The organism is Bacillus sp. MYb78 (assembly GCF_002975115.1).
Classification (GTDB): Bacteria; Bacillota; Bacilli; order Bacillales; family Bacillaceae_G; genus Bacillus_A; species Bacillus_A cereus.
The window spans coordinates 1-57671 of the sequence record NZ_PCOB01000016.1; the positions used below are offsets into that span (position 1 = coordinate 1).

Genomic DNA, 57671 nt, shown 5'->3' on the forward strand with positions numbered 1-57671 from the left:
ATAGGCTTGTGATGTACTCTCGTCAGTTATACGAGATAGTCGTTGAACGTTCATCCTATCCATTTTGACTTAGATGATTCGAGGCGGAAGACCCATTGTTCTAATGTTTAGGATTTAACCTTGCATCATCTGATTGATTTTTTCTGCTTTCGCAACATTCACGCTCGCTATTTCTAGCCACGTTGTAGTTCAATCAGCTTTAGGGATTGCCCGCAGTTAACCCTCACTACTAGCCAATCACTTGACTAGCAGGGCTTACTGATATATTTAATTAACTTTCGTTATAATTGGTTAAATAAATCGTAACAGTTAGTTACCCTTTGTTTCATAATTTGTGTAATAAAGATTTTAATTTCACCTAGTTAATTAAGCTGGTGAAGTATCATTTATCATTATATTACAAATGCATTATTTTTCCAACAATATGAATTCGACATTATTTTGACAAGATTTAAAGAATGCGCTTACAACCTTTTGTTTATCTTAAAATAACATTTTTATATCTCTTCTAAAAATGCACAAAAATACTTCCACCTATTCACATTATTAATAAATTTATAGTACCTTGCAAAGAATAATAGTAAGTGATATATTTGTAAATAATGGAATACCCATTATTTGGAATGTTATTCACGATTAGTATATCTCCTTTCAAAAAGTAGATATAGATTGTGTGTGCTGCTTAGAAAAAAGATAGGATTTTCAGCCATAATTCATCATTTTATAAAGGAAAGTGATCGTTATGAACAAGAGTGAATTTTTAGAACAACTTAGTTCTTCCCTACGGAATATGCCTAATTCAGAAAAGGAGGATATTATCTCGGAGTACGAAACTCATTTTATTAGTGGTAAACAAGATGGAATATCTGAAGAGGAAATTTCTAAAAAGCTAGGAAACCCTAAAACTATCGCTAAAGAACTTACTGTTTCATATGTAATAAGTAACGCTGACAATAGACGCAGCCTAAAAAATATTATGGCAGCACTGTTTTCTGTTATGAGCTTAAGTGTTTTAAACTTTGCCTTTATCTTTATCGCCTTTTTCGTACTACTCTTTTTATTACCGATTCTTCTAGCACTTATCATTGCCACGCCAGTATTAATTATTTCGCCTATTTTATTAATAGGATTAGGATTCTTTAAAGGGTTTCATCAAATTAGTTATTCCGATGTTTATAATGTGTTCATCGCTTTTTGCGTCGGTTTACTCATATCCGTCATATCTTATCAAATGGTAAAACATCTATATGCACTTTTAGTAAAGTATTTGAAATGGAATATTGCTATTTTACAAAGACACTAATGAATGTAAAAGGAGATTAAAATGAAGAAATATACTTTATATTCACTCATGCTACTTACTCTTTTATTTCTATCAGCTTGTTCAAACAGTGTACAACCTAGGGAAGAAAACGATGTACAATCTATTAAAGATGTTGCTATTAAAGTTCCAGAAAATATATTTAGTTCCTCAAAGAAAAACGAAACTATTAGTGAAGACGAAATGAAACAAAATATAAAAAATTATATAGATTATAGTTGGGAGTTATCTGAAAATATTATCCCTCTCGCTTCAACAAATTCTGATAAGAATTTCACGGAATCTGACCGAGAAAAATTACAAAAACTAATTGATTTAGCGAAACAAAACGATATGAATTTCCATGAGTTTATTAGTAATAATAATTTACCTACTGATTATAAAAAACCTTCAAAAGAAATCTATGCATTTATGTCATCATCTACGGATATTTTCGTAGAGCTAGATCAAGAATTAGACAAACTCACCCAAGATGGTAACTTATTCAAAGCCAATTTTTCTTTTACAAAACGCCTTGAGAAAATAAATGGGAGGAAACAAAAAGAGATTGAAACGTTTTTGAACGAAAAAAATATTAAAACTTCAATTAACAGCAATAAAAAAATTAACAGATGTGTTACATATCCCTTTCAAAATAACCAATAAGAAATGGCTATTTTGAAAGGGAGTTTTTGTGGTATAACTATTAAATTCCCTAAACAAAAAAGACACTCCTAAACTAGGAGCGTCTTCCACTATTACGCTTGTTGTTGCGCGCTATATAATTCTTCAAGTGGCTTCATGATAATTTTGTTAACGTCACCGATTACAACGTTTAGGCGTTGCTCAGTTTCCATTAATTTTGTAATTTTAGCATCTTGTTGAATGCGAGCTACAACTTCTTGTGCTTGTTGGTTGTCTTCTTCAGTGATTTCTTGGCCTTGCATCATTTTTTGTTGTAGGCTAAGTTGCATTGTACGGAACTCATCGAATAAGTTCTTTGAAGCTGTGTCAGCTTGAACTGCTGCGTAGCTCTCTTTTAAAGTTTTGAAGTCTTCGTTTTCAGCGATTGCTTTTTGTAATTCATATGCAACATCATGAATGTTCTTTGTCATTTTATTTTTCCTCCTTTAGAAGGCTAGCGCTTTTCATACGCACTGCCTTTTCAGTGCATTTACATACGCACCTCTTCTTACCATATCAAACTATGCAAGAGATGTGAAGAAATTTCACTTTTATTTCTATGTACTCACCTTATTATCTAAGAAACAATAGTAACAATCCTTGTACGAGTCCGATCATTCCACCTAATAATGCTCCTAAATACGTAATCATTTTCAATTCGTTTTTCGTAATAGACAGAACTAAGTCTTCTAATCTTTCTGTTGAGAATGTAGACACTTCTTGCTGGACAATTTCCGCAAGGTGTAGATTATTTAGTATACTCTCTACGTTTTCTGTTCCCCACTTCAAGCCTTTCTTTACTGCACTTGGAACCACTTTTTCAATAATTGTTTCTCGAACCGGCTCACATACTTGCTGAACAGATTGATTTAAAAACTTACTCACTGTTTCCTCTACTTTAACTGCTGACAGCACGGAGCTTACAATCATTTCTTTCTCTACAAATGCTTCTAATTCTTTTACATCTCTTCCTTTTAACTTTTCCCACTCTTTTTGCAGTACGTCAGTTAAAAGCTGCTTTGTACCATCTTGACCTAAAAACTTAATAACTTCTGGCTGCACACGATCCACTACACTTACATTTCCTAAAAACATTCCGACTAAGTTAAGTAGCGTTCCGCGAGAAGCAAAGAAATCATCAATCATTTTTGAAAGACGTGCTTTCCCTTCTTCACTTTCAAAAAAGCTAATTCCTCGCTCTAAAATAAACGCCGAGACATTCGGAATCGCATTCTCTACTTTTTCATTTACAGAATGAGGTAAAGCCTGTTCCCATGTATATGTATAATACTCTGCTAAAAATGCATGAATTTTTTCTGTAATCACATGTTCGATTTTTCGAGTCGCTTCTTCTTCTACATGCGCTACATTCCATTTTTCTAACATATGTCGCAGTGATTGTTCATTCGTAATTACTTTATCCACTTCCACTTGCGCCCAGTGAATTAAACCTTTTTGAAACTCTTCATTTGTTAGCTTTTTTCCAATTCCTTCTGGTGTTAACAAATGTTCTACAACCATATTTCCTAATTGAACAGCAAGTTCATCACGACGCTTCGGAATTAACCCTGGTGTAAATGGAACTTGAAACTTTCCGATATAAATAGGACGATGAGGACGAAATAACATTTTTATCGCTAAATGATTCGTATATCCCCCAATAATTGCTCCGAGTCCTGTCGTCGTTAACATATTTAACCATATATTCATTACAATCAACCTTTCACTTCTCCAAAACTATAGCATATCATCATACGGACAAAAGTATAATGGTATAAAAACGTATTTGCAATATATAGCTTCGCCTATTATGCAAATAGTAGTAAAGGAGTGATTTCGTTGGTTCTCGGTCTTTTAGCTTCTAAATTTCATTACGAACAAACGTATTACACCGAAATCGCTAAACGCGCTCGGCTTTATCATAATGTCGTTGCCCAGTTTACGCCATTTTGTATTGATCCTAAAACAGACCTTATTTCTGGTCTTATTTACGATACAGATACAGGAAAATGGAAAGAGCAAACATTCCCTATTCCTTCTTATATATATGATCGTTATTCTTTTCACGAGGAAACAGACTTTGAAAAAGCAAAATCAATTATTCACTCTTTGCACAATCGTCCTTCCACTACCTTTTTAAATAACACACTTATTAATTTAAGTGAACTACATGATTTATTTCTCACTAATAAAAAACTGTCTCCTTATATACCAAAATTTGAAATTGCAACGATACAAAACATTTTCAAACTGTTGTTAAAAACTAAAGATATTATTATACGCCCCACTAATATACATTCTAAGGATAACTTATATCGAATTGCTTACAAAAATAAAACGTTTTATATCGATACAGTAAATGAAAAATACCATACTTCTATTACAATCAAACGGACAGACGAATTTATATCTTGGTGTAAATCTAACATACGTTCATCCCGTTACATAGCGCACACTATGCTACAACCACCAAATCAATTAACATATCCACTCCACATTCGAACCATTTTGCAAAAAAACAAAGAACAAACTTGGACTGTTATCGGTCAATTTATACAAAAAAGCTCATTTCCTAATCAACTTTTACCCTCAGCAACGGACGATGATTCATTGCATTCATTTTCAAAAATTAAATACGTACTATCTAGTACGGGTGTGCAACTATTGCACGACGCTTTACATGACATTATAAATGAAGTATTCCAAACACTAGATCAGTCTTATTCTTCGTTATTTGAACTAGAACTTTCCACAATTATGGATCAAAAAGGTGCAATCTGGCTTATGTATGTCAACACGATCCCTTCTTACGAACAATACATTCGTCATAGTGATTCATTAGCTGAAAAGATATTTCATGGACCACTTAAATTCAGTCGCTTTACACCATAATGAAAGGAGGTAAACCTATTTTGAAAGAACATATATATACATTAAACATTTCAGATGAACATCCAAATAGCATTACTTTACCTTACGTTTTTTCTATTACACCACCTATTACATCCCTCTCCTTCGGTATACGTCACCTTGCAAGTGAAGAGGTGAAAATTCATTATTCCTTTACTCGCGAAATTATTATCGGAAAACATATTGCCGAAAAACTTTTACTACCTCAATCCACTACTATTCATGCATTCACACAAAACCAAACAATTATTTTCGGACCATTAATCGGCATTTTTACAACTGGCTTTAACGATGATTCTTCTAACCCTTTAGGAAATCGTTCAATTGCTCTCAGTGAGTTGTTAACACCACCATTCTCATTACGACCGTTCGTATTCGTCTTTGGCGTTCAACATATAAACTGGGAAGAAGAAACGATTGAAGGATATTTCTTTCAAGAGAAACAATGGATAAAGAAAAAGGTCCCTTTACCAAATGTCATTTACGATCGATTACCGAATCGACAAGCGGAAAATTATAAACCAATCGTCAGAGCAAAAAGAAAGTTAGAACAAGACTACTCCATTCCATGGTTTAACCCAGGTTTTTTCAACAAATGGGAAGTTCATCAACTTCTTATGAAAGACGAATCAATTAGACCCTTATTACCAAACACAGAAGCATTTCAGCATTTTGAACAAGTAGAACGGTTTCTTGGCACGTATAAATCTGTGTACATGAAACCAATACACGGGAGCTTTGGTAGAAATATTCATCAAATATTTTATTCTCAAACAGAGAATTGCTACTACTGTCGTTATCGCGAAAATGAAGAAAATAAACTAAGAAAGTATCAATCATTAGAAACTCTTCTAAACCACGTATTAAAAGGACATGATTTAAAAAAGTTTATCGTACAGCAAGGTATTTCGTTACTTCGCTTCGATGGGCAACCTGTTGATTTCCGCATTCATACAAATAAAAATCATTTCGGTAATTGGATAGTTAGTGCAATCGTCGCCAAAATTGCCGGCAAAGGCAGTTTAACAACGCACGTAAATAGCGGCGGTGATACAAAATTGCTACAAGAGCTTTTTCCAGATTCAACGAAACAAGTTCAAATTGAAAATAAATTAAAACATACTGCCTTACAAATAAGTTACGCGCTCGATGAACAAGTAACCGGAAATATTGGAGAAATCGGTTTTGATATCGGTTTAGACACAAAGGAAAATCCGTGGCTCTTTGAAGCCAACTCTAAACCTGGGCGAACTGTATTCCAAGATAAAAAATTAAAAGAGCAAAGTGAACTGACGCGCCAGTTATTTTACGAATATGCCGTCTACTTAACTGAACATTCTTTACGTGATACAAAAGAAAAAATGTCTCAAATAAAATCAGGGGCTTCATCAAACACCGAACATATCCCTTCTCCTATGATTCACTCACAAATACAAAAACAAAAACTTCCACCTAGATAATAAGGTGGAAGTTTTCTATTTACACAAGTTTCACTACAACCTCAGTTTCCACGTTACATACTCCGCAATAAAAAACATGATTGCAATATTCATTTGAATTATTATGCGTTAAACCATCTACTGCACTTAATAATTCTTGATCCATATAGGCACTATAATCGTCTATGTAATCTACAGACTTCCCATAATCTTGGAGTATACTTTGGCAATTTTGACAAGAATATGTTTGTGATTCTAATGCGTTGCAAAGCGGGCAAATCCCCATCATGATTCCTCCATACGTTATCGTTTAAAGCCTCTCTTTTTTAGATTGAAGAGAGCACCTACCCATGCATAGGAGCGGTCACTCACTCCATCCCTACTTAAAAATAGAACTATGAAGTTGCTACCGATTTCATTTCAATAAATCATAAATAAGAAGCTAATGATTAGCCTACAAGTAGCAGGCTACAATGAGAAAATTATATTTAATATCCTCCTTAGTTTGGCCTGTTTTCTTAAAAATACAACGATTACTCTTATTTCATAATTTACGAAATCAATACGTTTTTTTGACAAAATTTACAAATTATTATTTTGTATATCTTTCTAGGTAACATCCATACTATGAGTACAAACTTAATTACCGATGGATTAGCGCCAACCGGGGCGATAATCTGGTTCAACTCCAGCTAGTCCAACCAAAAAAAATTTTTATAACTCTAAGGAGGATATATTCCTATGGCAAACCAAAATTCTTCAAATCAATTAGTAGTACCAGGTGCAACAGCTGCAATCGATCAAATGAAGTACGAAATCGCTCAAGAATTTGGTGTACAATTAGGAGCAGATTCTACGGCTCGTGCTAACGGTTCTGTTGGTGGAGAAATCACAAAACGTCTAGTTGCAATGGCTGAGCAAAGCCTTGGCGGATTCCAAAAATAAATATATATGGCAAAAAGGTCTCAAGGCATATGCCTTGAGACCTTTCTTAATTATTGAAGCATTTGTAAAAACTTCTTCGTACGTTCTTCTTTTGGATTTGTAAATACATCTTCTGGTGTACCTTGTTCGACAACGACACCGCCATCCATAAAAATAACGCGATTCGCAATTTGATGAGCAAAACGCATCTCATGCGTTACAATAACCATCGTCATGCCTTCTTTAGCAAGTTCTTTCATTACCTTTAGAACTTCTTGAACGAGTTCAGGATCAAGTGCTGACGTCGGTTCATCAAATAGTAACACTTCCGGCTCCATCGCAAGCGCGCGAGCAATTCCAACGCGCTGTTGTTGTCCCCCTGATAATTGGAACGGATATAAATCCACTTTATCTGCTAAACCAACTTTTTCAAGGAAATAGTTTGCTTTTTTCTTTGCTTCTTCTTTCCCTACTTTTTTCACTGTAACGAGCCCTTCCATTACATTCTGAAGTGCTGTTAAATGAGGGAATAAGTTATGGTGCTGGAAGACCATACCTGTTTGTGTACGAAGATTTACAATATCTTTCTTCGATACTTTTTGAGCGAAATTAAGCTCTTTATTACCGATGCTAATATTACCAGCATCCGGTGTTTCTAGTACGTTGAGACAACGCAAGAATGTCGTTTTACCAGATCCAGACGGCCCAATAATAACAACAACCTCGCCCTTCTCAACTGTTAAATCTATATGCTTTAGTACGGTATTATCTCCGAAACTTTTTTGTAAATGTTGAATTGAAATCATAAAAACAAAAACTCCTTTTGTAAAAGGATTATTTTAACGTATAGCGTTCTGAACGCTTTTCTAACATCTGTTGTACGATTGATAATAAGAAACAAATAACCCAATAAATAAGACCTGCTTCAAAATAAACAATTAAAAATTCGTAGTTCATCGCCGCAATTTCCTGCGCTTTTCGGAACATTTCTGTTACTAAAATTAACGATGCTAATGAAGTATCCTTCACTAAGCTAATAAATGTATTCGAAAGCGGCGGGATTGATACGCGCGTTGCTTGTGGTAAAATAACACGTTTTAATGCTTGTGGATATGTCATCCCAATTGTATAAGCTGCTTCCCACTGCCCTTTCGGAATGGAAAGGATAGAAGCACGAATAATTTCAGATGCATATGCACCGACATTTAATGAAAATCCAACAACTGCTGCTGTATATGGCTCAACTTCAATATTAAGAGTTGGAAGACCATAGAAAATAATAAATAACTGTACAAGAAGTGGCGTTCCGCGAATGATAGATACATAGATACGAGCAATCCATTGTAAAATACGACTACCTGAAATACGTGCGAGCGCTGTTAACGTCGCAAGTATAAGACCGATAATAAATGTAATAAGCGTTAATGGAATTGTTGTAAAAACAGCTTCCTTCAGCATAGGCATGAAGGAAGTCTGCATAATATCTATCCAAGTAGACAATCGATCTGAAACTAATGCACTACTTAGATACATTTTCACCGAACCATTTTTTCGTTATTTTGTCATACGTACCGTCTTTTTTCATATCTTCTAACGCTTTATCTACTTCTTGTACAAGCTTATCGCTACCTTTACGGAATAAGAATCCACTTTGTGAAGCTTCTTTTTCTGTATCTACAATTTTAATTTTTGCATCTTTTTTCGTTTCTAAATAATTTAATACTGATAACTTATCATTAATTGTAAAATCAACGCGTCCTGAAGCTAATAATTCTGCCGCTTGGCTAAATCCTTCTACACCAATAATTTCCGCACCATTTTTCTTAGCGATATCTGCATAGTTACTCGTTAAAGATTGTGCTCCTTTTAACCCTTTTACATCAGCAAATGTAGCAGGCTTATCTTTATCTTTTGCAATAACTAATGCCGCTGAAGAGGAAACGTATGGCTTAGAGAAATCATATTTCTTTTGACGATCTTCACGAATACCAACTTCGTTCGCAACCATATCGAAACGTTTTGCATCTAGGCCAGCAAGTAAGCTATCCCATTGTGTTTCTTTAAATACAGGCTTTACACCTAAACGTTTTGCAACTTCTTCCGATAGTTCAACGTCAAATCCAGTTAATTTATTGCTTGAATCGTGGAACGTAAATGGTGGATATGTACCTTCTGTACCAATTACAAGTTCACCGCTTTGTTTAATCTTTTGTAACGCATCTTGACTAGCTGTATCTTTTTTCTCTTCTTTACCGCAGCCGGCTACAATCCCGATCGCTAATGTAGTTACTGCAAGCACTGAAAATAATTTCTTCATGATTGTAATCCTCCAAGTATTCTGATAGGAATTTAAAAACTATATTGATTGTATGCAATCTTGAACAATTTTTCAATGAAAATGTTCTTATTTAGTTTATCCTTTTTCTTCATAATCAAACAAAAGGGAAAAATAACGCTACATACAAAAAATAAGTAACATTTTTTAATATAGCATTTATAAAGAAAAAGGTAAAACAATACTTCTTATTTAACTGTCGTAATTCGCTAAAGAGTCGACATGTTCATCAATAAAAAAGAACTTGTGAAAATCACAAGTTCTCCTCCATACCTATTAAGCACTCTGATTGCCTTCCATTTGCGTTTTATACATATCATAATAACGCCCACGCTTTTTCATTAGTTCATCATGAGACCCTTTTTCCAAAATCGTTCCTCTATCGAGCACAATAATTTGATCTGCGCTTTTAATCGTTGAAAGACGGTGAGCAATAATAAATGTCGTTCTTCCTTTTTTCACAACTTCTAGTGCTTGTTGAATCATCGCCTCTGTTTCTGTATCAATACTAGACGTTGCTTCATCTAAAATTAAGATAGCTGGATCAAAAGCAAGCGCCCTAGCAAATGAAATAAGCTGACGTTCTCCAGTGGAAAGCGTACTTCCCTTTTCTGTAATTTCTTCATTTATATTGTTTGCAAATCTTTCAGCACCAACATCATGCAATGCTTTTATGATACGCTCTTTTGAAATTTTTTCGTTCTCTAAGCTTACATTGGAAGCGACCGTCCCGCTAAATAAAAACGGGTCTTGCAATACGATTCCCATATGCTCACGAGTTGCTTGTTTCGGCATTTCTCTTACATCGTGACCATCAATCGTAAGCCTTCCTTTTTCAAACTCATAAAATTGAAAGAGTACATTCATGATAGAACTTTTTCCTGATCCAGTATGACCGACAAGTGCCACTGTCTCGCCTTGTTTCGCTTCAAAAGAAATATTTTTTAACACCTCATCTTTTCCATTATAAGAAAATGATACATTATCAAATTTTACATTTCCTTTTAAACGAGGCATACGTTCTTCTTCTACCGCTTCCCCTTTTTCCTCTAACAATTCAAAGACACGTTCTGATGCAACGCGCGCTTGCTCTAAGTTGGCAAGCTGGTTCACCATATTCGTAATTGGCGAGAATAATCGTGTTAAATAATCGACGAACGCATACAGTACCCCAAGTGAAATAATACCTGTAGCACTTAATGACGCACCTCCGAAATACCAAATCACTCCTGTGAAAGCGATATTTCTTAATACGGCTACTAAGTTATGCGAAGTTGCTGCATTTAAATTTAAAATTTTATTTTGATACTTAAAATAATCGCCATTTAATTCTTCAAATTCTTTTTTCGTTTCACGCTCTTGACGGAACGCTTGAATAATTGGCATCCCTTGAATGGATTCATTCACTGTTCCGTTAATATCAGATAAACGAGAGCGCATTTTATGATTGTATACAGACGCGTATTTTCTATAAAGAATCGCCCAAACAATTAAAATTGGGATAATTAATAAACATAGTGAAGCGAGCTTCACATCTAGTAAAAATAGTGCAGCAAATATCCCAATAATATAGATGATACTAGAAACGAATGTTGCAAGTACCGTTACATATAAATCACGAATGGCCTCTGTATCATTCGTCACGCGCGAAACAATTTTCCCCGCCGGTAAATGATCAAAGTACCGAATCGGCAACGTTTGAATATGAGAAAAAACATCTTCCCTCATAATTTGAATAATTTTGTTCGCTGCCTTCTGCAAAAAGAACTGCTTTCCGTATGCAAATAATGATACAACTACTAATAAAGCGAAATAGCCACCACCAAGTAATAATAGACGGTTTATTTCTGGTTTATAAAACGCAAACACTTCTTCTTTCGTTAATGCCTTCGCTTTATACACTTGCACCGCCTTACCATTTTGAACGGTAATCATATCCCCTTTTACAGTACGTGATCCTTCAATATTCACTTTATTCGGTACAAAGTAATATTGAAAACCGACTTGCATTACGCGTACTTCTTTACCTTTTGTCTCGCCTTGTTCAAAGCGATCACTTCGCTTATAAAACGCGCCATTATATGAAACAGCTTCTTCACTCTTTTCTGTTTCATACCAAGATTTCTCTATCCCGACGATATGATCATCAATCATCGTTTTAGCGACGAAAGGACCAGCAAGCTCTGCAATGACGAAAATAAATAACATCGCCATCGCTGCAAAAATCGTCCCTTTCACTTTCATCGCGTATTGAAACAATCGTTTTGAAACGTTCATATTTTCACCCCACTATCCGCACTTTCACTTTCACCTTGTTGTCTTTCAAACTGTTCAGCATACCAGCCTCCGCTCTGGATAAGCTGAGCATGCGTACCTTCTTCCATAACTGCGCCTTCATCCATAACGAGAATCCAATCCGCATGTTGCACTGCAGATAAACGATGCGTCGTAATAATCGTCGTCTTTCCGCTTCTTTCCGTTCTTATATTTTCAATGATCGCTGCTTCCGTACGAGCATCTACAGCTGATAAAGAATCATCCAAAATTAAAATTTCTGGATTTTGAATAACAGCTCGCGCAATTGAAATCCTTTGCTTTTGTCCACCTGATAAAGAAACACCTTTCTCTCCAACGAGCGTTTCTAACCCTTCTGGTAAAAACTCTAAATCCTTTGTAAACGCCGCGATTTCAATCGCTTTCTCGAGTTCTTCTTCAGTCGCTTCTCGGTTTCCGAATAAAATATTTTCCCTCGCTGTTTTTGAGAACAAAATATGTTCCTGAGGTACATACCCAATCCATCCGAGTACATTTTCATTCGCTATGTTATCTAACGTCACATCAGAGACTGCAATATCTCCATCTCCAAGCGGATATTGACGAAGAAGTTGACGTACAAGCGTCGTTTTCCCACTTCCTGTTTTTCCGACAACCCCAAGCGTTTCTCCTTGCTTTAATGTGAAAGAAACCTTTTTTAAATTTTCTTCAGTTGATGAAGGATATGAGAAAGACACATCATCAAACTGAATATAATCCGGCTCTTGCACAAGCTTTGGATGTTTCGGATTCTTTACATCTGGCTCATACGCTAACGTTTCATTCACACGGTCAAGCGAAGCATTTCCTCTTTGCATAACATTAATTAATTCACCAATTGCAAACATCGGCCAAATCATCATCCCTAAATACACGTTAAAAGAAACGAGTTCACCAAGCGTCACCTTTGACTGGAACACAAGGTATGCACCGTACACTAAACCGATTAAATAACTAAGACCGACAAGCATTTTCACAGTTGGTTGGAATAATGCATCAATTCTCGCTACCTTCATATTTTTTTCGTAGACGTCATCTCCTAAATGATGAAATCTTTCCTCGTCTGCATTCTCTTGTACGTATGCACGAATAACGCGCACACCAGCGATTGATTCAAGCACTTTATCATTCATATCACCGAACGCATCTTGCGCAACTGTAAATCTTTCATGCAATTTCTTTCCATATATATTCATCGCATACGCCATAATTGGAAGTGGTATAAGCGCTGCAAATGTAAGCTCCCAACTAATTGTAAAACCCATCATACAAACGATCGTAAGCATATATAAACTAGAATCCACGAGCGTTAATATACCAAAACCAGCTGTCATAGCGATTGCTTTTAAATCATTCGTTGCTCTCGCCATTAAATCGCCAGTACGATTTTTTTGATAAAAAGTCGGCGTCATCTTAAGTAAATGCCCCATAAATTTAGAGCGCATCGTTTTCTCCAGTACAAATGCACCGCCAAACAATTGATGTTGCCATACGAAAGTGAGGCCATATCCAACGATCGTAACCCCTATTAAAATGAGAATAGATTGCATAATTGCTTCGTTCGATAACGTTCCTGTTTTTATGTTATCTATCGTAACCCCTAACACTTTCGGGGGAATAACTTCAACTATATTCACAATTAAAAGAGCTCCAATGGCAATACTATATCTCTTCCAGTGCTCTTTAAAAAACCATTTTAACTTTAGTAATACTGATAACAATGTAACCTCTCCCTTCTCGTTCTCGTTTACTTCTCATTTCTTTATCCGCTATCCAAACCCATCACATTTACATTTCGTAACCCATACAATCTCATCACATTTTTCCACCTTCCAAAATTTTATATAGTAACATGGAAAATAAACAAAAAAAAGCATACCGCCGCTTGACGATATGCACAGGAATGCATAAAAAGCGTACGTTACGATATACGCAACGTACGCTTTTTATAAGACAAAGATGCCCTATATATCCGCACGGGTTGCGTAATGATATAAATGTTTTCTGCCATTTAACAGAGCTAAGCTCATTACATTTACGATTACAATCATTACGCACACCCCCTTCATTTATTTTCCATTTATAATCTTACAACTTTATTGAGTATTCTGTCAATTGTTTTTTTACACATAAAGTAAAATGCACGAAAATGCAAATGGTTCATGACATAATAAACCAGTTTGAAATAAAAGAATGTTCTGTAAGAAAGGGCATACAAAATAAAAAAAGAATAAGAAATCGTTTTCACAAACATTTCATTTGAAAAATGTTATCAAACCCCCTACAATCACCTTATACTCACTCTTACAAGTTGCTATTTTAGGAGGACTAATCATGACAACTAGCAATACGTACAAATTTTATTTAGACGGAGAATGGAGAGAAAGCTCTTCAGGAGAAACAATCGAAATTCCATCTCCATACTTACACGAAGTAATTGGACAAGTACAAGCAATTACTCGCGGAGAAGTAGATGAAGCAATTGCATCTGCAAAAGAAGCTCAAAAATCATGGGCTGAAGCTTCCCTACAAGATCGCGCAAAATACTTATATAAATGGGCTGATGAGCTCGTAAATATGCAGGATGAAATTGCCGATATCATTATGAAAGAAGTCGGTAAAGGCTATAAAGATGCGAAGAAAGAAGTTGTTCGTACAGCTGACTTCATTCGTTACACGATCGAAGAAGCTTTACATATGCACGGAGAAAGCATGATGGGCGATAGCTTCCCTGGCGGAACGAAATCGAAACTTGCGATCATCCAACGCGCACCACTTGGTGTTGTATTAGCAATCGCACCATTTAACTACCCAGTAAACTTATCTGCTGCAAAACTTGCACCAGCATTAATTATGGGTAACGCTGTTATTTTCAAACCAGCAACTCAAGGTGCAATTAGTGGTATTAAAATGGTTGAAGCACTTCACAAAGCCGGCCTTCCAAAAGGTCTTGTAAACGTAGCTACAGGACGCGGTTCTGTAATTGGTGACTACTTAGTAGAACACGAAGGCGTCAATATGGTATCGTTCACAGGTGGTACAAACACAGGTAAACATTTAGCGAAAAAAGCTTCAATGATTCCACTTGTATTAGAACTTGGTGGTAAAGATCCTGGTATCGTTCGTGAAGATGCTGACTTACAAGATGCTGCAAACCATATCGTAAGCGGTGCATTCTCTTACTCTGGTCAACGTTGTACAGCTATTAAACGTGTACTTGTACACGAAAACGTAGCGGACGAGCTTGTTAGCTTATTAAAAGCGCAAGTAGCTGAACTATCAGTTGGATCTCCAGAACAAGACAGCACAATCGTTCCATTAATCGACGACAAGTCTGCTGACTTCGTTCAAGGCTTAGTTGACGATGCTGTTGAAAAAGGTGCTACAATCGTTATCGGTAACAAACGTGAGCGTAACTTAATTTACCCAACATTAATCGACCACGTAACAGAAGAAATGAAAGTTGCTTGGGAAGAGCCATTTGGCCCAATCCTTCCAATCATCCGTGTTTCTTCAGACGAGCAAGCAATTGAAATTGCTAACAAATCAGAGTTCGGCTTACAAGCAAGTGTCTTTACAAAAGACATTAACAAAGCATTTGCAATTGCTAACAAAATCGAAACTGGTTCTGTTCAAATTAACGGACGTACAGAGCGCGGCCCTGATCACTTCCCATTCATCGGTGTAAAAGGTTCAGGTATGGGCGCACAAGGTATTCGTAAGAGCCTTGAGTCTATGACACGTGAAAAAGTAACTGTATTAAACTTAGTTTAATCTTATAAAAAGAAGCTGATTTATTTTTAAATCAGCTTCTTTTCTATATAAATACTTCCGAAAAACGGAGTATTTCATTCTACTTCCGATTTGGTTTTCCAAATCGAACTAAAACATGCCATAATAATTTTAATTCCTGAAGCACTTCTTCATAAGTGCCACGATCACTCCAAGATAATGGATTGCGTTTCAAATCCACTACAGCAGAGCCAATTATATTTGCATCGATACAATGATTCCTTGCAATGCGTCTTGCTAAAGATGGCATTTTTGAACCTCTAAAATCCATCGGAACTTCGTCTACCATAAGTACAAAACCGATGTGCCAATACAAATCAATAGCATACTTCAGGCAAATTTCTTCTAAAACTCTTCCTACATCCGTACCCTTAAATGAAGGATCTGCAACAAGCACCTCTACGTCTTCTTTAAGAGAAATCTCTCCATGAATCTGCGCTTCAATATAATGATTAAGATTACGGGCTGGCTCTTTGCTTACTAAATCTATAAACGGCCTTTTCAGATTAGCCAGTAAATGATTAATTAATATTGTTGGAGTCAAATTTCCTTCACCAATTGCAAAATCTCTTACAAATGTCTCTTCCAAAAGAGCAGCTAAAATCATATCAAACTCCTCATAAGTCCCCTTTTCTTTCGGATCTTGATGCGAATCTAAATACGTATATGTAGAGCGCGAAGAAACTTTTGGAGATAAAAGAAAATAACATGAACCAAAACGCGGAGCCGGCCCATCTGGATGTAACATTAAATTTAGCGCTCCGTATTTTGGCCGTTGCTCATTCGTTACGCCTTCTAATTGATATGCCCCTCCAAATATTCTCTTTTCCCAAAGGTCACGTTCACCACCAGGGTAAGCAGATACGCTTCCATTAGATAGTAATGTTTCAAATTGACTTTTATATACTCCTTGCTCAAACAATGCTTCAGCAACACTTTTCATACTCGAATCAAGTCTGTCTGGATGAAAGTGTAAAGCAATCCTTGCATGAGATTTTAAATTAGCGACAGCCTCTTCAAATATTTCATCTGTAATATTAGACATTTTAAGTATATGATTAATCGTTGCTTTAGCCTCACGTTTTTCGTTCTCTGCATATTTTGAAATATACTCTAAAGCAAATAATTGAGATCTTGATAATTCCATAATCCAATCTCCCCTTTAATTGAAATGACCTTAATCTTTTCAATTAAAAGTGCATTTTTTCCTTCTTATGCAACTAACCTAATTTATTGAACAAAAAGTACTTTAATACAGTCTAATTACAGATACGAGCATTCTTTACGGGTAAATCCACACATTCTACAGAAATTTGATACCCTAGCCATCGCTCAGCAATATGTTCAAATGATAAAACAGATCCCGTTGTAAAAAAGCGATGCTTCGGATTCAGATTGTCAGACAAAATTCCTTTGTGCTGTAAAATGGTACTTAACTCTATCGCTGTTTCTTCTGCAGAACTAATAATCGTTACATCTTCTCCTAGTTCCTTTTTTATATAGGACTCTAGAAGTGGATAATGCGTACACCCAAGAATTAACGTATCTATATCTTCTTTCGTTAATGGAAGTAACGCTTGTTTCACTTGCTGCGTGACATATGCTATATCTTCTAATCGATTTTCTACAACTGTAGCTAAAGTCGGACACGCATGACTATGCACTTCCAAATATGTATCAAGCTCGTGTAATGCTTTTTCGTACATATTAGATTTTATCGTACCTACAGTTCCAATTACTCCGATTTTCTCTTTCTTTGTTACTTTAATTGCCGCTCTTGCTCCTGGATGTATAACGCCAATAACTGGAATGGAAAGTGCTTCTTGCAGCGCAGTCAATGCAGCAGCTGCAGCAGTATTACATGCTACGACTAGCGCTTTTAATGGAAACTGTTTGAGGAACTCAACCATTTCAAATACGAAAGATTGCACCTCCTCTACACTTCTTGGCCCATACGGGCAACGCTTATTATCACCAATATAATAAATGCTCTCTTTAGGCAATTGTCTTATAATTTCGCTCGCAACTGTTAATCCCCCAACTCCCGAATCTAACACACCTATTACTGAATGTTTATGACAAACAGACATTTATTTCATCCCCTTTTCAATCATCTAGCGCCAATAACATGTATTATATTACGGAAATTCAAATATCACATAACAATCCCTCTTACTTTTAATCACAAACTCTTCTCTATAATCTGATTATTACTATATCCATTGACGTATAAAAATACATTTGTTACTCTTAAAGACGTTAATTTAATATTTAAATCCTCATTCGTATCTCGGTGAGGTAGAGGTTGCAATCATTAAGAGTATCATTTCAGGAGATGTAGTGGCATTGATGAAGGAATGAGAAAGGAATGGTTGCCGAAGTAAGTCGTGTCCACCATGCACGCTTGCTGGGTCTGCATTTAATAAGTGCAGAACTGTCACAAACGTTTCGTTTGTGGAGAGCTATCGAGAGGTATGTCGTGGGTTTCTTATAAGATAGAAAGCATGTAGCGGCAGATTACGTGCTTTTTTTGTTTTGTTTGGGACTTCTCTTCTCTACTAAGAAGACATACATATCTCCTCGCTTGACTTGGTTATACTAACTTTGGAGGTATTTTCTATGCAACAAAAAAAATGGGGCTTTTGGGTACTAACAGCTTTCGTTGTCGGTAACATGGTTGGCGCTGGTATTTTCATGGTGCCAAGTACGTTGGCACAAACAGCAAGCCCACTCGGTGTCACTTTAGCTTGGTTAACAACAGGGTTTGGTGTTTTAATGCTAGCTCTTGTTTTCGGTAATTTAGCAATTCGTCGTCCTGATTTAACGACAGGACCACAAAGTCATGCATATGCTTTATTCTCAACACCAAAAAAGAAAAAAATGGCTGGATTCAGTATGGTATGGGGATATTGGGTTGCAAACTGGGCAAGTAACGTTGCCATCATTACATCATTTGCGGGATATTTATCACTCTTCTTCCCAATTATGAAAGATACGCGACTACTATTTTCAATCGGTTCTTTTAACATAGAAGTCGGAAAACTAATTACATTTACGATTTGTTCCATCTTACTTTGGGGAACTCATATTATATTAACAAATGGTGTAAGCGGAGCTGGAAAACTAAACTTCTTAGCAACAACAACGAAAGTAACTGGATTCCTTTTATTCATCGTCGTTACGTTATTTGCATTCGAAGCTTCTAAGTTTGGACAATGGTACACGCCGATGATTGATAAATCAGGTGTATCACATGGTCTTCTTTCACAAGTAAATTCAGCTGCTCTTACAACGCTTTGGGCGTTTATCGGAATTGAATCAGCCGTTCTTTTATCAAACCGTGCTGTTTCTCCAAAAACGGTAAAACGTGCAACAGTTGCGGGATTACTTATTACAGTTGCGATTTACTTAGGAATTACAATTTTAACAATGGGTGTACTTCACGTTGATAAATTACAAACTTCTGAACGTCCATTAGCAGATGCACTAAACGCTGCAATGGGTCATGGCGGCGGGAAACTGATGGCATTACTTGCTCTTACTTCCCTGTTCGGTTCTATCTTAGGCTGGATTTTATTAAGCTCAGAAGTACCTTATCAAGCAGCAAAAGAAGGTTTCTTCCCTTCCTTCTTCACGAAAACAAATAAAAAAGGAAGTCCAATTTACTCATTACGATTAACAAACATTATGTCGCAAGTATTCCTATTCTCAACATTATCAGGAACCATTGCGGAAGCTTATACATTCGTTATTACCGTATCGACACTGGCCTACCTCATTCCATATCTCGTTTCACCAATCTTCCAGTTAAAACTAGTCGCAACTGGTGAAACATATAAAAATGAAATGCGGGCAAGAATTACAGATGGCATAGTCGCAGTTATCGCACTTTGCTACGCACTATGGGTTATTAAAACCGGCGCATCCGATATAAAAACGTTCCTTCTCGGAATTGGTTTATTCGTAATCGGATTTGCTTTCTATCCATTAATGAATCGTGATCAGAAAAAAAATAACGAAAAGAAAAACGGGCAAGTTGCATAACGCAATTTGCTCGTTTTTTCTTTTGTAAAACATATATAATAGAACAAAGAGGTGAAAAACATGTCAATCGAATCGCTATGGAGCAGTCGCTTCCAACAACATATTCAAAATATCATTACATACTTTGCACGTATGATTAACGGTTTACTATATAGCTTTATCTTTATTTCATGCGTTGGTGCATATTATTATGCTCAGTTTCTAAAAGCATCTCCTTCTAAAGGAATATCTTTAATAATTATAACGATTGTACTTACATTCATTATAACGAGATGCCCTATCCGTACATTTATTCAAAAACCTGATGCTGTCTATTTACTAGCACTAGAAGAGAAATTAACATCTTATTTCAAAAAATCTCTTCTATACAATTACATCATTCAGCTTTTCCCATTGTTATTTACGTTCCTTATTCTCGTTCCACTTGCTATGCAATCATTGCAATTAACGGTTCCTTTTTTATGTACAATCTTTATCATGTTAATGATTACGAAAGCCTGGAACATGTACATACATTGGATGTGGCGTGATAGTCACGAAAAAAACATATGGCTAATCATTCGTATTACTTGTAACGCCCTAATCATTTTCATGCTGTTTTATTCCGCAAATGTTCTCATATTGGGCGGACTACTCTTACTACTTGCTTTCCTACTTCTATATACGAAAAAACAGCCTACAAAACGAATACCTTGGGATTACATAATCGAGCAAGAAGAAAAAATGAACGTTCGTTTTTATCAATTTGCTAGCATTTTCACAAATGTTCCGCAACTGAATAAACAAGTAAATAAAAGAAAATGGCTTACAAATTGGATTGAACCTTTATTACATAAAAAACGAGCAACTTTCTTCTACTTACATACACTAGCATTTTTACGTGGAAATGATTATTTCGGCATATATATTCGCTTAGGATTGATCGGTGCTTTCGCCTTATATTTCATACCAAATATATACGTAAAAGGCGCTATCGCTTACATCGTTCTATATATGATTTCTATGCAGCTCCGTTCACTGTGGAAATATTTTTCGGGAAATATTATTGTAGCATTATATCCGATTGGTACTGAAGAAAGAATGAAGCAATTTCTTCGCTTAATCTTTATATTGCTAAGCATTCAACTCATTGTATTTTCGAGTGTTATACTCATTGCTACAGGTCAATTTTTACATAGCCTTATCATTATGATTGTCGGGTTACTCTGGATCAAATTTATTATTGTACCAAAAACGAAGCAAAGAATTTCCGCATTTTAACGAAAAGAATTATCTTAAAAGCCAAGGAGAAAATAAATTATCTCCTTGGCTTTTTTATTTTTTAATGTTAAACCTATCGTTCATACTTAATTACAAACTTTAGGTATGTTACTCCTGTTTTTCTTAAACATAGAGTGCTATACAAACTCCCTTTCTTCCCCTTGATGTTTTAGGGTTTAATTATGATTTTTACATACAAAAATCATAATACATGTTTACGTCCTAATAAAAAGGGTATCTATTAAATTAACAGCGTAAAGGAGGGGCCTATATTGTGAATAAAAAAATGGAGCAATTGAAGCACCATGTTACCGACAATCAATGCAAACATGCTTTAACAACAAACCAAGGAGTAAAAATAGCTGAAGATGAATTTTCTTTAAAGATGGGCTTAAGAGGCCCAACCTTAATAGAAGATTTCCACTTTCGCGAGAAAATGACCCACTTTGATCATGAACGAATTCCTGAAAGGATTGTTCATGCACGCGGAGTTGGCGCTCATGGTTATTTTCAGCTTTATGAATCGTTAGAAGCATATACGAAAGCAGATTTTCTTACTAATCCTTCAAAGAAAACACCTGTATTTGTACGGTTCTCAACCGTTCAAGGTTCTAAAGGATCCAATGACACAGTAAGAGATGTACGCGGATTCGCCACAAAATTTTATACAGATGAAGGAAACTATGATTTAGTGGGTAATAATATGCCAGTATTCTTTATCCAAGATGCCATTAAATTTCCTGATTTTGTCCATGCAGTTAAACCAGAACCACATAATGATATTCCTCAAGGAGCTAGCGCTCATGATACCTTTTGGGACTTTGTTGCGCATAATCCTGAGTCCACTCATATGGTCATGTGGCAAATGAGCGACCGAGCTATTCCACGTAGTTTACGAATGATGGAAGGTTTTGGAGTTCACACATTTCGACTCATTAATGCAGAAGGAAAAGCCCATTTCGTAAAATTTCACTGGAAACCTACCCTCGGGGTTCATTCATTAGTATGGGATGAAGCTCAAAAGATTGCTGGGAAAAATCCTGATTTTCATCGTCAAGATTTATACGAAGCAATTGAAAAAGGGGATTATCCTGAATGGGAGCTTGGATTACAGTTAATTCCAGAAGAAGATGAACATAAATTTGATTTTGATATTTTAGATCCAACGAAATTATGGCCAGAAGAAGAAGTTCCCGTAAAATTAGTTGGTAAAATGACATTGAACAAAAATGTTGATAACTTCTTTGCTGAAACAGAGCAGGTAGCTTTTCACCCTGGTCATGTCGTACCAGGTATTGATTTTTCAAATGACCCTCTTCTGCAAGGAAGATTATTCTCCTATACAGATACACAATTATCTCGTTTAGGGGGCCCTAATTTCCATCAAATCCCTATCAATCAGCCCGTATGTCCTTTTCATAATAATCAACGTGATGGTATGCATCAAATGCAGATTCATCGCGGTCAAACAAGCTATCATCCTAATGGATTAAATAACAATCAACCTGCAACCGTCCAAGCCGAACAAGGAGGATATGAACATTATCAAGAAAAGATTGATGGGCATAAAATTAGAGGTCGCAGTAAAAGCTTTCTTAACTTTTATTCTCAGGCTAAACTTTTCTACAATAGTATGAGCCCTATTGAAAAGCAGCACATAAAAGAAGCTTTTTGCTTTGAAGTTGGGAAGTGTAAATCAGACATGGTGAAGGCAAATGTAATTGCTCTCCTAAACCACGTCGATCGTCAATTAGCACAAGAAGTCGCTAACATTATTGGATCTCCTTTACCTAAGGAAAATCACGAAGTAAATTCAGATGCAAAATCACCTGCACTAAGTATGTCTAACACTATTTTTAAAGCTGACTCCAAAAATGTTGCAATTCTATTAAATGGTGACCCAAGTGTCTCCCTTCTGTCCGAATGGATTCAAGCTTTTGCACAGCATCGTATTAACTATAGCATCATAGATAATAAAATTTATCAGTTCAATGATTCCATTAAAGTAACTGATACTTATACAACAACAGACTCCTCCCTTTTTGATGCAGTATTAGTGTTTAGTAGTGAGTCTGTCATTCAACCCCCTGTTTTAGAATTTGCAGAAACTACTTTTAAACATTTTAAACCGATAGCTCATGTCCTTAGTAATCCTCATGCTTTGGACCATAGTAAGATTAAACTGGATGGAGCAGGAGTTTACAACTTAACAAACACTTCAATTGAATCATTTATAGAAAGTATTGCCCAAGGAAGATTTTGGAACCGATGATATAATGTAAGGAGCGGATTAGAATGAGTAAAAAAATTGCTATTTTAATAACGGATTATTTCGAGGATACAGAATACACAGAGCCAGTAGGAGCTTTTAAACAAAAGGGATATAAATTAACAACTATTGAAACTGAAAAAGGGAAAACGGTACACGGTAAACAAGGAAAAAGTGAAGTCGTAATCGATAAAAGTATTAATGATGTTTCTCCAGAGAACTTTGATGCCCTCTTCATACCAGGCGGGTTCTCCCCAGATATACTTCGTGCAGATGAACGTTTTGTTCGCTTTAGTAAAGCATTTATGGATGCGGAAAAACCTGTTTTCGCTATTTGTCACGGACCTCAGCTACTCATCACTGCACAAACACTTGAAGGACGCGATGTAACTGGATATAAATCTATTGAAGTCGATTTGAAAAATGCCGGCGGGAACTTTCATGACAAAGAGGTTGTCGTATGTCAAAATCAGCTAGTAACAAGTAGACAGCCAGAGGACATCCCAGCGTTTATTGAAGAATCGTTGCGTATATTAGGATAACTACTTTGGTTAACTAACCTTGTATTTACATGAAAATAATGAATCAACTGGTCGTTTACAGGAAATCCGACCACCACAAATAGCAGGATAAATAAAAAAGGGGGGAATCCAAAAGTTCAGTTTTAATAATCTTTTGGATTCCCCCCTTTTCTCGCCCAAAAATTCCTTATCACTTTTCATAGGCATTTCTCATATAGTGAAAATGACTATATAATTCCTATCCATAAGTTAAATAATGATTTCGCACATATATAAATACAAAAGATGGGAGCCTTATTTATGAATAACAATCCACCTTCAACGCCCCCAAATCCAACGGAAACGAATAATAATGAAGTGAGCTTACAAACGTTACGCGTTATTGGGCTAATTGTACTGATTAGTGGCTACATATTAGTAGCGCTTTCTGAAGTAGGCACATTAAAAAATCTTTTGCTACAGCCGAATACCACTCCAAATTTAGCTGAAGTTGATCCGTTCTAAAAATTATATAAAAAGCGAATCCCAGTATAGCTGGTTCGCTTTTATATAGTTTCATCCAATTTGAGAAACATTTCTCTCATCCTCATACTTCTCTTTCCCTATCGCTTTCATAAATAGTAAAATACTGCTCATACCAACGATAAAGTACAGAGCACTCATGCCCCAAGATGCAATAAATGAACCTAGCATAACACCTAATGCCCCGTTCATTTTTGCCACTTGAAAGACCATTCCGTTAATCGCCATATAAGAACCTCTTGCCTCATTTGGCACCATATCTGCCATAATAGATTGACGCACTGGCACATACATCATCTCACCTACCGTTTGGAAAAGCCCTGCAATTAATAAAATCCATAAGCTATTGCTCGTTCCGAGTATTGTAAATCCAATTGTATAAATGAATAAACCTACATATAAGATTTTCAAATCGTTGAAGCTTTTCAGCATTTTAATAAGAAGTGCTGAACATAACACAACTAAAATTGTATTCTCTGCAGAAATCCAGCTCAGCATGCGAATCCCTGTTAAATCAAACGTAATACCATTCCCGAATAAAAAGTGCACCGTTTCAAATTCCTTCTGCAAGCGAACACCTAAATAATTATTAATTTGAAACTCTAAAGACAATGTACATATACTCGCTGCACAAAAAATTAAAAATGCTTTATCTTTCATCACGACTTTATAACTATCTGCCATACCTTTTAATACATTTTTCTTCTCCACCGTTTTTCGTGCTACATACACTTCTTCCATATACACAGCCATCACATATAAAGTAATAATTGCAACAAGCGTTAATATGATAAACAATTGTAATCTATAGTTTTCAAATAGTAATCCACCAAATATTGCTCCAATCGCAATGGATAAATTAATAGCCCAATAATTAATGCTATACATTACTTTTCGATTTTCAGGTGTACTCACATCAATTAACATCGCCTCTGTCGCAGGATTCATAAGTCCAGAGCCTAAACTATTCACTAACATAAACACAAATGTTAGCCATGGTGAGTCAACGTAATCCGAATTCGCAACTCCCATACAAGCAATGGAAATGACTTGTATACTTTGACCGATAATCATAACCTTTTTACGCCCAAGCCGATCCCCAACATATCCACCGTATAAACCAATTACTAACGAAGCTATGACATTAATAAGTAGTAACGCACCAGCAATCGCACTACCTAACTTTATTGAAAAATAAATCGCCATAAATGGAAAAATCATTGTGGACACAGTACGTGTTAAAAACGAAGTTATAATTCTAATTTTTATATTTCGATGCATACTCCAAAATCCCATTGTTTCCCCCTCCTTATGCTTACTTATTTTACTTTGAAAAAAAGGAAGAAAAAGGTTAGAATATTCTAAAGAGTTTCCCCTTTTATGATAGAAGGAAGTGTATATATGAAAATTATGGACTATTACATTAGACTAAGACTACATGCACAAGATCAACAACATATGCGAAATAGCTTACAAGAATTAGCGGATGTTTTATATTGTAGTACGAAAAATGTAAAGATTTTATTAAAGAAAATGAGCGAGGAGCAATTAATTAGCTGGACTCCAGGGCGAGGCCGCGGAAATAAAACGGAAATTCTATTTATACATAATTTCGTAGAAGCGATTGAGTCCTATACAGATGAACTGTTAGCGCAAGAAAAATTAAAAGATATCTTTCTTCTTTTAAAAGAACCCCTCCCCCTTGCACTTCAAAAAAAGATAGAAAATAAACTACATCATCATTTTGGATACGAACCTTCAAACGATATGTACGACGTATTAAAGATTCCTATATCGAGAAAGATATTCCCATTAGATCCGGCTTTTGTGGCTGTAACTACAGAGAGCCATCTTACGAGTCAAATTTTTGATACGTTAGTCGTCTATAACGATGTTACTGAAAAAATGGAGCCTCACATTGCGCATACGTGGGAATTAAGTGAAGATGGACTTACGTGGACCTTTTATTTACGAAAAGATATATATTTTCATAACGAAACAATTTTAACTTCTAAAGATGTACAATTTTCATTTGAAAGACTAAAGCAAGTTCAATCTCCTTTTGAATGGTTAACAGAAGAAATTATTCAAATTGAAACACCATCACCACTGCAAATTCAATTCCATTTAGCAAAACCAAATTTATTTTTCTTACACTATGTAAGTTCTATGCAGCTCGCAATTTTACCGCGTGATACGAGTATTCAAAATCATCATTATATAGGTACCGGACCTTTCAAACTTGCTCATTACTCTGAAGATAATATCGTACTCGAAGCGTTCAACCATTATTTTAAAGAGCGCGCGTTATTAGACCGTATTGAATTTTGGGGTATTCCTGACCATGTGCAAATAGATGCTGATTATGAACTACCAAACGAAGAAGAAAATGAAAGGTACGACATACAAGTAGAAGAAATAGGCTGCATTTATGCTGGCTTTAACTTTACAAAACCTGGTCCCCACCATGACATTTACTTTCGAAAAGCTTGGAGAGAACTATATGATGTTGAAACGATACTTCGTAGCATAGAGGGTAGACGAACAATTGCTGCATCAAGCTTTTTCCCTGAAAGAAGTAGCCAAGCTTCTAAAAGATCTTACTCTTTAGAAAAAGCGAAAGAGTATTTAAAAAAGAGCACCTATAATGGAGAAACACTACATATTTACTTCTTCGCATTTAAAGATAGTGCAAATGATGCATATTTCTTAAAAGAACGATGTGAAAGTTTAGGTATACAAGTAGCGCTTCACCCATTTCCCGTTTCAGATTATATGGATCGCTCTATTGATAAACATGCCGATATTATTTTCATGGGAGAAGTGTTTGCTGCCAATCATGAAATTGCATTCTTAAATGTATTTAAAAATAAAAGTTGCTTCGTAAATCGGTTCATGGACCCACACTACGAAAAACAAATTAACTGTTTGCTAGATACATTTTTACTAGAAGAAAATAAAGAAAAGCGTTATGAACTCATGTATGAGATTGAAGAGTTTTTACAAGCAGAACACATCATTTTATTTAACTATCACGTTTTAAAAAGAAAAACATACCCTTCTTCTTTAAAAAACGTAACAATTGATTCATTCGGTTGGGCAAATTTTGCGAAGTTATGGATACAACCATCCACGTATTAAAGTATGATTTTTTATAAAAGGAGAAGGTACTACATCCTTAGTAGTACCTTCTTCACATACAAATATAAACTATTATTTAATTACTCCATCTAAGTGATCTTTCAAGTTTACTAAAAACTTCTCAATATCCGGATTCTTCACCACATCATAACAAGCAAAACTCTTTAACGGGCTCATACCAAGAAACTTCTGCACGCGGTGTAAATGACTAAGCGTTGATTCTAGACTTTCCCCTTCAAAGAACTTCGTCTTATCTCCAAATGAATTTTCAGGTGCATTCCAAGTTGTAGAGAACATATACGATTTCTCTTTTAATAAACCACCTGTTCCATATTCATCTGCACCTTTAAAGAACAAACCGTATTCATACACTTCATCCATATACGTTTTAAATAAACCCGGAACGCTAAACCAATAAATTGGTGTTTGATAAATTACAACATCGGCCCATAAAAATTTATCCTGTTCTTCTTTAATATTGTAACCATCTTGAATCGTTGTTGTTTTCACATAATGATTCTCGCCTAATAGAGTAACCATATAATCTACTAACGTTTTATTTAATCGTCCTTCCTTTGTACCGTATTTTTCATGTCCATTTATAATAAATATATTTTTCATTACTTTTCTCTCCCCTATATGATCTACTCTTTAGCTATTAAGCCGAGTTGCTGCTGTAGTGTAAGATTATCTTCTAAATGCCAATCCTCCGTTATCTTTCCGTCTTTCACATGTAAAATATCAATTGCAAAAAAATTAATTTTCTTACCATTATGCGTTCCTGTAAAAGAAAGACGGGCTGTTACTTTATCACCAACAACCAATAAGTCTTCAATCTCGCAATGTATATCAGGCACAACTTTACGAAAATTTTGCGCTGCAAACTTTAATCCTTCAATGCCTTGTGGTCGCCCTTTCGGCAATGTATTATCGAAAAAATTTTCAGTAACAGTCTGCGGAATAATTTCCTCCTTACCTGTATCCCAAAATGCATAAAAACGCTGCGCCGCATGAACCATTTCTGTCGCTTCTTTTTTACTTATTGAGGGATCAATTGTCATTGCTTTTGGCTTTGGCATTTCTTTTAATAACTGGACTTCAGTTTTTTGTTCCACACCACATGCTACAAGCACAATACAAATAACAAACAAACTAAGAAATCCAAATAACTTTTTTATCCCCATGGAAATCACCACCTCCTTATATAAATCCTCTTTGTTTCGTATTGCTATTGTATATGCAATAACTTCCTTTATGGAAGTAGTGATATTTTTTTCATATAGTTACCAAAAGTATAGTTTTGTGATACTATAAAGCAAATTCATCCAAAAAAATTTTATGGAGGCTAGTTCCATGAACAATATAGATCCAATTGAATTAACGAAAGGTTTACCTGGCATACCTTGTCCTATCGCTAAAACGCTTGATGTAATTAGTACAAAATGGACGTTTTTAATCATTCGTGATCTTCTTATCGAAGGAACATTACGCTTTAGTGATTTACAAAAATCAATGGATGGCATTAGTCCAAAAACATTATCGCTTCGACTAAAAGAGTTAGAAACACAAGGTATTATAACGAGAAAAGTATATCCAGAAGTTCCGCCTCGTGTAGAATACACATTAACGGATAAAGGAAAGCAATTAGAGGGGATATTTATTGAGTTAAAGCGGTTTGGATTAAGTCTATAAAATGAAACTTTAATTGGGATTTTACAGGATAAAACAAAAAACCCCTTACCGTCGTAAGGGGTTTTATTACTTCGCAAAACTTTCAGCCAACTGCTTCTCTCTCCACATAAATGTAATGCCGAGACCAACTATTAAAACAACGCCTGAAAATGCATATGGATAATGAATATTCATATCAAATAATATCCCGCCCATCGCTGGTCCTGCAATATTACCTAAACTCGTATAAGTCGAGTTCATACCAGCAACGAATCCTTGTTCTTTTCCAGCTGCTTTTGATAAAAACGTCGTTAATGCCGGACGCAGTAAATCAAATGCTAGGAAAATAAAGCAAGTAACGAGAAGTACGATCCAATAATTAGAGACTACAGTTGAGACGAATGCTAATATTGCACCTATAATTAAACATATTTGGATTAATACTTTTTCACCGAACATGTCTACCAATTTGCCAAACATAAATACCTGTACAACTACCCCAAAGATCGAGCTAATTATAATAATTGCTGCAATATCTTTCGGTGAGAAACCAAATTTATGATCAGAGAACAAGCTAAACACTGTTTCATATGCTGATAATCCGAATGCGAGTACAAATACGATAATAAATGCAATTGCATACATTGGATGTAATGATTTCTTTAAATCACCAATAAAACTTGATTCCTTCGTATTAGCAGAAATCTCCGCAAGTTCTTCTTTCGTTAACGGTTCTTTTAAAATAAAAATTGAAATTACACATGCAAAAAAGGCAATTACTGCGGCCACAAAGAACGGCACACGTATACCGTATTCTGCAATAAATCCGCCGATTCCAGGCCCTATAATAAAGCCGGTACTAATAGCCGCTGATAAATATCCCATCGCCTTTGGACGTTCTTCCATAGATGTAATATCCGCAACATATGCCGTAACACCAGGCATAATAAACGCCGCACTAATTCCGCCTAATACCCTCGCTACATAAAGCATCCATACATCTTTTCCTAATCCAAAAAGAAGCTCTGAAACACCAAAAATAAATAATCCAATGATTATCATTTTCTTCCTACCGTAAAGGTCAACCCACCGGCCTGTAATAGGTGAAGTAATGAGCTGAGCCATTGCAAATACTGCAACGAGATATCCCATCGTCTTCCCTGTTAAATGCATATCATTCATAAAGGACGGCATAACCGGAATGATTAATCCAATCCCTAGAAAAGCGATAAATATATTACTCAAAAGAATGACCAATACCATCTTTTGTTCTTTTATCGGTTTCTTCACTTTTTAACACCTCTTCCCGTAAGTTCCTCTCAAAAAATAATGCCCAAGAAGCTTTTTCTTTATCCTGCTCTTTGCAGGCTAGTAATGAGTGAAGATGCCTCCACTCATTAGAATTTCACTCTATCCTTCCACACATACATAAGCATTAGGTGAATGACTATCATTCAGTTTTCCTCAAAAATGAACCTACCTTTTCAGACAGGTTCATCTTACTACTTCTTTATATGTAGTGCATGTGTTAAAAAATCTAGTACTTCTGCCTTTTGTAGCTCGACTTGCTCATCATCTTTATGATCATATAAATAAACTTGTTCCGCTGCTGATTCAACAAGAGCGATAAATAACTTCGCTGTTCGTTCTGCGTGAACCGAATCACGAATTTCACCAGCTTCTTTCGCCTCACTTAAAAATTCGCTTAACCACATATAAAGAGGCTCATACACAGCTTCCCACTCTTTTATATGTTCTGTAGATGCAAGACCCGCATACATTAAAGCTTGTATTTCACGGTATTCCTCTATAAAGTGAAACACCGCATCGATTACTTGTGCCACTTTATTTGAAAAAGGTACATCTTTTTGTACTTTCTCTTTCACTGCAAGTATCATCTTTTCAACCATCACTTCTGCTATTGCAGGCATAACAGATAGCTTAGAAGGAAAATATAAATAGAAAGTTCCTTGCGCAATGCCAGCTAATTTCACGATATCAGAAATCTTCGTTTTTTCGACGCCCTTTTCCTGAAACACTTCAATAGCTGCATAGACAATTTTCTCTTTTTTATTCATCATCTAAACCCTTTCACACGCATATTGAATGACTGTCACTCATTTTATAAGATAATTGATTGTACTGTCAATGATAGTGAACTCTAAGAGGACGTCATTTTTTTATAATAAAATCTCCTAATAAACAATTAGGAGATAAAAATACAATATATCTTTAAGAAAGTGCCTTTAATCCTGTCACTCCACATACAATAAGAAACACACTAATAATACGCGCTTTACTTTTCGACTCACCAAACAAGAACATGTTTAATAAAACTGCACCTGCTGTTCCAATACCGATCCAAACCGCATACGCGACACTGACTTGTAAAAATAAGAAAGATGTATACAAGAATGCGAAGGATGTAGCAAACCCACCTATATAAATCGCACCATTGGCTAATGTTTTATCTTTACTATACATTTTAAGTCCTATCACACCGACTATTTCACTAATTGCAGCACAAAATACGAAAAACCAACCCATCTTTAAGCAGCTCCTTCCACAGTTTCTTCTTTATTATCAGCTAACTTTAAACCGATAACGCCGGCTACTACCATAAGAATGAAGAATAGTTTGCCTGCGCTGAAACTTCCACCGAAAAGAAATACATCCATTAAGAAAGTACCTACCGTACCAGCTCCGGCGAAAACAGCATATACAGTCCCTGTTGCAAGATGTTCACACGCTTTAGAAAGGAAGTGAAAATCAACAGCGATAACTCCTAAAATGATAATCCAATGCCACCAAGTATCGGCTGTATTAAAACCAAACACCCAAAAAATTTCAAAGATACATGTTAATATGACATATAACCAAGCTCTATTTTTCATACCTCTCACCTCTTATGACTGACTATCAGTCATTTTTATTTTAAAAAAATATACTCTTTCATTATTACTATATAAAAACAACTATCATCCTCATTTACCTTTGTATTTGTTCCATTTCTAAGCTAACTACATCATTCCATACAAAAATGACTGAATGTCATTCATATATATTGTACATGAACATTTTAAAAACTGTCAATGCCGAAAGTTTATTTAAAATTTCTTTCATCCGATTTGTATATTTCTCAATAATCTGTCAATACTGCTAGTAACATAATATTTTCTCCACTCCCCCTTGGAGAGATCCCTTGAATGGAGCAGTTAGCTTTTGCTAGCTGCTCTTTGTAATTTGTCCGCACACTATGATGAAATACTCATAGATCAACCATCTATTTATTTTCCAATGAGTTTTTGTATGCACTAATTTTATTCTCAAGCATCTTCTCTGTAACTTCTAAGTTTTCTCTTTGAATCTGAATAGATTTCCTATGATCTTCTAGGAGTTGTAAACGAGCTTCTGTTGTATGCTCCCCTTCTGTATATAATCTAGCGTATTCTCTTATTTTCGCTATTGGCATTTGCGTTTGTTTTAATTTCATTACAAACTGCAACCACTTTATATGTGACTCTTCGTAAAGTCGATTTCCATTTGTATCACGATTTGCAATTAATATATTTTCCTTTTCATAATAACGTAGTGTATGTGTGCTCATGCCTAATAACTTTGCTACCTCGCTAATTGTGTACATACTAAAACTCCCTTCACATGCTTACCCTTATATATTTTATGACCGTATCAAATTTATAAAAAACATTTGACTTAGAGTATACTCTAACAAATACAATCTAACCATAAATGAATTTGAATTTAGGGGGATTTTATATGAAATACACGGTTATTACTGGCGCAAGTTCCGGAATTGGTTATGAAGCAGCTTTAGCATTTGCATCTCGCGGAAAAAATTTAGTACTTGTAGCTCGAAGACAAGAAGAATTAAACGGATTAAAATTGAAAATTAACGAAATGCATCCTGAGTTGGATGTTGTCATTCGAAGAACTGATTTATCTGTTACTGAAGATGTTTATAAACTTTATGAAAGCCTACAAGCTTTTCAAATTGAAACGTGGATTAACAACGCAGGTTTTGGTAATTTCGCCTCAATTGCTGAACAAAATTTAAATAAAATCGAGACGATGTTGCATGTCAATATAGAAGCACTAACAATACTCTCTTCTCTTTTCGTTCGAGATTATTCAATGGTTGATGGAACACAGCTTATTAACGTTTCATCGGGCGGCGGATACACGATTGTTGCTGATGCTATTACGTATTGCGCTACGAAATTTTATGTAAGTGCCTTTACAGAAGGGCTGTCTCACGAACTGAAAGAACAAGGCGCAAAACTGCAAGCAAAAGTTTTAGCTCCTGCTGCAACTGAAACAGAATTTGCGAAACGTTCATTTGATATTGATGAATTCCAATACGATAATGTTGTACCAAAATTCCACACTGCAAAACAAATGGCACAATTTATGCTCGATCTTTATGATAATGATAAAGTTGTAGGAATTGTCGACGGTTTAACGTATAACTATGAACTTAAAGATCCACTTTATAATTTTGCCGTGAGACAAAAGAATTCAAATTCTTAATAACCTGTCCATTTCTTATGGAAATATATATTCCCACTATATATGTAAATAATAGTGGGAACTTTTTCTCTATAAATTTTTTATCCAACATACCGCACCATCGCCACTTCATCACAATAATCCACCTTTGGGCAATGTCTACAATCAATCCATACTTTCTCTGGCAACGTTTCTTTATTTACAAAATCAAATCCACACTTTTGAAAAAATACTGTTTCATATGTTAAGGAAATTACTCTTCTTACATTTATTTTCGTAGCTTCCTCCATTACATGATTTACGAGCATACGCCCTATCCCTTTCCCTGCATATGTATGCGAAACTACTAATGATCGTATTTCTGCAAGATCTTCCCCTAATACATGTAATCCAGCAACTCCAACAATTCTCTCGTCTTCTTTCATAACATATAAACATTGCAAATATTGATAAAGAGACAAAAGAGAACGTGGTAAAACAACTCCCTCTTTTGCATAAACCTCAATAAGATTATAAATTTCTTTCACATCACTCGTCACCGCATTACAGATTTTCATATTACATCCCCTTGCCCTCGATATTAATATTTATAACTTTAAATGAATTTTAATTCATAATTTTATATAATAATACAGCTCTCTTTTCTCCTCGTCAATCACTTTATGCAAACAAAAAACCAAGCAATCTAATTGATGCTTGGTTCCTCATTTCGTATCGGCAATACCGTCGAATATTTAATTTCACGAAGTGCTAAACTTGTCTGTATCCTTGTAATACCAAGCTTATTCAGCTTTCTAATAAACTGCTCCAGTTCTTTACGATCACGATTTGCAACCTTTAATAAATAATCGTACTCTCCTGTTAAACAGTGACATTCTAACACTTCCGGCATCGATTCTAATTCTTTCTCCAACACTTCCAACTTGTCAAATTGATGAATATTCGTACTCATAAAAATAAAACATAATAAATCAAACCCAAGCTTTTCTTGATTTAAAATCGCAACTTGCTTATCAATGAAACCTTCCCCATCTAACCTTTTTATTCTTGCATGCATCGCAGCCGGTGATAAATTAACGCGACGTGCCAGCTCTGCATTACTTACTTGTGACTCCTTCTGCAATATATCTAAAATTTGTACATCCAAATCATCCAACACTTTAATAACAGACGACTCCATTACAACTCCCCCTTTTTTCTTACCGATGATTATTCGAAAAAACACCTTATACCTTACGCAAAACTGAATATCATTCCGTAAATATCATTCACAGATAAATATTTTATCGAGTTTTTACCATTATACAAAAGAATATATTATACAATAAAGAAAAATGCTAAAATTATTTACAATTCGTATTGATTATAAAAAAGGGGATTTTAGCATGCCTTATTTTTACGTCTTTTTACTATTACTAACGAGCTTATTATGGGGAGGAAATTTTGTCGTTGGAAAATCACTCGTCGATCATGCATCGCCGATGACACTGACAAATTTAAGATGGATGATTGCGATTGTTTGTTTATTACCAATGGTGTGGTTTAAAGAAAAGAAAATCCTTCCACCACGTACCGCAATACTTCCTTTAATATTGATGGGAATTTCAGGGGTCGCTCTTTTTAACATCTTTCAATTTTTAGCATTAGAAAAAACATCCGCTACGAATGTAGGTCTTATCTCTACTTTGAATGCAATTTCAATCGCATTATTTTCAGTATTATTTCTAAAAGAAAAAGTAAATACACTTCAAATCCTATCCATGATTCTTTCATTCTTCGGGGTTATCCTCGTCCTATTAAAAGGTGATTTCTCGCTTTTATTTTCACTACATTTTAATAGTGGCGATTTATGGATGATTGCAGCAGTCTGTATTTGGGGAATCTATTCTGTTTGTAGTAAATGGGCAACAAAAACAACTACACCACTTATGGCAACGTTGTACTCTGGTATTTTCGGCGTTATTTTATTACTACCGTTTAACATAGGTAGCTTCACTGTTTCAAATATAAATACTTCTTTCATCACATCACTTTTATATACCGGGCTTATTTCGACAGTTCTTTGTATGGTATTTTGGAATATTGGTGTACAAAAATTAGGTGCAACTACATCAGGTATTTTTCTAAACTTCAATCCAATTTTCACAGCCATTTTAGCATTCATATTCCTCGGAGAAGAATTAACGTGGATACAAATTTTAGGAACAATTGTCGTTGTAACAGGATGTTATTTATTTTCTCATTTCAAAACTGTCGCTGTTCAGCCAACTAGAGCTTTAATGCGAAAACATTCTTAATGAAAAAACATCGTCATCCAAGTGGCGATGTTTTTATTTACTCTTCATTTCTTTTATATACTGTTTTTCCTCTTCTGGCGATAAACGTTCCGTCGCCTTGCCAGTATCCCCACCTTGAAGGCTCCATAAAAAGTTATGTTCCTCAACGGTTTGAGAAAAATCTCCTTTTTCCCATCTATTTATAATAGAAAATAACTTCACTTTATATTGAAAACCTGTACTATTTTCAATATCTCTTTTTACATTAGAAATTTCCTTTTTTGACATTTCTACAAATCCCCATTTTTCAGAGGATTTTACCTTTTGGTGGACCATTTTATGCATAGTAGAAATAATTTCACCTTCACTAATTTGCGGAGCTTCTTCTGCAGCTTTTTTCTCTTTTTCGTTTGCCGCTCGCTCGGTTTGAATATTTGTATTTTCTTTTTCCACATATGCAAGCAATTTCTTTCCGCCAACTATAGAAGAGATGATTACCATAATGGTAATACATATACCTACAATCCATTTAAAAAGCATTAGCTCTTCATCGCTTCCCTAACAATATGACTATCTACATACTGCTTAAACTTCACGATTTTTCCATTTTCAAGCTGCCATACATGAACAAATTCTGCTTCAAATGATTTTCCTGTTTCTTTATAAACTCCAGAATACATACCTTCAGCAATAATTACATCTTTTCCGTTTACTTCATGATATGTATTTACACTTGCTTTATAATCATCCCATTCTGATCCTAAACGGCTAAATACATTTTTCATTATAGCTTCCACGCCTTTATATGTTCCGCCGTACGGGAAACCTTCTGCCTCTGTCCATTCCACTTTTTCAGAGAGGGCTTCTGCTAAATGCTTTGCATTCGAAGAAGCTGATCCTTCATACGTGCTTTGAATAATTTCTAAATTTGATTTAGGCATATTACTTCCTCCCGTTTATTTATTTTTACACAAGACGTAACCAATGCGGTTACATCTTGTGTAAAAAAATATTTAAATTGTTTCATTCGTAATTCATTAGTTGTAATCATTATAGTTACAATAATTCTTCAAGTCAACAATTTATAAATAAAATTTACTTCGTTTTCATTACTTTCTCTTTTAAGAAACGATCTACATATCCTTCTGCTTTTACTACGAATAAATACGCACCCATTGATAATAATGCAAGATCTAATTCATATCCTGGATTCTTTCCATCTCCTAATAAACCTGCTGCTCCATTTACCTTTACGATAGCTCCAGCTAAAATAAGAGCGAATAACAATCCTACATATCGTACACCTAAACCGATAATTAATAATATACCACCAACTAATTCTACAGTTGCTACGCCGTATGCAAGGCCACCTGGTAAACCGATGCTTGTAAACCATCCTGCTACATTATCGATACCTGATTGAAACTTTGCTAAACCGTGTGCAAAGAACGTAACTCCTAACACGATACGAATAATTAAATTCCCAATATATTGATTCATTTTGAACTCTCCTTTTTGTTTTGTTATGGTGAACTTTTATTTACAAGTCAAAACAATACGGTATTTTATTTCATTCGTCAAATACTTTTTTAAAGAAAACAAAAAACATTATCCGTTTTACGGATAATGTTTTCTTACAAAATAGCGCTAATTCAAGCTTTTATTCTATCGCATAGAAAAAGTTGAAACATTTTTCCAGCACCAATATAAGGCAGTAAAGAAACGTCCTCTTCCACAACCATTCCAACAACATTCACTTTCTCATCTACAGGTAAATCATGTGTAGCAACTTGCATCTCCCCTGCATATCTACCGTACAATTCATTATCAATTGTAATGCTGCCTTTCTTTCTTACAATTGTATGCATCGGCTGTAAAACCACTCTGTTTCTTTCCCTTGATTCTACAGATCGAATAACATCACGAGCCGGATCTAGTCTATTTGTATGCACTTGCTCCACCACTTTTAATACTTCTTTATCAGTTATAAATGATTTGTAACGCAATGGAATAATCCCTCTACTCGCACTAGCTACTTCTTGCATACTTTCCAAACTTGCGCTTATATCTCCAATCAATACTTTATCAACACCACAATCTTGAACAAGTTCTAAATACGCTTCAAGCGGGCGCATATTGCGATGTTTTTCTAACGTTGGTAACCCTTCATATAACGGACCACGTTTTTCCGCGTCTCCTGGAATAAATGCCATCGTTTTTATTCCGCACTTCTGTAAATATTGATTTTGTTTTTGTAAGAAGGACTTTGCTAGTCCCGTCTCTGGACGTGGATAAAAATTATGCCACGCTTCTACATTCTCTACTCTTATATGTTCTGCAAATAATTCTTTCCAAAATGGCTTTGTAATCGTACTCGCATTTAAAGCTACTTTCATCTTATGAGATACGCTTGCAATTTCTTTTGGCGCAATGCCGTAATCCATTCTTAAACCGGTAATGCCCCAGTCCAATAGTTCTTCCACATTTTCATATGTTAGCCCTAAATGATGTAACGATTTTGGAGAAACATCAACCATTAACTCCATTTCATGTGCAAGAGCTTGTTTCCCTAATATTTGAATTAACTCTTTATACGTATTTGGATCATCTTCTGGAATGTGCAGTGATGTAAAAATAGATGTAAACCCATTTTCCTTCGCTACTTTTAGCCACTCTTCTTGTTTCTCTACTCGTTCTTTTGAAAGATAAATGGAAACTCCGATCATATAAATCTCCCTTTTTATTAATAGAAAAAGAGAAAGGAATCCCTTTCTCTATATGTTTTCTGCCATTTCTTCTTTAAATCCGAAGAAGTACGTAAAGATAAATCCGAAAGCATATGCAATTACTAAACCTAAGAAATAGAGTAAATATTTATTGTCAGCAATTAACGGAATTAAAGATAGCCCTGATACGCCAATTCCAAGAGAAGCTGTCTGCATAACTGCTTGGAATGCACCACCGACAGCCGCTCCTAAACAAGCAGTAATAAACGGTTTCCCAAGTGGTAATGTCACCCCGTATAATAACGGCTCACCAATTCCTAAAAAGCCAACTGGCAATCCACCTTTAATTACGTTACGAAGTCGTTTGTTTTTTGTTTTCACATAAATCGCAATTGCTGCGCCCACTTGGCCAGCACCAGCCATTGCGAGCACTGGTAATAAAGGTGTTACGTGTGTTTGATTAATAAATTCCATATGAATTGGTGTTAAACCGTGATGCAATCCGACCATAACGAGAGGTAAAAATGTTCCCGCAAGTACTGCGCCAGCAAATGCTCCGCCAATATTTAAAATAGCATTAATTCCGCTCGTAATACCATCTGATAAGAAACCTGCTAATGGCTGAATGGCTAACATCGTTACGATACTTACAACTAGTACAGTAATGAGTGGTGTCACGATAATATCAACTGCATTTGGCACTGCTTTTCGAACTTGTCTTTCCACTACAACCATAAGCCATGCTGCAAAAATAACCGCAAACAATCCGCCCCGTCCGGGCACTAATGCTTCACCAAACAATTTTACGTTTGCCATCGCCGGGTTGAAAATTAAAATACCAGCAATTGCCCCAAGAACCGGTGTCCCGCCAAATTCTTTCGCTGTATTCCAGCCGACTAAAATTCCTAAGAATGTAAAGATACCGCCGCCAATGAGTAGTAACATTTGTAACCACGTTGCATTTGGATCAGCACCAGCATTTTTCGCAAAGTTAGCAACCCCGTTTATAATTCCTGACGCAACAAGCCCCGGAATTAATGGGATGAAAATACTTCCTATTTTTCGTAAAAAGTTTTTCACCGGTGTATTATTTTTCTTCTTAATCTCTGATTTCATCTCTTGCCCAATATCTTCAAGGTGATGATCTGCTACCTCACCAATTCTTAGTCCTGTCAAACCTTCCATTTCAGCTGCTACTTTATTTACTGTTCCTGGACCAACGACAACTTGAAGAGTCTCATCTTCTATAACGCCCATAACGCCTTCAACTTTTTTCAAAAGGTCCATATTTACTTTACTTTCATCATGAAGCGTTAAACGTAGTCTCGTCATACAATGAGCAATACTACGAATATTTTTTATTCCCCCAAGTTGCTCCGAAATTTCCTTGGCCATTCTCTCTTCTTTCTTCATAATAGAATCCCCCTCCCTATTACTTTATAGTGCTTTCTTCACAAACCCTTTTGCGTATTTTAGTTTCTCCAGTGCTTCCCCATACTCACACTGCAACAACACCATAACAATGGCAGCTTTTACGTTACGTTCTGCCTTTTCATAATACTCTGCCGCTACTTCATAACTAGCGCCTGTTGCTTCCACAATAATTCGTTTTGACCGTTCTACTAACTTTTCATTTGTGGATTGAACATCTACCATTAAGTTTTTATATACTTTTCCTACACCAATCATCGAAGCTGTTGAAATCATATTCAGCACTAATTTTTGTGCTGTACCAGCTTTTAAACGCGTTGATCCTGTTAATATTTCTGCACCTGTCTCTACTTCCACATTTAACTTTGCATATTTACTTATTTCAGCATTTTTATTACAAGAAATACTCGCTGTACTCGCTCCTACGCTCTGTGCGTATTTCAAGCCGCCAATTACGTAAGGAGTTCTGCCACTTGCAGCAATTCCAATCACTGTATCTTTCTCATTTAATCCAATACTTTTTAAATCTTCTTCTGCTAACTCTTCGCGATCTTCGGCACCTTCCACCGCTTTAGTAAACGCTTTCAATCCACCTGCTATAAATCCTTGCACCATTTTATCATCCGTACCAAATGTCGGCGGACATTCCACTGCATCTAGAATACCTAAACGACCACTCGTACCAGCACCAATGTAAATTAAGCGTCCCTCTTCTTCAAAAGATTTAATAACAGTCTGTACAACCTTTTCAATTTGTTCTATCTCTTTTTCAACTGCTAACGCAACAGTTCGATCTTCTCCATTCATACTTTGCAACACTTCTTTTATACTCATTTCATCCAGATTCATTGTTTTCTCATTACGATGTTCTGTCGATAAATTTTCTAACATATTGCCACCCTCTTTGAAATTATATTTCACACTTTTATTATAACTTTAAGAAACTAAAAATCAATAACTCTTTCTTATTTTATGAAATAAAATTTCACAGAATGACATATTTGTGTCAAAGATAATAAAAAAGATGAGTCTCCTCATCTTTTCTTCTACTTTAACTTCCGTAACCGCAACGCTTCTTCTCGCGTCTCCATAAATTGATCCAATACTTTATTACCAATTCGATTGAAAGTAATCACATATAAAGCATCGATCATATTCAATTGTGTCATTCTCGAAGCAATACTCGCAATACGATGATCTTGTTCTACATCTGGCATACAAAGGCGAATATCCGCTTCTTTATATAGGGGTGATGATTGATCTAATTTCGTAATTCCAATAACAGTTGCACCTTGTCTCTTTGCATACTGCGCCATTTCAAGCACATCTTTCGTTCGACCAGATGTTGAAATCGCAACAAATATATCGCCTTCTTTTAAATTCGTCACAAGTGGCAACATCATATGAAAATCAGATAGCATCATCGCTGTAAATCCAAGCCGCGTAAATTTATAAGCCCCGTCCATTGCTGGCGTAGCTGATCCGCCTACTCCGTAAAATATAATTTTATTCGCATTTACAATAAGATCTGCAGCTTTCTCAAGTTCCCTCTTATCTATTGCAGTAACACTCGCCTCAATTGCAGCTTTATTCACATAAGTAACTTTATTAAATAAATCATACGGTCCATCTTCTGTATTCATCACTGAAAAATCGTTAATATTATAATCAGCAATCGTTAATTCACGAACGAGTGCTATCTTAAATGCTTTAAAACTTCCGATTCCAATCGATTTACAAAAGCGAACGACACTCGCTTCACTTGCGCCTGCATTCGTTGACACTTCTTTCGTCGTTAAATTCGGTACAATTTCTGCATTCTCCATTATGTACATGGCAACCTTCTTCTCAGCTGGTGAAAATTGATCCATATTACTTTCAATTTTAAATAGTAATGTTGAAGCTTTCACTATTTAACCTCCACTTCTTACGGTTGCGTTCACTTATTTTCTCTTGCTTCAAGAAGGTAATAACCATCATCGCCAGGAGGATGAAACACATTTACAATGCGATTCCCTTTTTGATAAACAGTTCTTTCCCCTTCTGTCCACTTCTTTTCCCAACCGTTCATCCAAATAGCAACATCAGGTAAAAAAGCAGTATATTTCAGCTTCTGACCGTACTCACCATCTGCTTCTTCCGAAAAAATAGAAACCGGAAAATCTTTCACTTTTGATTCTTTCCATGCAGTAAATGGTATACATACTGCAATAAGTACGATTACACCGATAACCTTCTCCTTCGTAATCTTCACACTTCCCTCTCCTTGTCATATCACATACATAGATTTTACCATAATTACAAACCCTTCATACTATATGATCATTGCTTTTGGGAATAAAAAAAGAGCTTACCTACATCAGATAAGCCCTTCCTCTCTATACAAAATATTTCTTCAAAAGTGGCGGTGTAATAATCGTCGTCAATATAACAACAATAACAATCGCTGTGAAATTTTCTTTCGCTAATAAATTCGCCGTAAGTCCATTTGCTGCGATGATAAGCGCTACTTCACCACGTGATACCATCCCCGCGCCAATACTAATAGAAGATTGGAGGTTAAACCCTGTCAGCCTTGCTCCTAAACCTGATCCGATTAACTTTGTGAAAATCGCAATGAGAGTCATAATAATAATGAACCAAAGCTGGCTTCCAATGCCTTGAAATGTAATTTCCATTCCGATACTTACGAAGAATACTGGAACAAATATTGCATAAGCGATCGGTTCAATTTTATGTTCCACTTCATGCTTATACTCTGTTTGAGAAATAGCAATTCCCGCGGCAAATGCTCCAATAATACCTGCAATTCCCATCATTTCACTGTAATAAGAAAAAGAAAAGCAAATAATAAGAGCCGCGCTAATTAACGCTTCTGTTACACGAAGCGGTACAAGCATTTTCATAATCCAAGGAACGACTTTCCAAGTAATAAAAACAATACTTACAAAGAAAATAATTTTCTTTGCAATGACAAGTGTTATATTCACATCTTGTGTTCCTAAAAAACTCATTACAAATGCCAATAAAATAACGACAATGACATCATCAAATACGGCAGCACCTAAAATTGTTGTACTTTCTCTCGTATTCATTTTTCCTAGATCACGTAGCGTCTGGACCGTAATACTAACCGATGTTGCGCAAAGTAATAACCCTAAAAAAATGGCATGGGACTGTATTAATCCAAACAGCAATCCTGTTACATAACCACCGATGAAAGGAAAAATAATTCCACCAGCCGCTACTGCAAATGAAGATTTCAAATTCCGGTTTAACTCTTCTAAATCTGTTTCAAGTCCTGCCATAAACATAAGTAACAAAACACCAATCTCACTCAGTTCATCAATTAGTTCAGAACTATTAATAATACCGAGTACAGCCGGACCGATAATAATACCAACAATTAACTTACCAAGTACAGAAGGCTGACCCAGTCTCACACTAATGTCACCAGCTAATTTCGTACAAAGTAAAATGACGACAAGTTCAAAATAAAATAACATAGCATCTGCTCCTACTTTAACTTTAATCAGTGGGTCGTTAACCCCCGTCCATTTCTGCAAGTAGTTTCCCCTATTGATCCGCATTTTATTTGTCATATTTTTATTTGACAAAATATTCTGAATTATATTAAGATTAATCCAGCAATTTTAAAAAACTACATACCATAACTGCACCTCCACTTACTTACTCTTTTTTAATGGGCTCATACTATAGTCGCAGTTATGGAAATGAAAAAACGGGGGGAGAGTCCAAAGTGAAGTCATTATTACGAAAAAAAGCGCTTAGTACTGAATCACCAAAGCAGCTAGATAGAACATTAACTGCACTCGATTTAACGTTTTTAGGGATCGGCGCCGTAATTGGGACAGGGATCTTTGTATTAACAGGTATTGTTGCAGCAAAACATTCTGGTCCTGGTATTATGCTATCATTTCTTATTGCTGCATTTACTTGTGCTTGTGTAGCCTTTTGTTATGCTGAATTTGCTTCTTCTATTCCTGTCTCAGGAAGTGTGTATACTTACGCATACATGACAGTCGGAGAAGTCGTCGCCTTCATCGTCGGATGGTGTTTAATGCTCGAATATTTACTTGCCGTTGCAGCAGTAGCTGTCGGTTGGTCTGGTTATTTGCAATCATTACTACAAGGGTTCAATATACACCTGCCCGCCATAATCACCTCGGCCCCCGGCGTAGGAAAAGGTGGTCTCATCGATTTACCAGCTGTCTGCATTTTACTTCTTATTACTGGCCTTTTAAGTTTTGGTATACGTGAAAGTGCACGCATTAATAATATTATGGTTCTTATTAAACTAGCTGTTATCATTGCCTTTATCGTAGCAGGTGCAAAATATGTAAAACCTGAAAATTGGACACCGTTCATCCCATTCGGATACGACGGTATTATTACTGGGGCTGCCACTGTGTTCTTCGCCTTCTTAGGATTTGATGCAATCGCAACCGCTGCAGAAGAAACGAAAAAACCGCAGCGTGACTTACCAATTGGTATTATCGGTTCTCTTCTTATTTGTACTGTTTTATATATGATTGTATCTTTCGTTTTAACAGGTATGGTTCCTTATACGCAATTAGACGTTTCTGATCCAGTTGCATTTGCATTGCATTTCGTTGGTGAGGACACAATTGCAGGACTACTCGCTGTTGGAGCGATGACTGGAATGACAACCGTTCTCTTAGTCGTTATGTATGGACAAGTTCGCGTTTCGTATGCAATGAGCCGTGACGGTCTACTTCCAAAAGCGCTAGCACGTGTAAATAAAAGAGTAAAAATCCCTTTATTAAATACGTGGATTACTGGCGTTGTTGCTGCTTTATTAGCAGGACTTTTAGATTTACATTTGCTAGCGAATTTAGTAAACATCGGTACGTTAACAGCCTTTACATTCGTTTGCTGCGCTGTACTTATTTTACGAAAAACACATCCTGATTTAAAACGTGGATTCCGTACACCTTTCGTACCTGTATTACCAGTTGTCGCGATTCTTTGCTGCTTATATTTAATGATCAATTTGTCTAAAACAACATGGATTAGCTTTGCCGTTTGGCTTATAGTCGGCTTATGCTTCTATTTCTTCTACTCTAGAAAGCATAGTCACTTAGCTACCGAAAAAACGAATGATGAAAAGAAAAAAGCATAACAAAATAGCTCGCCGATAAAACGGCGAGCTATCTTTCTGTACTATTATATTTTTTCGTTAACGACTGTAAAATGAAAAATATGCCAATGCAAGCTGTAAACCATGCCCAATTTCCTATTGGCGTTGCGTATTTAACAATTCCAATACCTACAAGTAATAGGAAAATAATCACCTGATATATGAGCTTCCACTTTTGCATATATTCCCTCCTTTACTTCGTTCCCTTCTTTTTATTCTTCCAGGCATTCAAACTATCAAAGAAAAAGTTAATAAATAACGTTCCTAGTCCTGCTAATAAGAAAGTCATTAAAAATAAAACCCAAATACTTTTCTCTTTTAAGAAATAATATCCTACAAGGAGCACAACCGCAATCCATACATATTCAAGAATTCTTTTTAGCTTTTTCTGTTCCAAATTATTCGCTCCTTCATTCTATACTACTTTTAGTATAACAAAAAAGAAGCCTATCATGATAAGCTTCTTTTCTTCTCTCTTATTTGTTTATGCTTTTTTCAACAAGTGAAATCGTATACTCTAAAGTACGATTCATCGTTTCTACCTGTGCATCTTTTACTTTTACATCTTTCACTACAGCTTCGGCCACTGTAATTTTTTGACTCAATGCTTTCACTGAACCGTCCGTTACATTTGCATCTTGCGCTTTTTTCACTACTACTTTTGCAGATTCAATATTGATTTGTAATTTTTCTTTCGGTGTTTTCGGTTGTTCTACTACTTTAGATTGTACAAATGTTGCATTAGCTGTTTTTAATTCGTTATATGTTTGAACGATTTGCTCTCCCGTACTCCCTACATTTTCAAACACTTGTTTTGCATTATTATAGCTTTTCTCTAGTTCTTGAAATGCTTCCTTTGAATATTGACCTGGTTTATCACCAAATTCATACGTACCAGCTAGCACTTCCTTTACTTTTCCAAGCTCTTCAAATAACGCAGTTACTTGCTCTAACTTCGTACGGTTAGAGAACTCATTGTACGCTGCTAATACTTCTGAAGAACTTAACGCTTTACTATATAATTTCGCAAGCGCAATTTGTCCATTTAACGGAATACCACCATTTCCGTTACTATCAGGATCCGCTCCAAATGCAAATGGTACGTTTGGATGATACACTTTCCCAGTAGCTGGCTGGCTATTTACTTTTTTACCATCTACGTAAATTGCCACTTCACTTCCGTTATACGTTCCTGTTAAGTGATACGTTTTGTTCGCTTCTAATTGAACTCCAACACGTTTATAGCTGCCGCCAATTTGAGCCCATAATTCAACATATCCACTTCCTGTAGACTCAAATCCAATTCCGCCGCTCTCTGTATTTTGCAAAATACCTTGACCACGGATTTGATTCATTGAAAATACCGTTTCTAGCGTAAATGTATTTGCTACTTTCTCTTTTTGTGCTGCTGAAAATGGAAGGTATCCAAATGTATTAGATTGTCCGTTTAACTTCATAACATTCTTTTTCAATGCTTTATCATATTCAATAGTCACATTGCCCTTCACATCACCTTTTGTACCAAATGGTGAATTGTCTTTAAATGTACCATCTGCAAAGTTTACATCGAAAACATCAGCTTTTGGTACTTTCACATTCGGGTCAATATTATCTTTTTTCGTAGTAATTTCCACAGTTAACGGCTGCGCGGTTTCATTGCCAAATGAATCAATCGCAACGACTTCAAGTGTATATGTTTTCCCGCCATCTAACCCTGCAAGCGTAAACGTAAGATCTTTTGGCACTGGATCACGATAAAACTCTGAGAATGCTAACAATTTATTTTTTATTTCACCCGTTTGCTTATCTCTAGCCTGTACACGGTAAGAGTGAACAAGAAGGTTGTCCAATGCTTGCGGGAATGTTACTGTTGCCGCATTTTCTGTTACATTTGATACAGCAAGCTTTGCATCCTTAGCAAAGTAAGGCTTTTCTTTATCACGATCTTCTACATGTGTAAATGTTTCTTTCTTTGCTGGTAATTTAATTTTCCAAGGCTCGCCTGTCCAAGAATTCGTATGGAAATCACGACGATTAATCGTTACTTCTTTATCATCTACTTCTACTAATAAACCTTGGCTTAACGTACTAGCTCCTGGCGGGATATTCCCTTGTACTTTACCACCTTCAACTTCCATATAACTTACTGAAGATGTACCAACTGATGTAAAGTCTTTTTGATGAATCGATCTTGGATCGTCTAACGGATAATGCGAATGACCTGAAAACGTAATAACTTGTGGATATTCCTTTAATACTGCATTAATTTTTGCGCTATCTTGTGTTCCCCATTCATGACTACCGTACACTGTATCTTTAATATGTTGATGTAAAAATACAAAAATCGGTTTTTCTGGATCATCTTTTTGCGCTTTTGCCATTTCTTCTTTTAACCAATTAATTTGCTTGTCCGAATAATAGCCATGAGTTGTTCCATTCTCTGGAGACATAACAAGGAAGTGATAACCTTTTACCACTTTATGATAATAAATTGATTCCATACCTGTTTTTTCTAAGAAACGCTTCTGCGCACCTTCTACAGATAAACCGTTCCAATAATCATGGTTACCAAGAGAATTCATTCGCACAGCATCTTTATTTGCATTTTCATTGTACACTTGCATGAAACGATCATATTGCTGCACCGATCCTGTATCCGTGAAATCACCTACAATAACAAATGCATCTTGCTTCGGTGCTAATGTATTAAACTGTTCGATCGCTCTTTTCCAGCGAAACGTATCATCTGTTCCACTATTTTTAATATGCACATCACTTACAACTGGAAAAACTATCTTCTTCTCACTTGATGCCTTTTCTTGCTTTTTCTCTTCCGCCTTGACTGATGTACTCCACGGAAATGATACGAACGCTAATACAAAAACCATTAATAATCCAATAAGGCCTTTTACTTTTCTTAAAGCATTTCTGTCCACGTGAATCCTCCTCATAATAATTGATTCATTACAAGGGCTATTTTATCTAATACATGTTAATGTCGTTTAAATAACAAATGAACTTTATTAGATTTTTGTAAATATACAGTTAATTAGAAATTAAGTCCAACATTCCTCGTACTATTGTATACAACCACCTTTTGTCTAAAAGAGTCTGATCATTCTTTTCCTATGACTATTCACATATAATCTTTTCTATAACGCTAATGATAAGTTAAGGTTTAAGCCTATTAGACAATCTTAATTTTTAATATTTCCTTCTTTTTTTAACACATCGGCCATGCTTTTACATTTAATAGTAGTAAAAGACAACTTAAAAGGAGGGGTTGTATTGAAGAATAAAAAAAATATCGGTTGTTTCGCTCCTTTATCTATTATTTGTCCAGACCCTTGTCCACCGCCCCCTCCTCCAAATCCAAATTGCGAGCGAGTAACAAATGAATTTGCAGGGAATTTCCTCATAACTAATAACACCATCCCATCTGCCAAAGATGCATCACAATCAATGATACTATGGCAAAGTGATGGGATATTACTTATATCAGGTACTGTCTCGGTTTACAATAGTACTAGCAGCACCGAAACAATTACAATTCAAATCGTTGGAACAGTAACCAATATTTTCACTGTGTTTCCTGGTAATACAATATCGTACACAGGAAAAGACTTACACTCGGTCAGTATTATCAATATAACAAGTAATCCTTCACTATATTTAGAAGGCAAGTACTGTTGCGAATTTACATGTTGCTTATAGAATACCAATTTCATTATTTCCTTAATATAAAAAGCATACCGTTCATGGTATGCTTTTTATGAGATTGGATAACGTACTGTAATACAAAACTCTCCTTGATTAACAGTCGTTCCTGTCGTAGTAATTCGGACAGTAGTAAAATATCGGACAGTGAAAGTACCACTGCTTTGTGGTTGTACAGTAATTGTATCAACTACTGTTGCACCTACTAAAAAATCAACTGTAATCGGGTTGGCTCCTACATCATATTTCACGTAACCTGAACCATATACTTCTTGCGTGATATTATTTGTATATACAATTTGAGTACCAGCACCTGTAATAGACCAGTCTGTACATACTTGGTCTTGCACAAGTGTTTTATTAGAACAACAAGACAAACTGGAACTTCTCATTCCCATTTCGATCCTCTCCTATTCTGCTATGAAAGTGGATAACGTGTTGTAATACAAAATTCTCCCTGATACGTTCCAGCAGGTGTTGCAGGTAACACAACTTGTATACTATCAAAGCGACGATACGTAAAAGCAATACTCGTTCCTGGGTTTAATGTTTGTGTATCAATTGTACCCCCAGCAGAATCAAGTGCTTCTACAGTAATTGGGCCTGGTCCAACATCATATTTAACAAAACCAGTACCAACTACGTTTTGGTTAATATTATTTGTATAGAGAACATTATCAATTGCTGTTGCAACTACAGTAGCAGACCACGGACTACACACTTTATCTTGTACATAATTTTTATCTGGACAACAAGTTAATGCTGACCCTGAGCACTCACAAGACATAGTTGTTTCCCCTCTCTCTTTTATATTCCCTATATGTGTATGTCCCTCAGAGTCTTTTGCCTGTACTATTCATCTATTTTCAAAAAATATTCAAATGACTAAATAGATTCCGTTTTATTTCTTTTCTTCATATATTTATAGACAAAGATACTAGCAACGATAAGAATAACGCCTCCTAATATTGGTAGCATATATTGTCCAACAACGTCCGCTGCCTTTTCCCAATGCGGACCTAATTTCATTCCAAAATAAACATACAAAGTCGTTAACGGGAACATTGCTACAAATGTATATATACTAAATTTCCATATGTTCATTTTCGCCATACCACACGGAACAGAAATAAGCGTTCGAACCCCTGGCACAAAGCGTCCAACAAATGCTACAACCGGTCCATATTTCTCAAAGAAATCATCTGCTTTTTGAATTTGTTCTTCTTTAATGAAGAAGTATTTCCCGTATTTTATTAATAGAGGACGACCGCCGTAATAACCGAGTGCATATAAAGTTAAAGGTCCTGTCGTTCCGCCCAGGGTTCCAGCTAGTACAGCAAGCCAAAAATTCATATCTCCCTCGTACACCCAATAACCAACCATGGGCAAAACTACTTCTGCTGGAATAAATTCAAACGTTAATGCTAACACAACTCCAAAATAAGAAAACTGCTTTAAAAACTCGATTATATCTAAAATAATTTGCTCCATATTTTTAACTCCTATCCTACGTTTACGTTATGCTTTTCTTGTAATTGAATTGGCGCCATTTTTACAATTCGGTTCAAAATAAATAACACAATTCCAATATCATCTAAAATACCGATAAACGGCAGGAAGTCTGGAATTAAATCGAGCGGCATCGCAACATAACCAACTAAAAACGCAATAGATAAAATTTTCTTCTTTATTGAAACCTCTTTTGAAGTGAAAAAGTCAAATAGGAATGGAACAAATCGGCGAACATGAAATACAACTCTTAATCTACTAATAAGTTTTTTCATTTTTATATCTCCTCTCTTTGTATACAAAAAGGACCCTACCAAACATGGTAAGGGTCCTAAAAAAGACAATAAGGGGCCTTTACCATTGCTGGTAAAGGTCTCACTAACAACGAAACGTTGCCAATAAAGCCGAGGGTTTCTCCCTGTAATGACGACTTTACTGTAATAAGTTACTCCCCTTTATATACACAATTTTATACAATCACATTAAAATATTTTGGAGGGCTTGTCAATATATTTTATATCCCACATCCTCCTGCTTAACATTCCGTAAAAACAAAAAACGTATAGGAAATTTCTTACTATCTCATAATATACATAATCATTTTTGAATGAAAGGAGAGGCTTCATTTGCATACCGTATGGAAAGGTGCCCTTTCACTTGGACTATTAAATATAGGAATCAAACTATACAGTGCCGTAGAAGAAAACGATATAAAATTTTTAAGTCTTCATAAAGAATGCTTAACACCTATTAAATATAAAAAATTTGCTCCTGATTGTACGGATGAAGAAATTAATGATAAAGATATTGTAAAAGCCTATGAATACGCACCTCATAAGTACATTATTATGGATGAAAAAGAATTAGCTGAGTTGCAAAAAGCTCACGAACCAAGATCTATTCGTATTATATCTTTTGTCCAAAATAACGAAATTGATTCTGTTCTCTACGATCGTTCTTATTTTATAGGCCCTACCTCAGGACATGAAAAATCGTATTTATTATTAAAAGAAGCTCTTGAACGTACGAATAAACTTGGTCTTATCCATATTTCCATTAGAAAAAAACAACATTTAGCTATTATCCGTAACTTTGAAGATGGGCTTATATTACAAACTATTCACTACCCTAATGAAATTCGCGATATAACAAATACACCTAACTTACCAAGTAACGAAAATTATCCGATTCAAAAACAAGAACTCACAGCAGCAATCAATTTAATCCACCATCTTACAAATCCTTTTGAACAAGAGATGTATACAGATGAGTATAAAGAAGCCCTTACCGAATTAATCGAAAATAAAATTGAACAACAGGAAAAAACCGAAACAATCTCTCCAGCTCCGAACATCATCAATATTATGGAGACATTACAGGCAAGTATTGAACAAGCAAAAATAAAAAGAGACAATAAAACAGAAAAAGAGGCCAAATAAAATTGACCTCTTTTTTCTTTAAAGCGGATTACATTTTGGCATTTCAAGTCCAGACGATTGAGCTAGTTTTAATAAGTAATAACATTCTTCTCTTGCCATATGATCTGCCATTCTAGCAGATAATGCACTTAATATTTCATTCGATAACTCCATCTCTTCAACCTCATGGAGAAAATGCGAAAATAATTTTAACTCAAGTGAAACATCTTTTGTAAACTTCTTTAATGCAGGAAAATGATGAAGCTCTGTCCGTAAATACCCCGTCATTTCAACTGCCTTTAAGTAAAATTGTTCAAAGTGCTTCGTAAAATCTTCGCTTTTCTCTTTTAATCTTTTTTCAACAAGATCTAATCCACCAGAAATAGAGCCTGCATGACCAGCCGCATCCGTTAACCAAACGAGATGGTAATGTAATTCATGAAAAACAGGCGGAACTTCTCCTTTCTTTAAAAATTCTAACACCGTTATATATTCTTCTACTTCGTTTACCATATGATTGATGAAAGTTGGCGTAAAATGAATAGTGATTTTTCCCTCGAGTTGTTTCTGTATAATACTTAATTTAAACGTTCGTATTTCCTTTGCGGCTCGTTCTGCCTCTTTTGAAAATGCAATGAGATTCACATTATGAACTTTATTTAAAAGATTCGTAAATGTTTCAAGAAAATATGTGGCCTTCTTTATATCTTCTTTTTCCTTCGGAGCTAATGCATCAAGTAAAAATTGCGAATGATCAGTAAGCACCCTTAGCCAAAATTGATGCTCAAACAACGCACTTTCTTCATAATTCCTCTCCACTAAATCGCCTCCGTTTATTCATCCTTCTCTATCACTTGAAGTTTATATCCATCTGGGTCTTGTACTACAATACTCTTCTCACTTTTGTTTTCTGTATATGCAATTTTATAAAACACTAACCTCTTCTTTAAATTCTCTATGTTAGAAATTGAAAATGTTAAACCAGCGCATGAATTCGTAAAACTCTTCTCTCGTCCCCCTAACATACGATTCATTACAAAACTAATTCTCGTTGAATCAGTATCATACCAAACCCCTGTTACATCTAATTGGGGTCTTTCTAAACTAGGCTTGATTCCTAAAATCCCTTCATAAAAATACAGAGCTTCCTTTAAGTTCTTTACTTCTAACACGATTAAATTCTTTACATTCTCCACATTCATTCCCCCTGTACTTATTACTTTTTTATATGTGTCATAAATGCTCATTATGTCTGAATACAATACGTAGTAATGAACATGTAAGGAGGTTTATTCATGAATAAATATATGAGATCATTCGTACCCTATCATAGTCCTCTCGATCCTTGTCCTCCTATCGGAAAAAAATATTATTCTACTCCTCCTAATTTATTTTTAGGCTTTCAACCGCCAAACTTGCCTCAATTCACACCAAAAGAAGCACTACAAAAAGGGACTTTATGGCCTGTTTTTTATGACTATTATGAAAATCCTTATAAAAAAGGGCGGTGACTACTGACGTGAATCAATCGCTACCAGAAGAATACTATCAGCTTTTACTGGAGCTTCAAGAATTAGACTTTGTACTAGTTGAACTCACTCTTTATTTAGATACACATCCAGATGACACCGCCGCGATTAATCAATTTAATGACTTTTCCTATAAGCGGAGAGTATTAAAACAAAAGATGGAAGAAAAATACGGACCACTCCAACAGTTTGGAAACAGCTATTCTAATGCCCCTTGGGAATGGAGCAAAGGTCCTTGGCCATGGCAAATATAAAGGAGAGAAACTATGTGGATTTATGAAAAGAAATTACAATACCCAGTTAAAGTGGGAACTTGTAATCCAGCACTTGCAAAATTATTAATTGAGCAATACGGTGGTGCAGATGGAGAATTAGCTGCTGCACTACGTTACTTAAATCAGCGTTATACAATTCCCGATAAAGTCATTGGCCTCCTTACCGATATTGGTACAGAAGAATTTGCACATCTTGAAATGATTGCTACGATGGTTTATAAGCTGACAAAAGATGCGACTCCTGAACAGATGAAGGCAGCTGGTCTCGACCCTCATTACGTTGACCATGACAGCGCACTTCATTACCATAACGCAGCTGGTGTTCCATTTACTGCAACCTATATACAAGCTAAAGGTGATCCAATTGCCGACCTATATGAAGATATTGCTGCTGAAGAAAAAGCGCGTGCCACATATCAATGGCTTATTAACCAATCTGACGATCCCGATATAAATGACAGTTTACGCTTTTTACGCGAACGAGAAATTGTCCATTCACAACGTTTCCGAGAAGCGGTTGAAATTTTAAAAGAAGAACGCGATAGAAAAATATATTTTTAATACACGTATCCTAGCGATATGTGTTTTTTTATGTTAAAAGTTAAATCCTTCCTATTAAACATATAAATAGTATATTTATTCGATTTAATGCATTATTTTTTAATTTTTTCAAAATTCCCTATTGCTTTCTAGTCATCAGACCTTTAAAATAATAACAGTTACTCGACAAATTATTTGAATTTTCGACAAAAATACTCATTAGGAGGATTTTCTTTATATGCGTACAACTTTAAAACCAGCGCAAATACTTTCGATTAGTTTATTACTATTCGCAGTTTTCTTCGGTGCTGGTAATATGATTTTCCCGCCCCTTCTCGGTCTTTCTTCCGGAGAAAATATGTGGGTTTCTATTACAGGATTTATTATTACAGACGTCGGTTTATCTTTACTTGCTATCGTTGCTGTTGCCCTTGCTGGTGGTAGTTTTAACACTTTAGCGATCCGTGTTCATCCAAAATTCGCAGCAGTATTCGCTATCATTATTTATCTTTCAATCGGCCCACTATTTGTTATTCCACGAACTGGATCTGTATCTTATGAAATCGGGATTGCACCACTTTTCCCGGATCAATGGTATTCTATGTTAGTTTTTAGTGCGATTTTCTTTACAGTCGTTTACTTCTTATCATTAAATCCATCCAAGCTAGTAGATCATATCGGTAAAATATTAACGCCAATTTTACTTGTAATTATTGCAATTATGGCAACAAAAGCGATTCTTTCACCAGGAACATTTGCAGAGCCTATCGGTGACTATAAAAACATCCCGTTTTTCAAAGGATTTCTCGAAGGATTTTTAACGTTAGATGCAATTGGCGCTCTCGTACTATCAACAATTGTTGTAAATGCAATTCGGCAAAACGGTATACAAGAGAAGAAATCTATCGCGAAATATACAATCATTTGCGGAAGTATCGCTGCTCTATTCTTAACAATTGTTTACTTCTTACTCGGTTATATTGGAGCTTCAAACGGAAACTTAGGGCAATTCGAAAACGGTGGTCAACTATTAGCTACTGTTATGTATCAATTCTTTGGGACAAGCGGTAATATTTTATTAAGTATCGCCATTATCTTCGCTTGTTTAACGACGGCAATTGGTGTTGTAAGTGCATTTGCAAATTACTTCACAACAGTACTAACAAATGTTTCATACAAAAAGCTTGTGCTATACGTTTGTATCTTTAGTTTCGTTATTTCAAACTTAGGATTAAGCTTATTAATTAAAATCACACTACCTGTATTAATTATTTTGTACCCAATTACAATCATTTTAGTTTTCGTATCATTTATCGACAAATATACGAAACGTAAACCTTCTGTCTACATCGGAGCGATGATCGCAGCATTTATTATTAGCTGTATTCATGCACTTGATAATGTGGAAATGATACCAGGTTTTATCGCTAATATCGTACACACTATTCCTTTTTATAACTTAGGAATTGGCTGGATCATTCCAGCAATAATCGGTGGTATAATTGGATACTTTATTCCGCAAACAGAAGCTGCAGGTGAAGTTTCTACAAAATAAAGAACAGAAGCAAGCATGAAATCCATGCTTGCTTCTGTTTATTTTCACATCGTATGCTTAAAAGTAAATAACTCTTCTTTCGACTGCACAACAGATTGTTCCTCTTCTACAACATCCTTCTTTAGCTCTCCTCCTAATCTTACTTTCAACATCGCCTCTTCTATACTTTTCACAATCATATTTCCTGAAAAAATAGTAAGCCCGAAAAATGTAATTGGGACGAGAGGAATCCATGGATGCACTGTTAATGATCTAAAATAGACTCCAATTAAGCCTGACCATTCATGTGTATAAGATTCTATTTCTTCTATCGGCCCTAAAAAATTAACCGTTCCACCAAAGAATATTTCTAGTAATCCTAAGTGCAGTAAAATAGTAAGAGTCTGCGTAAACTGTTGAAGAAATACGAGTATAAAAGTCATATAGAGATGCGGAAAAAGATGTTTTATAACAATACGTCTCCTCGATCCGCCTAATATGCGCGCAGCATCAACAAATTCTTCCGTTTGTAATTTACGAACTTCCTTCGCGACATACAGTGCAATAACTGGCATCACAAGCATTACAAGTAATACAACTTGAAACGAAGCCCTTTCAAAAAAGCTTGTTGTTTCCTCCCCGCTTCCAAATAGATTTGCAAATTGAAGAAAAAAATACGCAATCATAACTGTTGGAATAACTGTGAAACTATCAAAAAAAGCCTCAATCTTTGAAAAACCTCTTCTTACATATGTTCCAAGTACAACACCAAAGAACACACCTATTACCATTCTAAGTGCCGCAATTAAAATAGATATACCAATCGTCCACTTCGCGCCTTCAATAACTAAATGTAAAAGGTCGTATCCTTTCCGATCTGTCCCGAGTAAAAATTGGAATGAAGGTGAAAACGGTGGCACTTGTGGATTTTCATCCGCATCATATTGCAATGTAACTTGCCTAATGTGTCCATCATTCCATAACGTATTTCCGATGCTCAAAAGAACTAATATGAGAAGAAACCCAATGCTTATCCAAAATCTTTTATCACGTTTTATATACGTCCACATATTATAATCTCTCCTTCATCGCAGCCGGAATGAGATAATGAAACAATTTAAATAAAATAAAAATCGGAATATAAATAAGCAGTACACTAACGATGAAAACCTCCACCCTAATACCTTCGTACGATTTTAAAAACATGAAAATACCACCCGTATTAAAAATCCATTCTATAATATATAAATTAGATAACATAAAAAAGATATTCGTTTTCGCAAAGAAAAGTGTACTAAGCAACACATTTCGTAAAATATGACGATTTAAAATATGAAAACGCCCCAAACCTTTCGCCTTAGCAAATAGTACATAATCTTTTTCTAATTCATTTTCAAAACGAAGCACTACCATTTTTACAAACATAATCGTAGTCGGGATGCTCAAACAAAGTATCGGCAATCCTCTAATCGACTCGCCTCCAATTGAAGCAATTTGAAAAGGTAAAAAACCTGTTTGTTTAAAAAACCATACAACTAAAATTTGTGATACTAAAATAAGAAGAATATCTGGAATGGATTCTAGGAAGATAAGAAATGATTTAATTCGATGTTGTATACGCGGTGAACTACTCATAATTACATAAACGATACAAAATGCTACAAATAATGAAATGAAAAAAGCAGCCAAAAAAATAATAATCGTTTCTTTATAATGGACGAACAACTGTGGAAATAAAAATTTACCTCTCACATATTGCAAATTGGAAATATCCATTAAGTTCACAAACACTTCTTTTAAACTCTGTATGTACTTTGATACATCCACCTTAAATCCATAAAATAATTTCGGCAAAGCCCCTAAAATAATAATCCCCAAAATC

At 35.5% G+C, this 57671-nt stretch carries 63 protein-coding genes and 1 riboswitch (1 of these 64 running past the window's edge); of the genes, 22 read left to right on the plus strand and 41 right to left on the minus strand.

Annotated elements, in window-relative coordinates:
* Positions 1 to 742 precede the first annotated feature (742 nt).
* Together CQ064_RS23790 and CQ064_RS23795 are read left to right on the plus strand one after the other, a co-directional pair.
* Complete coding sequence (locus CQ064_RS23790) at positions 743 to 1303, plus strand: HAAS signaling domain-containing protein (RefSeq protein ID WP_001042975.1); 561 nt, start codon at positions 743 to 745, stop codon at positions 1301 to 1303.
* 21 nt (positions 1304 to 1324) lie between these two features.
* Positions 1325 to 1966, plus strand: coding sequence for an NDxxF motif lipoprotein (locus CQ064_RS23795; protein ID WP_000760975.1), 642 nt, complete (start codon positions 1325 to 1327; stop codon positions 1964 to 1966).
* A 92-nt stretch (positions 1967 to 2058) separates the two neighbouring features.
* Here CQ064_RS23795 and CQ064_RS23800 read toward each other — a convergent pair whose 3' ends face one another.
* Positions 2059 to 2415: a YlbF/YmcA family competence regulator gene (locus CQ064_RS23800; protein WP_000164614.1), complete on the minus strand. Its 357-nt coding sequence runs from the start codon at positions 2413 to 2415 to the stop codon at positions 2059 to 2061.
* A 142-nt stretch (positions 2416 to 2557) separates the two neighbouring features.
* Positions 2558 to 3694: a DUF445 domain-containing protein gene (locus CQ064_RS23805; RefSeq protein ID WP_002060818.1), complete on the minus strand. Its 1137-nt coding sequence runs from the start codon at positions 3692 to 3694 to the stop codon at positions 2558 to 2560.
* 129 nt (positions 3695 to 3823) lie between these two features.
* On the opposite strand from CQ064_RS23805, the gene CQ064_RS23810 reads away from it, so the two are divergent.
* Positions 3824 to 4876 (plus strand): YheC/YheD family endospore coat-associated protein, encoded by a 1053-nt coding sequence (locus tag CQ064_RS23810; RefSeq protein WP_000242799.1) that lies wholly within the window; start codon positions 3824 to 3826, stop codon positions 4874 to 4876.
* A 20-nt stretch (positions 4877 to 4896) separates the two neighbouring features.
* Positions 4897 to 6354, plus strand: coding sequence for a YheC/YheD family endospore coat-associated protein (locus tag CQ064_RS23815; RefSeq protein ID WP_000658108.1), 1458 nt, complete (start codon positions 4897 to 4899; stop codon positions 6352 to 6354).
* A 19-nt stretch (positions 6355 to 6373) separates the two neighbouring features.
* Here the strand turns inward: CQ064_RS23815 and CQ064_RS23820 are convergent, their stop codons facing one another.
* The gene (locus CQ064_RS23820; protein ID WP_000510477.1) at positions 6374 to 6619 is read right to left on the minus strand and encodes a hypothetical protein; all 246 of its coding nucleotides are present in this window, start codon (positions 6617 to 6619) and stop codon (positions 6374 to 6376) included.
* 455 nt (positions 6620 to 7074) lie between these two features.
* Between CQ064_RS23820 and sasP the strand changes: the two genes are divergently transcribed.
* The gene (sasP, locus tag CQ064_RS23825) at positions 7075 to 7278 is read left to right on the plus strand and encodes a small acid-soluble spore protein, SasP family (RefSeq protein WP_000013339.1); all 204 of its coding nucleotides are present in this window, start codon (positions 7075 to 7077) and stop codon (positions 7276 to 7278) included.
* A gap of 50 nt (positions 7279 to 7328) precedes the next feature.
* Here the strand turns inward: sasP and CQ064_RS23830 are convergent, their stop codons facing one another.
* From CQ064_RS23830 to CQ064_RS23855, 5 genes are all read right to left on the minus strand, one after another.
* Positions 7329 to 8063 carry an amino acid ABC transporter ATP-binding protein gene (locus CQ064_RS23830; protein ID WP_000623599.1) on the minus strand — a complete coding sequence of 245 codons (735 nt, stop codon included), beginning with the start codon at positions 8061 to 8063 and terminating at the stop codon, positions 7329 to 7331.
* A gap of 28 nt (positions 8064 to 8091) precedes the next feature.
* The gene (locus tag CQ064_RS23835; protein WP_000281501.1) at positions 8092 to 8790 is read right to left on the minus strand and encodes an amino acid ABC transporter permease; all 699 of its coding nucleotides are present in this window, start codon (positions 8788 to 8790) and stop codon (positions 8092 to 8094) included.
* Positions 8777 to 9574 carry an amino acid ABC transporter substrate-binding protein gene (locus CQ064_RS23840; RefSeq protein ID WP_000732858.1) on the minus strand — a complete coding sequence of 266 codons (798 nt, stop codon included), beginning with the start codon at positions 9572 to 9574 and terminating at the stop codon, positions 8777 to 8779. The genes CQ064_RS23835 and CQ064_RS23840 overlap by 14 nt, the downstream gene beginning before the upstream one ends.
* A 294-nt stretch (positions 9575 to 9868) precedes the next feature.
* Positions 9869 to 11869, minus strand: a complete 2001-nt coding sequence (locus CQ064_RS23850; protein ID WP_001103086.1) for an ABC transporter ATP-binding protein — start codon at positions 11867 to 11869, stop codon at positions 9869 to 9871.
* Positions 11866 to 13626: an ABC transporter ATP-binding protein gene (locus CQ064_RS23855; RefSeq protein WP_000953768.1), complete on the minus strand. Its 1761-nt coding sequence runs from the start codon at positions 13624 to 13626 to the stop codon at positions 11866 to 11868. The genes CQ064_RS23850 and CQ064_RS23855 overlap by 4 nt, the downstream gene beginning before the upstream one ends.
* Positions 13627 to 14239: 613 nt before the next feature.
* Between CQ064_RS23855 and gapN the strand changes: the two genes are divergently transcribed.
* Positions 14240 to 15679, plus strand: coding sequence for an NADP-dependent glyceraldehyde-3-phosphate dehydrogenase (gene gapN / locus CQ064_RS23875; RefSeq protein ID WP_000213616.1), 1440 nt, complete (start codon positions 14240 to 14242; stop codon positions 15677 to 15679).
* A 79-nt stretch (positions 15680 to 15758) separates the two neighbouring features.
* Here gapN and CQ064_RS23880 read toward each other — a convergent pair whose 3' ends face one another.
* Both CQ064_RS23880 and racE read right to left on the minus strand, forming a co-directional pair.
* Positions 15759 to 16844 (minus strand): DUF3626 domain-containing protein, encoded by a 1086-nt coding sequence (locus CQ064_RS23880; protein WP_000423688.1) that lies wholly within the window; start codon positions 16842 to 16844, stop codon positions 15759 to 15761.
* A 112-nt stretch (positions 16845 to 16956) separates the two neighbouring features.
* A complete protein-coding gene (gene racE, locus CQ064_RS23885) occupies positions 16957 to 17787 on the minus strand; it encodes a glutamate racemase (protein WP_000109671.1) in 831 nt (276 codons plus the stop codon).
* Positions 17788 to 17988: 201 nt separating this feature from the next.
* Positions 17989 to 18170, plus strand: a riboswitch (Lysine riboswitch).
* 146 nt (positions 18171 to 18316) lie between these two features.
* Between racE and CQ064_RS23890 the strand changes: the two genes are divergently transcribed.
* The 5 genes from CQ064_RS23890 to CQ064_RS23910 all read left to right on the plus strand — a co-directional run bounded on the left by CQ064_RS23890 (position 18317) and on the right by CQ064_RS23910 (position 24295).
* Positions 18317 to 19741, plus strand: coding sequence for an amino acid permease (locus CQ064_RS23890; RefSeq protein ID WP_001186297.1), 1425 nt, complete (start codon positions 18317 to 18319; stop codon positions 19739 to 19741).
* Positions 19742 to 19801: 60 nt separating this feature from the next.
* Positions 19802 to 21001, plus strand: coding sequence for an ABC transporter permease (locus CQ064_RS23895; protein ID WP_000021357.1), 1200 nt, complete (start codon positions 19802 to 19804; stop codon positions 20999 to 21001).
* Between the two features lie 274 nt (positions 21002 to 21275).
* The gene (locus CQ064_RS23900; protein ID WP_001035761.1) at positions 21276 to 23273 is read left to right on the plus strand and encodes a catalase; all 1998 of its coding nucleotides are present in this window, start codon (positions 21276 to 21278) and stop codon (positions 23271 to 23273) included.
* A gap of 23 nt (positions 23274 to 23296) precedes the next feature.
* Positions 23297 to 23812, plus strand: a complete 516-nt coding sequence (locus tag CQ064_RS23905) for a type 1 glutamine amidotransferase domain-containing protein (protein WP_000037549.1) — start codon at positions 23297 to 23299, stop codon at positions 23810 to 23812.
* 279 nt (positions 23813 to 24091) lie between these two features.
* Complete coding sequence (locus CQ064_RS23910; RefSeq protein ID WP_001063863.1) at positions 24092 to 24295, plus strand: hypothetical protein; 204 nt, start codon at positions 24092 to 24094, stop codon at positions 24293 to 24295.
* 51 nt (positions 24296 to 24346) lie between these two features.
* On the opposite strand, the gene CQ064_RS23915 is transcribed toward CQ064_RS23910, so the two are convergent.
* A complete protein-coding gene (locus CQ064_RS23915; protein WP_000508213.1) occupies positions 24347 to 25609 on the minus strand; it encodes an MDR family MFS transporter in 1263 nt (420 codons plus the stop codon).
* A gap of 84 nt (positions 25610 to 25693) precedes the next feature.
* Between CQ064_RS23915 and CQ064_RS23920 the strand changes: the two genes are divergently transcribed.
* Entirely contained in the window at positions 25694 to 27454 is a 1761-nt protein-coding gene (locus CQ064_RS23920; protein ID WP_000569521.1) for an SgrR family transcriptional regulator, read from the plus strand.
* 72 nt (positions 27455 to 27526) lie between these two features.
* On the opposite strand, the gene CQ064_RS23925 is transcribed toward CQ064_RS23920, so the two are convergent.
* Together CQ064_RS23925 and CQ064_RS23930 are read right to left on the minus strand one after the other, a co-directional pair.
* Positions 27527 to 28075, minus strand: a complete 549-nt coding sequence (locus tag CQ064_RS23925; RefSeq protein WP_000789175.1) for an NAD(P)H-dependent oxidoreductase — start codon at positions 28073 to 28075, stop codon at positions 27527 to 27529.
* A 23-nt stretch (positions 28076 to 28098) separates the two neighbouring features.
* Positions 28099 to 28638, minus strand: coding sequence for an ester cyclase (locus tag CQ064_RS23930; RefSeq protein WP_000511557.1), 540 nt, complete (start codon positions 28636 to 28638; stop codon positions 28099 to 28101).
* A gap of 169 nt (positions 28639 to 28807) precedes the next feature.
* Here CQ064_RS23930 and CQ064_RS23935 point away from each other — a divergent pair, with 169 nt between their 5' ends.
* Positions 28808 to 29146 (plus strand): winged helix-turn-helix transcriptional regulator, encoded by a 339-nt coding sequence (locus tag CQ064_RS23935; RefSeq protein ID WP_001059464.1) that lies wholly within the window; start codon positions 28808 to 28810, stop codon positions 29144 to 29146.
* A gap of 66 nt (positions 29147 to 29212) precedes the next feature.
* Here CQ064_RS23935 and CQ064_RS23940 read toward each other — a convergent pair whose 3' ends face one another.
* From CQ064_RS23940 to CQ064_RS23960, 5 genes are all read right to left on the minus strand, one after another.
* On the minus strand, positions 29213 to 30415 hold the full coding sequence (locus CQ064_RS23940) for an MFS transporter (RefSeq protein ID WP_000742960.1): 1203 nt from the start codon (positions 30413 to 30415) through the stop codon (positions 29213 to 29215).
* 212 nt (positions 30416 to 30627) lie between these two features.
* Entirely contained in the window at positions 30628 to 31206 is a 579-nt protein-coding gene (locus tag CQ064_RS23945; protein ID WP_003269603.1) for a TetR/AcrR family transcriptional regulator, read from the minus strand.
* Positions 31207 to 31357: 151 nt separating this feature from the next.
* Positions 31358 to 31672, minus strand: a complete 315-nt coding sequence (locus CQ064_RS23950; protein WP_000539671.1) for a DMT family transporter — start codon at positions 31670 to 31672, stop codon at positions 31358 to 31360.
* A gap of 2 nt (positions 31673 to 31674) precedes the next feature.
* Positions 31675 to 32019: a DMT family transporter gene (locus CQ064_RS23955; RefSeq protein WP_000796015.1), complete on the minus strand. Its 345-nt coding sequence runs from the start codon at positions 32017 to 32019 to the stop codon at positions 31675 to 31677.
* Between the two features lie 389 nt (positions 32020 to 32408).
* Positions 32409 to 32768, minus strand: coding sequence for a MerR family transcriptional regulator (locus CQ064_RS23960; protein ID WP_000288061.1), 360 nt, complete (start codon positions 32766 to 32768; stop codon positions 32409 to 32411).
* A 134-nt stretch (positions 32769 to 32902) separates the two neighbouring features.
* Here CQ064_RS23960 and CQ064_RS23965 point away from each other — a divergent pair, with 134 nt between their 5' ends.
* Positions 32903 to 33673 carry an SDR family NAD(P)-dependent oxidoreductase gene (locus CQ064_RS23965; protein WP_000878081.1) on the plus strand — a complete coding sequence of 257 codons (771 nt, stop codon included), beginning with the start codon at positions 32903 to 32905 and terminating at the stop codon, positions 33671 to 33673.
* A gap of 80 nt (positions 33674 to 33753) precedes the next feature.
* Here the strand turns inward: CQ064_RS23965 and CQ064_RS23970 are convergent, their stop codons facing one another.
* Entirely contained in the window at positions 33754 to 34209 is a 456-nt protein-coding gene (locus CQ064_RS23970; protein WP_000686656.1) for an N-acetyltransferase, read from the minus strand.
* A gap of 128 nt (positions 34210 to 34337) precedes the next feature.
* Complete coding sequence (locus CQ064_RS23975) at positions 34338 to 34832, minus strand: Lrp/AsnC family transcriptional regulator (RefSeq protein WP_000446098.1); 495 nt, start codon at positions 34830 to 34832, stop codon at positions 34338 to 34340.
* Between the two features lie 205 nt (positions 34833 to 35037).
* On the opposite strand from CQ064_RS23975, the gene CQ064_RS23980 reads away from it, so the two are divergent.
* Complete coding sequence (locus CQ064_RS23980; RefSeq protein ID WP_001146238.1) at positions 35038 to 35949, plus strand: DMT family transporter; 912 nt, start codon at positions 35038 to 35040, stop codon at positions 35947 to 35949.
* Positions 35950 to 35982: 33 nt separating this feature from the next.
* Here CQ064_RS23980 and CQ064_RS23985 read toward each other — a convergent pair whose 3' ends face one another.
* The 9 genes from CQ064_RS23985 to CQ064_RS24025 all read right to left on the minus strand — a co-directional run bounded on the left by CQ064_RS23985 (position 35983) and on the right by CQ064_RS24025 (position 43687).
* On the minus strand, positions 35983 to 36468 hold the full coding sequence (locus CQ064_RS23985) for a PRK06770 family protein (RefSeq protein ID WP_000897992.1): 486 nt from the start codon (positions 36466 to 36468) through the stop codon (positions 35983 to 35985).
* Positions 36468 to 36869, minus strand: coding sequence for a nuclear transport factor 2 family protein (locus CQ064_RS23990; RefSeq protein WP_001126703.1), 402 nt, complete (start codon positions 36867 to 36869; stop codon positions 36468 to 36470). The genes CQ064_RS23985 and CQ064_RS23990 overlap by 1 nt, the downstream gene beginning before the upstream one ends.
* Positions 36870 to 37023: 154 nt before the next feature.
* A complete protein-coding gene (locus tag CQ064_RS23995) occupies positions 37024 to 37428 on the minus strand; it encodes a DoxX family protein (protein WP_001077751.1) in 405 nt (134 codons plus the stop codon).
* Between the two features lie 152 nt (positions 37429 to 37580).
* Positions 37581 to 38654: a DUF871 domain-containing protein gene (locus CQ064_RS24000; protein ID WP_000580624.1), complete on the minus strand. Its 1074-nt coding sequence runs from the start codon at positions 38652 to 38654 to the stop codon at positions 37581 to 37583.
* 48 nt (positions 38655 to 38702) lie between these two features.
* Positions 38703 to 40067 (minus strand): PTS transporter subunit EIIC, encoded by a 1365-nt coding sequence (locus CQ064_RS24005; RefSeq protein ID WP_000711293.1) that lies wholly within the window; start codon positions 40065 to 40067, stop codon positions 38703 to 38705.
* A 24-nt stretch (positions 40068 to 40091) separates the two neighbouring features.
* Positions 40092 to 40976, minus strand: coding sequence for an N-acetylmuramic acid 6-phosphate etherase (gene murQ / locus CQ064_RS24010; protein ID WP_000892367.1), 885 nt, complete (start codon positions 40974 to 40976; stop codon positions 40092 to 40094).
* Positions 40977 to 41131: 155 nt separating this feature from the next.
* A complete protein-coding gene (locus CQ064_RS24015) occupies positions 41132 to 41995 on the minus strand; it encodes a MurR/RpiR family transcriptional regulator (RefSeq protein WP_000648170.1) in 864 nt (287 codons plus the stop codon).
* 29 nt (positions 41996 to 42024) lie between these two features.
* Positions 42025 to 42339, minus strand: a complete 315-nt coding sequence (locus CQ064_RS24020) for a hypothetical protein (protein ID WP_000704958.1) — start codon at positions 42337 to 42339, stop codon at positions 42025 to 42027.
* 124 nt (positions 42340 to 42463) lie between these two features.
* Positions 42464 to 43687, minus strand: coding sequence for a cation:proton antiporter (locus CQ064_RS24025; RefSeq protein ID WP_003273856.1), 1224 nt, complete (start codon positions 43685 to 43687; stop codon positions 42464 to 42466).
* A gap of 101 nt (positions 43688 to 43788) precedes the next feature.
* Here CQ064_RS24025 and bcaP point away from each other — a divergent pair, with 101 nt between their 5' ends.
* Positions 43789 to 45249: a branched-chain amino acid transporter BcaP gene (bcaP, locus tag CQ064_RS24030; RefSeq protein ID WP_003291526.1), complete on the plus strand. Its 1461-nt coding sequence runs from the start codon at positions 43789 to 43791 to the stop codon at positions 45247 to 45249.
* A 28-nt stretch (positions 45250 to 45277) separates the two neighbouring features.
* Here the strand turns inward: bcaP and CQ064_RS33735 are convergent, their stop codons facing one another.
* From CQ064_RS33735 to CQ064_RS34320, 4 genes are all read right to left on the minus strand, one after another.
* The gene (locus CQ064_RS33735; protein WP_001174839.1) at positions 45278 to 45448 is read right to left on the minus strand and encodes a hypothetical protein; all 171 of its coding nucleotides are present in this window, start codon (positions 45446 to 45448) and stop codon (positions 45278 to 45280) included.
* Between the two features lie 12 nt (positions 45449 to 45460).
* Positions 45461 to 45664, minus strand: a complete 204-nt coding sequence (locus CQ064_RS24040; RefSeq protein WP_000435797.1) for a hypothetical protein — start codon at positions 45662 to 45664, stop codon at positions 45461 to 45463.
* 79 nt (positions 45665 to 45743) lie between these two features.
* Positions 45744 to 48203, minus strand: coding sequence for a LamG-like jellyroll fold domain-containing protein (locus CQ064_RS24045; protein WP_000375665.1), 2460 nt, complete (start codon positions 48201 to 48203; stop codon positions 45744 to 45746).
* Positions 48204 to 48464: 261 nt separating this feature from the next.
* Positions 48465 to 48713 (minus strand): hypothetical protein, encoded by a 249-nt coding sequence (locus CQ064_RS34320; protein WP_003269593.1) that lies wholly within the window; start codon positions 48711 to 48713, stop codon positions 48465 to 48467.
* Between CQ064_RS34320 and CQ064_RS24050 the strand changes: the two genes are divergently transcribed.
* Positions 48601 to 48981 (plus strand): S-Ena type endospore appendage, encoded by a 381-nt coding sequence (locus CQ064_RS24050; protein WP_237654488.1) that lies wholly within the window; start codon positions 48601 to 48603, stop codon positions 48979 to 48981. The genes CQ064_RS34320 and CQ064_RS24050 overlap by 113 nt on opposite strands.
* Before the next feature lie 56 nt (positions 48982 to 49037).
* On the opposite strand, the gene CQ064_RS24055 is transcribed toward CQ064_RS24050, so the two are convergent.
* From CQ064_RS24055 to CQ064_RS24070, 4 genes are all read right to left on the minus strand, one after another.
* Positions 49038 to 49382 (minus strand): DUF3992 domain-containing protein, encoded by a 345-nt coding sequence (locus CQ064_RS24055; protein WP_000525819.1) that lies wholly within the window; start codon positions 49380 to 49382, stop codon positions 49038 to 49040.
* 20 nt (positions 49383 to 49402) lie between these two features.
* Positions 49403 to 49771, minus strand: a complete 369-nt coding sequence (locus CQ064_RS24060) for a DUF3992 domain-containing protein (protein ID WP_001277540.1) — start codon at positions 49769 to 49771, stop codon at positions 49403 to 49405.
* A 98-nt stretch (positions 49772 to 49869) separates the two neighbouring features.
* Positions 49870 to 50475, minus strand: coding sequence for a DedA family protein (locus tag CQ064_RS24065; RefSeq protein ID WP_000435017.1), 606 nt, complete (start codon positions 50473 to 50475; stop codon positions 49870 to 49872).
* 11 nt (positions 50476 to 50486) lie between these two features.
* On the minus strand, positions 50487 to 50768 hold the full coding sequence (locus CQ064_RS24070) for a YkvA family protein (RefSeq protein ID WP_000733842.1): 282 nt from the start codon (positions 50766 to 50768) through the stop codon (positions 50487 to 50489).
* 351 nt (positions 50769 to 51119) lie between these two features.
* Between CQ064_RS24070 and ku the strand changes: the two genes are divergently transcribed.
* Complete coding sequence (gene ku, locus CQ064_RS24075) at positions 51120 to 51932, plus strand: non-homologous end joining protein Ku (RefSeq protein ID WP_000557756.1); 813 nt, start codon at positions 51120 to 51122, stop codon at positions 51930 to 51932.
* 18 nt (positions 51933 to 51950) lie between these two features.
* Here ku and CQ064_RS24080 read toward each other — a convergent pair whose 3' ends face one another.
* Together CQ064_RS24080 and CQ064_RS24085 are read right to left on the minus strand one after the other, a co-directional pair.
* The gene (locus CQ064_RS24080; protein WP_000440990.1) at positions 51951 to 52730 is read right to left on the minus strand and encodes a DUF2935 domain-containing protein; all 780 of its coding nucleotides are present in this window, start codon (positions 52728 to 52730) and stop codon (positions 51951 to 51953) included.
* 14 nt (positions 52731 to 52744) lie between these two features.
* A complete protein-coding gene (locus CQ064_RS24085) occupies positions 52745 to 53158 on the minus strand; it encodes a VOC family protein (protein ID WP_003269585.1) in 414 nt (137 codons plus the stop codon).
* Positions 53159 to 53206: 48 nt separating this feature from the next.
* Between CQ064_RS24085 and CQ064_RS24090 the strand changes: the two genes are divergently transcribed.
* From CQ064_RS24090 to brnQ2, 4 genes are all read left to right on the plus strand, one after another.
* Positions 53207 to 53422, plus strand: coding sequence for a spore coat associated protein CotJA (locus tag CQ064_RS24090; protein WP_001046257.1), 216 nt, complete (start codon positions 53207 to 53209; stop codon positions 53420 to 53422).
* A gap of 8 nt (positions 53423 to 53430) precedes the next feature.
* Positions 53431 to 53694, plus strand: a complete 264-nt coding sequence (locus CQ064_RS24095; RefSeq protein WP_001076510.1) for a spore coat protein CotJB — start codon at positions 53431 to 53433, stop codon at positions 53692 to 53694.
* 12 nt (positions 53695 to 53706) lie between these two features.
* Positions 53707 to 54276 carry a spore coat protein CotJC gene (gene cotJC, locus CQ064_RS24100; protein ID WP_000265278.1) on the plus strand — a complete coding sequence of 190 codons (570 nt, stop codon included), beginning with the start codon at positions 53707 to 53709 and terminating at the stop codon, positions 54274 to 54276.
* Between the two features lie 217 nt (positions 54277 to 54493).
* Entirely contained in the window at positions 54494 to 55810 is a 1317-nt protein-coding gene (gene brnQ2, locus CQ064_RS24105; RefSeq protein ID WP_001260915.1) for a branched-chain amino acid transport system II carrier protein BrnQ2, read from the plus strand.
* Positions 55811 to 55854: 44 nt separating this feature from the next.
* On the opposite strand, the gene CQ064_RS24110 is transcribed toward brnQ2, so the two are convergent.
* On the minus strand, positions 55855 to 56859 hold the full coding sequence (locus CQ064_RS24110) for an ABC transporter permease (RefSeq protein ID WP_000269935.1): 1005 nt from the start codon (positions 56857 to 56859) through the stop codon (positions 55855 to 55857).
* Position 56860: 1 nt separating this feature from the next.
* Positions 56861 to 57671 carry the 3' portion of an ABC transporter permease subunit gene (locus CQ064_RS24115; RefSeq protein ID WP_000239687.1) on the minus strand. It continues 56 nt past the right edge of the window, so the window shows 811 of its 867 coding nt (coding positions 57-867); its start codon lies beyond the right edge, outside the window — the gene reads right to left on this strand; its stop codon occupies positions 56861 to 56863.

Bases quoted from the DNA above. Each gene is read 5' to 3' on its own strand.
- CQ064_RS23790 (WP_001042975.1), top strand. From the start codon at position 743: ATGAACAAGAGTGAATTTTTAGAACAACTTAGTTCTTCCCTACGGAAT.
- CQ064_RS23795 (WP_000760975.1), top strand. From the start codon at position 1,325: ATGAAGAAATATACTTTATATTCACTCATGCTACTTACTCTTTTATTT.
- CQ064_RS23800 (WP_000164614.1), bottom strand. From the start codon at position 2,415: ATGACAAAGAACATTCATGATGTTGCATATGAATTACAAAAAGCAATC.
- CQ064_RS23805 (WP_002060818.1), bottom strand. From the start codon at position 3,694: ATGAATATATGGTTAAATATGTTAACGACGACAGGACTCGGAGCAATT.
- CQ064_RS23820 (WP_000510477.1), bottom strand. From the start codon at position 6,619: ATGGGGATTTGCCCGCTTTGCAACGCATTAGAATCACAAACATATTCT.
- sasP (WP_000013339.1), top strand. From the start codon at position 7,075: ATGGCAAACCAAAATTCTTCAAATCAATTAGTAGTACCAGGTGCAACA.
- CQ064_RS23830 (WP_000623599.1), bottom strand. From the start codon at position 8,063: ATGATTTCAATTCAACATTTACAAAAAAGTTTCGGAGATAATACCGTA.
- CQ064_RS23835 (WP_000281501.1), bottom strand. From the start codon at position 8,790: ATGTATCTAAGTAGTGCATTAGTTTCAGATCGATTGTCTACTTGGATA.
- CQ064_RS23840 (WP_000732858.1), bottom strand. From the start codon at position 9,574: ATGAAGAAATTATTTTCAGTGCTTGCAGTAACTACATTAGCGATCGGG.
- CQ064_RS23850 (WP_001103086.1), bottom strand. From the start codon at position 11,869: ATGAACGTTTCAAAACGATTGTTTCAATACGCGATGAAAGTGAAAGGG.
- gapN (WP_000213616.1), top strand. From the start codon at position 14,240: ATGACAACTAGCAATACGTACAAATTTTATTTAGACGGAGAATGGAGA.
- CQ064_RS23880 (WP_000423688.1), bottom strand. From the start codon at position 16,844: ATGGAATTATCAAGATCTCAATTATTTGCTTTAGAGTATATTTCAAAA.
- racE (WP_000109671.1), bottom strand. From the start codon at position 17,787: ATGTCTGTTTGTCATAAACATTCAGTAATAGGTGTGTTAGATTCGGGA.
- CQ064_RS23890 (WP_001186297.1), top strand. From the start codon at position 18,317: ATGCAACAAAAAAAATGGGGCTTTTGGGTACTAACAGCTTTCGTTGTC.
- CQ064_RS23895 (WP_000021357.1), top strand. From the start codon at position 19,802: ATGTCAATCGAATCGCTATGGAGCAGTCGCTTCCAACAACATATTCAA.
- CQ064_RS23905 (WP_000037549.1), top strand. From the start codon at position 23,297: ATGAGTAAAAAAATTGCTATTTTAATAACGGATTATTTCGAGGATACA.
- CQ064_RS23910 (WP_001063863.1), top strand. From the start codon at position 24,092: ATGAATAACAATCCACCTTCAACGCCCCCAAATCCAACGGAAACGAAT.
- CQ064_RS23915 (WP_000508213.1), bottom strand. From the start codon at position 25,609: ATGGGATTTTGGAGTATGCATCGAAATATAAAAATTAGAATTATAACT.
- CQ064_RS23920 (WP_000569521.1), top strand. From the start codon at position 25,694: ATGATAGAAGGAAGTGTATATATGAAAATTATGGACTATTACATTAGA.
- CQ064_RS23925 (WP_000789175.1), bottom strand. From the start codon at position 28,075: ATGAAAAATATATTTATTATAAATGGACATGAAAAATACGGTACAAAG.
- CQ064_RS23930 (WP_000511557.1), bottom strand. From the start codon at position 28,638: ATGGGGATAAAAAAGTTATTTGGATTTCTTAGTTTGTTTGTTATTTGT.
- CQ064_RS23935 (WP_001059464.1), top strand. From the start codon at position 28,808: ATGAACAATATAGATCCAATTGAATTAACGAAAGGTTTACCTGGCATA.
- CQ064_RS23945 (WP_003269603.1), bottom strand. From the start codon at position 31,206: ATGATGAATAAAAAAGAGAAAATTGTCTATGCAGCTATTGAAGTGTTT.
- CQ064_RS23950 (WP_000539671.1), bottom strand. From the start codon at position 31,672: ATGGGTTGGTTTTTCGTATTTTGTGCTGCAATTAGTGAAATAGTCGGT.
- CQ064_RS23955 (WP_000796015.1), bottom strand. From the start codon at position 32,019: ATGAAAAATAGAGCTTGGTTATATGTCATATTAACATGTATCTTTGAA.
- CQ064_RS23960 (WP_000288061.1), bottom strand. From the start codon at position 32,768: ATGTACACAATTAGCGAGGTAGCAAAGTTATTAGGCATGAGCACACAT.
- CQ064_RS23965 (WP_000878081.1), top strand. From the start codon at position 32,903: ATGAAATACACGGTTATTACTGGCGCAAGTTCCGGAATTGGTTATGAA.
- CQ064_RS23970 (WP_000686656.1), bottom strand. From the start codon at position 34,209: ATGAAAATCTGTAATGCGGTGACGAGTGATGTGAAAGAAATTTATAAT.
- CQ064_RS23975 (WP_000446098.1), bottom strand. From the start codon at position 34,832: ATGGAGTCGTCTGTTATTAAAGTGTTGGATGATTTGGATGTACAAATT.
- CQ064_RS23980 (WP_001146238.1), top strand. From the start codon at position 35,038: ATGCCTTATTTTTACGTCTTTTTACTATTACTAACGAGCTTATTATGG.
- CQ064_RS23985 (WP_000897992.1), bottom strand. From the start codon at position 36,468: ATGCTTTTTAAATGGATTGTAGGTATATGTATTACCATTATGGTAATC.
- CQ064_RS23990 (WP_001126703.1), bottom strand. From the start codon at position 36,869: ATGCCTAAATCAAATTTAGAAATTATTCAAAGCACGTATGAAGGATCA.
- CQ064_RS23995 (WP_001077751.1), bottom strand. From the start codon at position 37,428: ATGAATCAATATATTGGGAATTTAATTATTCGTATCGTGTTAGGAGTT.
- CQ064_RS24000 (WP_000580624.1), bottom strand. From the start codon at position 38,654: ATGATCGGAGTTTCCATTTATCTTTCAAAAGAACGAGTAGAGAAACAA.
- CQ064_RS24005 (WP_000711293.1), bottom strand. From the start codon at position 40,067: ATGAAGAAAGAAGAGAGAATGGCCAAGGAAATTTCGGAGCAACTTGGG.
- murQ (WP_000892367.1), bottom strand. From the start codon at position 40,976: ATGTTAGAAAATTTATCGACAGAACATCGTAATGAGAAAACAATGAAT.
- CQ064_RS24025 (WP_003273856.1), bottom strand. From the start codon at position 43,687: ATGACAAATAAAATGCGGATCAATAGGGGAAACTACTTGCAGAAATGG.
- bcaP (WP_003291526.1), top strand. From the start codon at position 43,789: ATGGGCTCATACTATAGTCGCAGTTATGGAAATGAAAAAACGGGGGGA.
- CQ064_RS33735 (WP_001174839.1), bottom strand. From the start codon at position 45,448: ATGCAAAAGTGGAAGCTCATATATCAGGTGATTATTTTCCTATTACTT.
- CQ064_RS24055 (WP_000525819.1), bottom strand. From the start codon at position 49,382: ATGGGAATGAGAAGTTCCAGTTTGTCTTGTTGTTCTAATAAAACACTT.
- CQ064_RS24060 (WP_001277540.1), bottom strand. From the start codon at position 49,771: ATGTCTTGTGAGTGCTCAGGGTCAGCATTAACTTGTTGTCCAGATAAA.
- CQ064_RS24065 (WP_000435017.1), bottom strand. From the start codon at position 50,475: ATGGAGCAAATTATTTTAGATATAATCGAGTTTTTAAAGCAGTTTTCT.
- CQ064_RS24070 (WP_000733842.1), bottom strand. From the start codon at position 50,768: ATGAAAAAACTTATTAGTAGATTAAGAGTTGTATTTCATGTTCGCCGA.
- CQ064_RS24085 (WP_003269585.1), bottom strand. From the start codon at position 53,158: ATGAGCATTTATGACACATATAAAAAAGTAATAAGTACAGGGGGAATG.
- CQ064_RS24090 (WP_001046257.1), top strand. From the start codon at position 53,207: ATGAATAAATATATGAGATCATTCGTACCCTATCATAGTCCTCTCGAT.
- cotJC (WP_000265278.1), top strand. From the start codon at position 53,707: ATGTGGATTTATGAAAAGAAATTACAATACCCAGTTAAAGTGGGAACT.
- brnQ2 (WP_001260915.1), top strand. From the start codon at position 54,494: ATGCGTACAACTTTAAAACCAGCGCAAATACTTTCGATTAGTTTATTA.
- CQ064_RS24110 (WP_000269935.1), bottom strand. From the start codon at position 56,859: ATGTGGACGTATATAAAACGTGATAAAAGATTTTGGATAAGCATTGGG.